The following is a 56,571-nucleotide window of genomic DNA, read 5'->3' as shown; positions in this document are numbered from 1 at the left end:
TCCTGCCCGGCGAGCACCAGGCCGCCCGACCACAGGGGCTGTTGCACTCGGGACAGGGCGGAGCATCGTCGGGCAAGGGAGATCTATTCCGGGCGCGCCTGGATGGCTTGTGCCTGGACCGGCGCGATCGTCAGCCCGAGGCCCTGGCCCCGTCGGTTCTCGGCCGCTCCGGTCCGCAAGTGCTGCGGCCCGTGGGCGAGCAGCTCTGCCGCAGCCCGGGCCTGGTTTGCGTACGACGACAACGGCGTCGTTCACCGTCGGTGAGACCGGTGCCCGCCCGTGCCGGTGGGCGTTGCCGGATCAGCCTGTTCCGCGCCCGCGTTCGGCTTCGACACCTCCAACAGCTCCTCGACCAGCCTGCGCACCCCCGGACCGGGTCCCGCATCAGATCGGGCGCCTTGCTTTCGGGCCTCGCAGCCTGAGCGGTGCGCGGCTGAGCGGCTGCCATGTCCACCGAGTCCTCGTGCGGTCACCGCCCCGGTGACCTGTACGACGGCTGTGACGTGTCTCACCGGAACTCGCCCGCACCGTACGTCAGTTCAAGACGTGACCACAGATATGCGAACCCGGGTGCGAAACGGAGATCCGGACGCCTTCGCGGAACTCTTCGACGCGTGCGCCCGCGCGGTGTACAACCACGCCTTCCGGCTGACCGCCGACTGGTCGCTGGCCGAGGACGTGATGTCGACGACCTTCATGGAGGCGTGGCGGCGCCGTGCCTCGGTCGAGGCCGAGGGCGGCTCGCTGCGGCCGTGGCTGCTGGGCATCGCCACCAACGTCGCCCGCTCCCACCACCGCAGCAACCGCCGCTACCGCAACGCGGCGAGCGCCGCGGCCGCCGCGCACGCCGCCGAGGAACGGGTCGAGGACCACGCCGAGGAGACCGCCGGACGCCTGGACGACCGGCGCCGTATCAACGCCACGCTCGCCGCCCTCAGCCTGCTCAAGCGCCCCGAGCGTGAGGTCCTGACGCTGTGCCTGTGGGAGGGGGTGGAGTACGCCGAGGCGGCTCGCGCCCTGGGTATCCCGGTCGGCACCGTCCGCTCCCGCCTCTCCCGAGCCCGCGCCAAGCTGCGCAAGCTCGCCGACGCGCAACTGCTCGGAGAAAAACGGGAACCCATCCGCACGAACCGGCAGATAACAGGTGATCGCGGATACGCGGTCCGGTCCGCACAGGAAGGAAACCGATGAACGCCAGCCCCTCCCACCGGCCCCACCCGGCCGAGTGGACGGAGACGCAGAGTCTGCTGCCCTCCGCCGAGCGGGATCTGCCGGCGGGCCGCCACCAGTTCCACAAGGAGCAGATGATGGCCCGGATCCACGAAGACCTCCGCACCTCCTCCCGCACGTCCGGTACCTCTCCGGGCGCGCCCCTGAAGCGCTCCAACCCGTTCCTGCGCCGCACGATCCTCCTGCCCGCCGCGGCCTTCGCCCTGGCCGGCGCGGTGGTGGGCGGCCTCGCCCTCACCGGCGGCGGGACCCATGGCGGCAAGACCGCCCTGGCCACCGGCCCCGCACTGACCACCAGCATCGGCGTCGCCGACGCCAAGGGCGCCGCCCAGCTCCTCGAACGCATCTCCCTGGCCGCCGCCGACACCTCCGCGCCCACCCCGCGCAAGGGCCAGTACATCTACATCGCCTCGAAGGTGGCCGACACGTACATCAAGACTGACGGCGACCGGCGCGAGGTGGTCAGCGACGAGCTGCACTCCCGCCAGGTCTGGAACTCCCTCGACGGCAGGGACGGTTGGCTGATCGAGGCCGGCAAGACGAGCGACAAGGGCATCACCCTGAAGAGCGACACCCCGTTCAGCGGCGCCTACAACGCCCTGGCCGAGCTGCCGACCGACCCCGATACGCTGCTGCAGCGGATCTACCGCGCGTCGGACGCCGTCCGGGACCCCGAGGTGCCGCGCGACCAGGCCGCCTTCGTCGCGATCGGCGATCTGCTGACCGCGAGCTACCCGCCCGCCGAGGTCGGCGCCGCCCTCTACAAGGCCGCGGCCAAGATCCCCGGCGTCGTCGCGGTGAACGACGCGGTCGACGCCACGGGCCGGCACGGAGTCGCGATCGCGCGGGAGAACCCCGTCGCCGGCGAGCGCACCGAGTGGATCTTCGACAAGAAGACGCTGCGGTTCCTCGGCGAGCGCATCGTGGTGGTCAAGGCCACGGCGGGCAATCCCCTCAAGGTCGGTACCGTCACGCACACCAGCGCGATCACCGAGCGCGCGGTCGTCGACGCCAGCAAGCAGGTCCCCGGGCAGGCGAGCTGAATGCGCGACAGAACCACGAGCGCCTCGCTGGCCGCCCTGCTGGTGGCGGGGCTGATGACGGGCGTCTCGGTGGCGGCCACAGGCTCCGGCCTCGGCTTACGGACGCAGGGCACCGCCACCGTCGCGGCGCCCGACGGCTCCGCCCTCGGCGCGCCGACCGCGGGCTCCGCCTCCGCGGTCGGCCGGTACGTCACCCTTCTCACCGGCGACCGGGTCCGGCTGGACGCCCGGGGCCGGGTGACGGGCGTACGGCAGGCACCCGGCCGTGAGCACGTCCCGGTGTCCGTGCGCGGCGTCGGGGGCGATCAGTACGTCGTTCCCGCCGACGCCGCCGCCCTGATCGGCCAAGGCCTCCTGGACATGCGGCTGTTCGATGTCAGCAACCTGACACGCGCCGGCTACGACGACACCCGGCGCGGCACGCTCCCGCTGATCGTGTCGTACGAGGGCAAGGCCGCCCAGCGCAGGAGTACGCAGGACTCGCTGGTCGCGGACGCGGACGCCACCGTGCGCCGGGAACTGCCCAGTGTGGCGGGCGCCGCGATCACCGTCCCCAAGGCCGGGGCCGACGACATGTGGCAGGCCCTCACCGAGGAGCAGGGAGTCGCGCGGGTCTGGCTGGACGGCCGGTTCAAGGCGCCGGCGGACATAGACGGCGCAAGGGCCGGGGAGGCGGGCAGCGGCGTCGCGCAGATCGGCGCCCCGGCCGCCTGGGCGGCCGGATACGACGGCAAGGGCGTCAAGGTCGCCGTCCTGGACACCGGCGTCGACACCACACACCCGGACCTCGCCTCGGCGGTGACGGTGTCGAAGGACTTCACCAGCAGTGGCAGCACCGACGACAAGGTCGGCCACGGCACGCATGTCGCAGCGACGCTGGCGGGCTCGGGCGCACGGTCCGACGGCCGCTACAAGGGCGTCGCGCCCGGTGCCGGGATCCTCAACGCCAAGGTGCTGGACGACAGCGGCGAGGGCAGCGACTCCGGCGTCATCGCCGGCCTGGAGTGGGCCGCCGCGCAGGGCGCCAGGGTGGCCAACCTCAGCCTGGGCCAGGACGACACCCCGGGGGAGGACCCGGTCGAGGCGGCGGTGAACGCCCTCTCGAAGGGCACCGGCATGCTCACCGTCGCCGCGGCCGGCAACGAGGGCCCCGACGCGGGAACCGTCGGCTCCCCGGGGGCCGCGGAATCGGCGCTCACCGTGGGCGCCGTCGACGGCGAGGACCGCCTCGCCGACTTCTCCAGCACCGGCCCGACCGCCGACAGCGCGCTGAAACCGGACCTCACGGCGCCGGGCGTGGACATCGTCTCGGCGAAGGCGGCGCACGGCTACCTGGGCGACCCGGCGGCCGACGGCTATGTCTCCATGTCCGGTACGTCGATGGCGACACCACATGCGGCGGGGGCGGCCGCGATCCTCGCCCAGCGGCACCCCGACTGGACCGGCGCACGGATCAAGCAGGCGCTCACCGCGTCCACCACCCCAACCACCGGCGCGACCGGCTACCAGCAGGGGGCGGGCCGGCTCGACGTCTCCCGGGCACTGGAGGGGGCGGTGGCGAGCGAACAGACCTCCGTGTCCTTCGGCAAGCAGCTGTGGCCCCACACCGACGACCGGCCGGTCACCCGGCACATCACCTACCGCAACGACGGCGACCACCCCGTCACCCTCGACCTGACGGCCACCGCGACCGGCCCCGGAGGCAGCGCGGCCCCCGAAGGCATGTTCACGCTGAGCACCACACGGCTCACCGTCCCGACGGGCGGCACCGCCGGCGTCGACCTCACCGCGGACACCCGCGTCGAGGCGGTGGACGGCGCCTACTCGGGCACGCTGGTCGCCACCGCGGGGAACGGCGCCGACCCCGCTGCCGTACGGACCGCCTTCGGCGTCGTACGCGAGGCCGAGGCATACGACCTCACCCTGAAGTTCCTCGACCGCGGCGGCAAGCCCGTGAGCGCTCCGCTGACCGAGATCCTCGGGTACTCGGGCACGTACTGGACCACGAACCTCAAGGACTCCGAGCAGATCTCCAAGGGCGTGTACCGGGTGCGGGTCCCGCGCGGCGACTACGTCGTGGACACCGTGATGGACGACCCCGGGGGTACCTTCGCGCTGGTCCGGCCGCGGCTCTCGCTGACCGGGGACACCACGGTCGTCTTCGACGCGCGCAAAGCGAAGCCGGTCCAGATCACCGCGCCGCAGGGCGCGAAGATGTCCGACGGCCAGCTCAACCTCGCCGTGGGCACAGGGGACACCGGGAGCGAACCGCACAACAGCACCCTGTTCTGGGGAACGTTCAAGAACCTGCGCACCGCGACCCTGGGACCGACCGCCCCGGCCGGGAGGCTCAGCACGCAGCTCGGCGGCCTGTGGCAGAAGGGCAGCACCACCTTCCACCTGCTCCACAACCTGCCCGACCGCTTCCCCACCGGCTATCGGCACACCACGCGCATGAACGAACTGGCCCTGCTGAAGCGCAACTTCGGCTCATCCGTCGCCCACCGCAAGGGCATCGTAAACGTCCTGTGGAGCGGCTCCACCCTGTCGCTGGGCACGGTGAGCGCCCCCTTCCCGCTGCCGACGACCGCGAAGATCTACGTCACCACGCCCAAGGGCTTCAAGTGGACGGCCAACCTGGGCCAGCGAAACGCCTCCGGAGACGACGAGGACGTCTTCTACGGCACGGAGAGCGCGAGGTCGTACCAAGCGGGCCGGACCTACGCGGCGACGTACAACGTCGGCGTCTTCAGCCCGATCACCGGCGGCCCGTACGGCGCACAGCGCGACGGCGACACCCTCGACCTGTGCGTCCCCGACCTCGCCGACGGGAGCGGACACCCCGCCTCCTCCACAGCGAAACGCCACACCACGGTGACCACGGACGGCAGCACCCTGCTCGACAACGACGGTGACCTCTGCCAGACCGTGGAGAAGCTCCCGTCCGTCCCGGCCCGCTACACGATCCGAACGAACCTGACCCGCCCGCCAGGCGTGGCCACGACCACGAGCCGCCTGACAGCGGCCTGGACCTTCACGTCCAGCCCGTCCGACTCCGGCTCCCTGCCCCTCTCCACGGTCCGCTTCCACCCGAAGCTGACCCCGACCGGCACGGCCCCTGCAGGCCGCCGCACCACGATCCCCCTCTCCCTCCAGGGCCCGGCGGCCACTGACCTGAAATCCCTGACGGTGAAGGTCTCCTACGACGCCGGCAAGACCTGGTCCCCCGCCCCAGTGACCACCACCCACGGCAAAAGGACCCTCACCCTGACCCACCCGGAAAACGCCCGCTCGGTCTCCCTCAAATCCACCCTGACCGACACCACCGGCAACACCTACGCGGTGACGATCCTGGAGGCATACCTCCTGACCTGACGTGGTCTAGACACTCCTCGACGCGGTCACGCATCATCTGGAGCACTTCGCCGCTGCCGACCGAGACACACGTTTTCGTCGATCCGCAGAGGCGGGCAACTGCGGCGGAGGGACGACTGGGTGAAGGCTCGGAAGGCTGCGGGTGTCACGGCCGAGTTGCACTTCCACGACCTTCGGCACACGGGCAACACGCTCGCCTCGACGGCGGGAGCCAGCACCCGGGAGTTGATGACGCGCATGGGCCACAGCAGCTCCCGAGCCGCGCTGATCTACCAGCACCTGACCAGCGACCGGGCCATCGCCGACCGGCTTGGGGCCATGATCCGGGGAGGCGGGGGAGTGGCCAGCCCCAAGCCCTCTGAAAAGGATCGGGCGGGCTCGTAGTGGCATGGATGTGGCCCGGCGCCTGAAATGGCCAAGGGCCAGCCTTGGAGGAAACCCCTCCTGAGCTGGCCCTTCTGGCTGTGCCCCCGGCAGGATTCGAACCTGCGACACCCGCTTTAGGAGAGAGGCTGGGGAGTGAGGGCGCTGACCTGGTGCTTCGATACCTGGTCAGGCTGCCGAGAACTCGACCGCGGGACACCGCCGTTGACCGTGGCTGACCCCTGCATCTGGCACGGCAGTGGCACGAACCTCAGCCAACGACAGTCAGCCACGATGGTGGGTGCGCCGCCCGACTACGCACGCGTGTGCCTCGCTGCACCCCCACCGGCCTCAGCCACGCTGCCATGCCGTCGACCAGAGCAAGCCGCGCCGGTGGAAGCGTGGTGGTGAGACCTTGTCTTATTACCTCGTCACGAAGCAACTTGGAATAGGCGCTCGGCTTCGGCGGGTTTGCCTCTCACCTGTTGTGATGGTCCTTTGGTGTCTACACTTTATCAACCTCTTTTAATGCGCCCTCGGATGGCAAGTGCTGCAAGACCTATGAGTACTGGTTCAGAAAATCTCGCTGCCATTTCGGCGTACGTGCCCCAAGTAGTTAGATCCTGCCCACTTGAGCGAAATACAACCGAATTTAGGGTGATGCGCAGCGATTTATCGAATCGTTTTGCAGTGAAGCGCTGGCGTATGGGCAATGTTAGCGACGGGTCAGGCGCGTCTAGAATAGTCATTGTTCGCCCGTTTGACTTCACTTGCTTAATCTCCTGCTTTGGTGTGTCGTTTGGGAGCCCAACTCCCATCATGAGTAGCAGGGTTACCAAGAATGATAGAAAGAGCCAGCCAGCAGTTCGAGCTGCACGCAATCCGTACCCAGAAACCAACCAGTAGACTTGCAGGAGCCATCGTTCCGCAGACGCCCATTTCTTACTGTGGCGTCGCATTTCCATCTCTCCGTAATAGAAGTCTGCGGCCCCAGGCTCGTCCTTTCCATCCTCAAGGGCTTTGCGAAGGTTTCTGTACAGGACTGCTATTGCTGCTGGTTGAAGTGAGGGAACTCCGTCCTCAGGTGTTATCCAGCCCCGCCTTGATGATGGGCCTCCATGGGTAGCGCGCCAGTGGTGTTCCTCCAAAAGAACTCTGCGTCGGGTCCACGCCCTGGTGGGCAAGGCCCAGTGCAGCGGTAGCTGTGGAGGCTGCGAAAAGGAGCACTCGCCTTCGAGGCGAATCTGATCCAAGTGGCGGGCATGTGCGAAGCGGCACCGCCGGAGGTCCGTTTCATGCAAAATCAGCATCGCGCCATCAACGCGCTTGATTGACGTAACTGACGCCATTGTCGAGTTCAAAGTCTGCGTCTGGGGCTCGTCCGTGATTGGCGTAATTGTCAGAGGGTGGAGAAGTATGGCATGTGAGAGGTCAATGTTCTGGCATGCTGCTTCCAGTGTGGCGGGCTCTTCCAGTCTGGCTCCGGAAAGAGAGATATCACATGCAATCGCTCTTATCTCGCAGGGTGCTTGAAATTTGGCGTTATCCAGCGATAGATTGCTTGCTGTGGTAACGCCAGCGGCATAATTCCCCTGGAATTTCGCCCCATGGAAAGAGATGAATTCTTGGGCTTCGATCCCCGAGAAGTAGAATTCGCCTTCCATTGTAGCGTTCTCGAACTCGACCCATGTCTTGAATTTCAAATCAGCAAGGAATACTTCCCCGTGAAAGGTTGAGCCGCCGAATTGGCAATCCGCTTCGAAAGTGGCACCCCTTATCCCCAATCCGGCAAAGTCGGCATCCCAGAAAATTGCCTGCTTGTGGAAGTGCGATCCATGGAAGACGATAACCCTGGTCGTGAACTTTGCCTCCGAAAAGCTGGCGGTATCTCGGAATTGCACCTCGTGAAATGTAGCCGAGTCAAGGAACTTAGCTCCATCGAATATAGCCTTTCCTGCGAACTCAGCCTTCTCGAGGTGGAATTCGTCGGAAAATTCGGCCCAGCCGAGGTTGCAGCTTCCGAACTTTGGGATCCCGTCGGATGGGTCTCGCACGCCTTCGAGTATCAGGTTTAGAATTCTCCGGCTGAGACTTGTCCCTCTAAAGTCAATATCGATTCCAGGATGCAGGCTGGAAATGTAATTGTTCAGCTGGCCTTCGTCAAGGTGTGCAAGGCAACGCTCGAACGGTGGGACCTTTTGGCCAGTACAGGGCTGTTGTCCCGATTCCCTTGGGGCCCCGCAGTGCTCCCAGGTTTGCTGCGGCTGAACTCTCATACTGCATATGAGACCAGAGTTCGGGATCCCGAGATACGCTTTCTGTGATTCTGGTAGCCGTTCGCTTCTGCCAGCCGCGGGAGGCGACTGGCCCCAGCTACGACGTCCCACTTCTCACGGAAAGCGGCTGATTGCTGTGCGCGCGGTCCGGCCTCTGGCCGGGCTGGAGCGGGGCGGAGACAGGAGCGCAGGCCCGGCCGGGGGCCGGGCCGCGCGCGGTGAGCGGAGCGAGCCGCCTTGAACCAGTAGAGAAAGTTGTAACTCAGTCGGTCTGCTGGGGCTTGAAAGCATGGGCGCAGGCTGGGAGTTCGGCGCCCTGTCGGTGTGCGAGCGGCAGAAAGAGCACTGGTCGGATGTCCCACGTGATGCGGACGTCTGCGTGCCTGATGGTCACTGTGCATGGCTCGGAGCGCAGGAGAGCTCTCCGGGTCTCGGCGCGTTCGTCGTACAGCCACGTCCATGCCTCGCCCGATGCGTCGGAGTCGAGCGCGGGTGAGATTGTGCGCAGGGCAATGGCCACCCATCGGTCTGCCTGGGGCGCTGAGTACGCGTCGAACGATGCCCGGAGTGCCGGCGGTTCTGTGGTGCTGACGTCCTCGGTCCAGCATTCGCACCAGTAGCCGTGAGTTGGCCCGTTCATGAGGTCGGTCCCGTCGGGTAGACCACGAGGACGTAGCGGGTGTTCTCGTCGTACAGGGTGAGTTGGTAGCCCGTGCCTGCCGTCATGTAGGCAAGGGCTCGTTCGTGTTCCGCTTCGTCCGTCAGCCAGTGCAGTCCGGGCTGTGCGTATGCGGCGTCGAGTTGGTCGGTGATGTGGCGGGTGCGCTCCTGTAACCAGCGCAGGGCCAGGCGCGGGCTCGTGGTGTCGTATCTCCCCATGGGGATGGCTCGGGCCTGGTTCGAGGGGTAGGCGGCGGCTCGGCACTGGTAGGGGAGACGTCGGCTGTCTGTGTGCGGTGCTTCGGGACAAGTGGACGTCAGCACGGGCGTCCCCTTGTCGGGCGGGGCTCGGTGAAAAGTTCCGCGGTGACCGTGTAGCCGCTGTGGCTGTCGTGGACTACGACACGGTGTGCGATCGCGCTGACCATGCCCAGGCCCCGGCCGTGCTCGGCCTGGTCGTTGTCCTGGTGCTCGACCTTCGGAGCGGTACCTGTGCCTCCCTCGTCGGTGACCGACAGGGCGACCACCTGCGGGGAGACCGCGAGTGCCAGATGGAAGCTGCCGGACTGAGTGCCGCTGGCGGTGTGGAGGATCGCGTTCGCGCTCAGCTCGCTCACGATCAGCTCGGCGTCGTCGGCCAGGGGAGACCCGCGCAGGATGTCCCGCGTCCAGCGGCGGGCCCGGCTGACCTCTTCCGGGAAACCTGGGCAAGACAGTCCCCAGACCCGGGCTGTACTCGTATACTCGTGCATACAAGTTCCTTCATGCTGGTAGGCCGCCATGTGCAGCGGGTTCGGGCTAGACGAGTTTCACGCCGTCGTGGGCGCGGACGGCCGGCGGGGTTGTCGCGTCGAGTGCGTCAAGGACGCGGATCGCGTAGGCCTCGTCGGCGAGTTCGATGACCTCTTCGCGGGTGGCCCAGCGCAGTGCGCGGGTCTCGTCTCCGGTGGTCGGTGTGCCGTCGGCTGCCTGGCAGCGAAAGACGAGGGAGACGATCAGGCCCGTCATGTTCTTGTAGATGCCGGTCAGGGTCGCGGGAAGCTCGATTTTGATGCCGGTCTCTTCGAGAACCTCGCGCTGAAGGGCCTCGGGGATGGTTTCCTCGCGTTCGAGGACACCGCCCGGGGGCTCCCAGTGACCGTTGTCGCGGCGCTTGATCAGCAGGGCCCGGCCTTGGTCATCGACGATGACCCCGGCGACGCTCACGGAGTGCGGACGTTCTGTGCTCACGTTCCTCGGCCCTCTCGGCTGACTAGGCTCTCCACCGTAGCAACAACACTCGCCCACTCGTCTAGATACCTAAAGGAGTACGCGTGACGTCTCTACCGAGCATTCTCGGCGGCCTCGACCCGACCAGTGATCGTGCGGTCTTCCGGCAGATCGCCGACCAGCTGCGTGAGGCCATCGACCGTGGGCGATTCAAGGAAGGAGAGAAGCTGCCCTCTGAGGCTGAGCTGGTCGAACACTACGGCGTTTCCCGGATGACGGTCCGCAACTCCTTCTCGGTCCTCCAGGGTGAGGGCCTGGTACACGCCGAGCACGGCAAGGGCGTCTTCGTCCGGCCCCGGCCCCCTGTCCGGCGCCTCGCCTCGGACCGGTTCGCCCGGCGCCACCGCGAGCAGGGCAAATCCGCGTTCATCGTGGAGGCCGACGCCGCCGGCAGCCACCCGAAGGTGGACAGTCTGGAGGTCAAGGAGGAGAAGGCCAGCCAGGACATCTCCACCCGCCTCGGCTCCGTACGGCGCGTGCTCGCCCGGCGTCGCCGGTACCTCCTCGACGGACGGCCGGTCGAGTTCGCCACCTCCTACCTGCCGCTCGACATCGCCCGCGGTACGCAGATCGCCGAGCCGAATCCCGGCCCCGGCGGCATCTACGCCCGACTCGAGGAACTGGGCCACCGGCTCGACCACTTCGAGGAGGAGATCCGGGCCCGGATGCCCTCGCCGTCCGAGGTGAAGACGCTGCAACTGGCTTCCGGCGTGCCGGTGATCCACCTGATCCGCACCGCCTTCGACACGGCTGGGCGGGCAGTGGAGGTCTGCGACACAGTCATGGCGGCGGACGCCTACGTCCTCTCCTACCAGCTCCCGGCGAACTGATCGGCGGTGCGCGAGGCCACTTCCCCGGACTCGTACACCTCGACACGCATACTCGTATAGACGAGTGGGCAAGTGATGTGGCAGAGTGGTCGACGTTCCCGGCGCCGTCGGGTTCGCAGGCTGCATCTTGTCTAGACGAGTAGATGGGAAAGAATCTTGCGCACCATCCGTGTGGAGACCTCGGCCGCGACGATCCTGCTGACCGAGGCACCTGAGCCCAAGGTCCGCGACCGGCAGACGGGCGAGATCGCAAAGGACGCCGTAAGCGGTGAGGCCCTCATGACGATCGGCGTCGTCTACATCGAGGAAGGGGAGTCGTCCCTGATCAAGGTGACCGTCCCGGAGAGCGGGGTGTCGGAGGGACTCGCCCTCGGCGCCCCGGTCTCCCTGCCGGGCCTGGTCGCCCGGCCCTGGGAGAGTGTCTTCAACGGGCAGCAGCGCCACGGCATCGCCTTCCGCGCCGCCGCTGTCACTCCGGCCGCCTTCCCGGCCGCCGTGGGGGCCACGGCCTGATGACCGACCTGACGACGCTGCTGGAGGTTGGTGGTCCCGTCGCCGCACTCGGCGGTGGGGCCGCCTACGCCCGGGCCAAGCAGCCCGGCATCTACTGGTCCACGGTCGGCTTACCGATATCCACGGTCCGGCTGCTCAGCTCCTACGGCTCCGTCATGGAGGCGTGCGGCCTGACCGTGGCGCCTTCCCGACTGCGGGTCCTGGCGGTCAAGGCCACCATTCGCCGTGAGGTCCGTCCCGTGCCTCCGCGTCGAGGGATCATCCGGCCGACCTCGACGGGGCTGCGGGTCCGTCTGCGGCTCGCCCCGGGCCAGGAACCCGCCGACGTGGCCGCCTCCGCCGAACGGCTGCGGCACGCCTGGGGCGTTCACGCCGTCTACGTGAGCACGGTTAAGCCGGGCGTGGTGGAACTGCGGCTCGTCGGCTTCGACGTACTGAGGAAGGTTCGTATGCCGCGCAAGCTCCGCCCGGACCTGCTGCGAGTGCCGGTCGCGTTGCGGGAGGACGCCACGCCGTTCGTACGCGACTACCGCACCGTGCCGCACCAACTCACCCTCGGCGCCACACTGTCCGGCAAGTCCATGTACCTGCGGCACCTCGTCGCAGGGCTCGCCCGTCAGTCCGTCGCTCTGGTCGGCATCGACTGCAAGCGGGGCGTGGAACTGGCGCCCTTCGCCCCTCGCCTGTCGGCGCTCGCCACCGACCCGGACCAGGCCGCCGAGCTGCTGCCCGCACTCATCCAGGAAATGGAGGACCGATACGACCTGATCAAGGCCCGGCAAGGCATCGCGCCGAACACCCCGGACGAGGAGATCACCTCAGACATCTGGGGCCTGCCCGAGCACGAACGCCCAGTGTCCGTCGTGCTGTTCGTCGACGAGGTGGCTGAACTCTTCCTCGTCGCCACGAGGAAGGACGAGGAACGCCGGGACGAGATGGTCACCCAGCTCATCCGCCTCGCCCAGCTTGGCCGGGCCGCCGGCATCTACCTGGAGGTCTGCGGACAGCGCTTCGGCGCCGAACTCGGCAAGGGCGCGACCATGCTGCGGGCACAGTTGACTGGCCGCGTCTGCCACCGCGTCAACGATGAAGCCTCCGCGAAGATGGCACTCGGCGACATCGCCCCTGAGGCGGTCTCCGCCGCCTGCGCCATCGCCCCCGAACAGCCCGGCCTCGCCGTTGCCGGTGACACCTCCGGCGGCTGGTCCCGCATCCGCACCCCGTACCTCTCCCTCGGCGACGCCGCCGCGACCTGCCGCGACTCGGCCCACCTGGTCCCCGACCTGCCCGCACTCAAGCCCTTCCGGCCCGACGCGCCCGTATGGCCGTCCGCCGAGACGCCGGATCCGCTCGTGTGGCCCCGGCCAGTGACCGACTGATTCTCTGCCGCACGCATTCCCGGTCGGCGTGACCGCCTCGCGCCATGTCCCTACCCCTCCCATGCCTGAGTCCGGAAGGAGCCGAAGCGTGCGTGCCCACCTGGCCCGTGTCGACGCGGTGCTCGTCCAAGCGGTCATCGCTGCCGCGTTGTCCTTCGCCCACCTGCACGACGTCGCCTCGGCGGCCGGACAGGACGGGTGGAAGGCGTGGGCCTACCCGATCAGCGTCGACCTGCTGCTCGTCGCCGCCTGGCGCCGACTTCGGTCCGGGGAGGCGAAAGCGGCCGGATGGTGCTGGTTCCTGATTGCCCTCGCCGCATCCCTCGGCGCGAACATCGCCACCGCCGGGCTGCTCGACCTGGACCACGTACCGGCCTGGCTCCGCATCCTCGTCGCGGGCTGGCCCGCGATCGCCTTCCTCGGCGGAACCCTCCTCGTCCACTCCCCGCCGGCATCGCACGTCGAGAGGCGTGACGTCGTGGACGAGGAGACGCCAGAGGAGATCGAGGACCAGGGGGACGCCGTCCTCGACCCTGCACCGGCACTCCCGGCGCCTCCGGCAGTCGAGCCGGTACCGACTCCGGAGGCGACCTCACCCCCGGTCGCCGTCCCGGCCGCCTTGGTCGAACACGCCCGGAAGGTCGCCGCCGAGCACCACGCCCGCACCGGCACGGCCATCGACACCCCAACCCTGCGCGCACGCCTCGGCGTCCCGCCGCCCATGGCCGACGCCATCGCCGCCCATCTCACCTGACCACCAAAGGGGGATCATGCCTCTCTGCTTCAACACCGCCGCCGACTACCTCCAAGCGGCCCGCGAAATGGCCGCGAGCGGCCGGTCGGCGCTCGCTCGGCTCCTCGCTGAAGAAGCCGCCGACCGCACGCCGGATCCCGAGGAAACTGCCCGCATCCTGCGTGAATTCCACGGCCCCAGCCTGCGACAGGAGAACTGACCATGGCCGCGCCGAAGCGCTTCCGCGACGTCACCCGCATCGGCCCCGTGCAGGTCGGCACCTCCTACGACGGTCGCGGCCGGGAGAAGCACACCGCCGCCTGCACGGCCCCGCGCTGCGGCTTCTCCGCTGACTACGACAGCCGGGCCGCCGCCGAGCTGGCCGCCCGTACCCACCGCTGCCCCATCCGCTGAAAGGACCCGGAAACCGTGACCGTCAGCCTGCCGCTCGTCGTCGTCCTCGGCTTCTTCGCCTGGGGAGCGGTCAAGTTCCTCGGCGTCCGCACGTGGATCGTCGTTCTGATCGCCCTCTTCGGCTTCTGGCTCTCGCACACGTTCATGGCTCCGGCCATCGAGTCCGGTACGCGCTCCGGCGTGGACATCGTCAACGGCTCACATGACTAGACGAGTAGGTAAGGAGAGCTTCGCTGTGTTCCTGCCCAAGTACCCCGACAGCCCGACACCGCCGCCCGCGTATCCCCACACCGTGGCCGACCAGGCACCCGCGCGGCGTCCCGTTCCTCAGATTTCCGTCAGCACGGGAGCGGTCGCGGCCGTCCTCGTCGGCGGCGTGGTGCTGACCGCGCTCCTGGCCGCCGTCGCCGTCACGGCCATCTCCGTGGCCGTCGCCGCCGTGGTCCTGCGCTCGATGCTCCGCGACCAGCACCGCCGCTGACACAGCAGACCCCCGGGGCCGCCTCGATACCGCCAAGCATCCGCCGCCCCGGGGGTCTTCTCCCTCCAGCCGAAACCAGAAGGAGAAGACATCATCACCCGCGCCACTCCGCCCCCGCTCCACGAACTCGGCGAACTGGCCGCCCTGGGCACCATGCCCGCACTCCTGCGCCAGCTCGCCGGCCTCGGCGGCTGCACCCACCCGATCCGCCTCGACGGCCACCGCACCGAGTACGACGTGAACACCCGCACCGGTGAGATCGGCAACGTCCTCCACCACCTCGACTCCTCCAGCCTCCCGGCCGGGCACCTCCTGGTCCGCTGCAACAACCGCCGCACCACCCGCTGCGCGGCCTGCGCCGAGGTCTACCGCCGCGACACCTTCCACCTGATCACCAGCGGCCTGCGCGGCGGCAAGGGTATCCCCGAACGCGTCGCCGCACACCCGCGCGTCTTCGCCACCTTCACCGCACCCAGCTTCGGCCCCGTCCACAACCGCCCCACCGGCCCGGCCGGTTCGGTCCGCCGCTGCCGCTGCGGCGCCCTCCACGACCAGGACGACCCCGCCCTCGGCACCCCCCTCGACCCGGACACCTACGACTACGAAGCAGCCGTGCTCTGGAACGCCCATGCCGGTCCGCTGTGGCGGCGCTTCTCGACCTATCTGCGCCGGGAGGTCGCCAAGCGCGCTGGCGTGACACAGCGGGCCTTCCGCGAGCACGCCCGGGTGTCCTTCGCAAAGGTCGCCGAGTACCAGAAGCGCGGAGCCGTCCACTTCCACGCCGTCATCCGCATCGACGGCCCCGAGGGCGGCGACACCCCGCCACCTGCCTGGGCCACCGCCGAGTTGCTGACCGACGCCATCCGGTCGGCCGCTGCCACCGCTCGCGTGGACGGCCCGGTCATCGACGGACGCGCGCACACCTTCGCCTTCGGCCGTCAGCTCGACGTGCGCACCATCCGCTCAGCCGACTTCGGCGGCGGCCAGGAGCTGACCGAGCGGGCCGTCGCCGCGTACATCGCCAAGTACGCCACCAAGGGTGCCGAGACCGCCACGGGAGCTCTGGACCGGCCGCTGAAGTTCCTCGCCGAACTCGCCCAGCTCGACATCACCGACCATGCCCGCCGGCTGATCCGCACCGCCTGGACCCTCGGCGCCCGCAAGGACCTCGAACACCTCCGCCTGCGCGCCTGGGCCCACATGCTCGGCTTCCGCGGCCACTTCTCCACCAAGTCCCGCCGCTACTCCACCACCCTCGGCGCTCTCCGCGACGCCCGCGCCGCATGGCGCCGCGCACAAGCCGCCGCACCGACCGAGACCGACCAGGACACGACCCTCGTCCTCGCCCACTGGGTCTACGCCGGGACCGGCCTCACCAACGCCGAAGCGTGGCTCGCCGAAAGCCTCGCACCCGCCCCCGGAACGGAAGGAGAACCGACCTATGGCTGACCGCTACCTGACCGTGGCGCAGGTGGCCGAACTCCTCGGCACCACGGAACGCTTCCCGCGCCGCTTGATCGCCGAGCGACGCATCGTGTTCGTCAAGGTCGGTCGGCACGTCCGTATCCCCGAGAGCGCACTGAACGCCTTCATCAACGCCAACACGGTGCAGCCGATCGGCGACCGCCGCAGCGCCCTGGGGAGGGCTGCCTGATGGCCAACAAGAGAGGGAAGCGGCGGAACTTCGGATCGGTCCGGCAGCTTCCGTCCGGCCGTTGGCAGGTCCGTTACCGGGACCCGGAGACGGGGCAACTGCGCCCGGCGGAAAAGACCTACCCGACCAAGACGGACGCCCAAGTCGCTCTCACGCACATCGAGTCGGACATACACGGGGGCAGTGGTCGGACCCGGATGCCGGGGCAGTGAACTTCCAGGAGTACGCCACCGCGTGGCTGCGGGACCGGAAGCTCGCCGACCGTACCCGCGAGCGGAACGAGTCGGTGATGCGGTTGCACATCCTGCCCACCTTCGGAGCTGGGAGCGTTGCTGACGTGACGACAGCCCGGGTGCGGAGCTGGCGAGGCAAGCTCCTCGCGGCCGGCATCGGTGAGCCGACGGTGGTCAAGGCGTACCAACTGCTGCGGGCCCTTATGAACACAGCTGTGGACGACGAACTGATCCGGCGCAACCCGTGTCGGATCAAGGGCGCGGACCGCTACGACGTACCCGAACGGCCTGTACTCACGGTGGCGGAGGTCTTCGCCGTCGCCGACTCCATCACGCCGCGCTACCGGCTGCTCGTGCTCCTGGCGGCCTTCACCACTCTGCGGTTCGGGGAACTGGCGGCCCTGCGGCGTCGGGACATTGACCTGGAGGGGTTGACCGTCACCGTGCGCCGTGCTCAGGCCGAGTTGCAGGACGGTCGGCTCTTCGACAAGGCGCCGAAGTCCGCGGCCGGGGTGCGCTCCGTCTCCTTCCCGGCCGAACTGCTCGACGCGGTCACGCAGCACCTGGAGCACTTCGCCGCTCCGGGCCGTGAGGGGCACGTCTTTGTCGGACCCCAGGGCGGGCAGTTGCGGCGCAGCAACTTCCGCGACGACTGGGTCAAGGCCCGGAAGGCAGCGGGGGTCACGGCCGAGCTGCACTTTCACGACCTGCGGCACACGGGCAACACGTTGGCCTCCACGGCCGGGGCCAGCACGCGGGAGCTGATGACGCGGATGGGGCACAGTAGCTCCCGAGCCGCGCTGATCTATCAGCACATGACCAGCGACCGGGACAGAGCCATCGCGGACCGCCTTGGGGCCATGATCCGGGGCGGCGGGGGAGTGGCTTCAGGTACCCCCGGAGAGGACGCCGAACGGACGTAGTGGCACGCGTGTGGCACGGCGCCTGAAATGGCTAAGGGCCAGCCTGGGAGGAAACCCCTCCTGAGCTGGCCCTTATCTCTGTGCCCCCGGCAGGATTCGAACCTGCGACACCCGCTTTAGGAGAGCGGTGCTCTATCCCCTGAGCTACGAAGGCAGTGGCAGTGGACGCAAGCAGCGACGTGCCCGTGGTCTGAGAGGACCACAGGCGTCAGCGTACCGGATGCGGGTCGGGCGGGTGTGGGGGTCAGGTCAGGGAGACGCGGCGGGTGGGTGTGGGGGTCGGGGCGGGGATGCGGGGTGAGGATGCGGGGCGGACGGTGCGTGGCGGGGGAGAAGCCGGGTGGGGGGAAGGGCCGGTCAGGACACCGGGATCCGGGTGAAGCGGGACGCCGTGTGGAGGTCTGTCTGGATGCGGGTGGCCATGGTTGTCAGTTCTGGGAGGAGGTCGGTCACGCACTCCCTCGGGGTGTGGCGGCTCGCGTGCATCGCTGTGTTCAGGGCCGCCACCACCCGGCCCGACCGGTCGCGGATCGGGACCGCCAGGGAACGGAGGCCCTCTTCCAGTTCCTCGTCCACCAGGGCGTAGCCCTGCGAGCGGACCGAGGTCAGGACCTGCTCCAGGGTCTGCTTGTCGGTGATCGTGTGGGGGGTGAGGGAACGCAGGCTTTCCGGGCGGGGGACGGGGCCGGACGCGTCCGCCAGCAGGACCCTGCCGAGTGCTGTCGCGTACGCCGGCAGCCGTGTGCCCACCGTGATGTTCACGCTCATCACCCGGGCCGTCGCCACCCGGGCCGTGTACTGGATCTCCTCGCCGGAGTCCGACAGCACCGCCAGTGACGTCGATTCGTGGATGCGAGACGTCAGATCGGCCAGGTGGGGCTGGGCGATCTCGGGGAGGGACGTACGGGACAGGGGTGGGAAGCCGAGGGAGAGGACCCGCGGGGTCAGGGTGAAAGTGCGGCCAGTCGGGGCCACCAAGCCCAGGTGTTCGTAGGTGATCAGGGCGCGGCGGGCCGTCGCCCGGGCCAGGCCCGTCGCCCGGGCCACCTCCGTGAGGGTCAGCTCCGGCCTGTCCTCGCCGAAGACCGTGAGGACGGTCAGGCCACGGGCCAGGGATTCGATGAACTCGCGGCCCAGTTGTTGCTTGGACGCCCCCGTCCAGTTCGCCAGGTCCGAGGGGGGAGGGCCGGGCTCGGGGGGTGGGGTGTTCCGGAGTTCCTGTTCCATGGCCCGCACCGCGGACCGCAGTCTCGGGAGCAGCGTCGTACGCAGATGGCGTGCGGTGTGGCGGCTCGTGTGGCTGACCACGCTCGCCACGCATGCGATCCTGCCGTCCGTTCCCGGGGCTCGGACCGGTACCGAGATCGCCACCAGGCCCGGCTCGATCAGCTGGTCGTCCAAGGACCAGCCGTTCGCCGACGCCTCTTGCGTGCGGCGTGCGAACGTCTCGTCGTCCCGCGCGTCCGCTCCGTACCTGCGCGGCGGTACGGCCGTGAAGGACAGGTCTCTCGGGTCCGCCGCCCTGCGGTGTCGCCAGCGTTGCCAGTCCGTGGCCGTCCACTCCGTCGCGAACAGCGGGCCGGGCGCGGTGCGTTCGGCGGGGAGCAGGTCGCCGATGCGGAAGCTGAGGGACATCGCGCGGCGGCGGGTCGCCTGGTGGATGAAGCGGATGCCGTCGAGGTCGGCGACCGCGAGCGAGACCGACTCGTCCAGTTCGTCGGCCAGGGCGTCCGCGTGCGGGGCGAGCAGAGCGGGCAGGCGCAGAGCCGACATGTAGGCGTTGCCGAGCTCCATCAGACGGGGGGACAGGTGGACGTCCCTGCCGTCGAAGCGGACGTAGCCCATGCGGGCGAGCGTGGCCGTGATCCGGTCGACCGTGGAGCGGGCGAGGCCGGTGGCACGTTCCAGTCCGCTCAGGCTCAGCGTGCCGTCCGCCTCCGTCAGTTCCCGCAGTACAGCGATGCCGCGGATGAGGGGGGTGACCGCCTCCTCGGGGACGCCCTTCTCGGCGGCATCCCTTTCGGTAACACCCGTCTCGGTAACACCCGTCCCGGCAACACCCCTCTCGGCAACACCCCTCTCGGCGGCACCCGTCTCGGCGGCACCCCTCTCACCAACGGTGGTCACCGTCCCGGCGGGTGGGGTGTCCCCGTGAGTGTCCGAGCCCGTCGTCCCGGTGGCCGGGGCGTCTCGCCGAGTGTTCGACGTCATCGTCTCCTCCACCGGCGGCCCGTTCTCCTCGGCCGGCGGTCCGTTCTCCTCCACCGGCATCCCGTTCTCCTCGGCCGACGGGGCGGACCCCTCGGCCGACGGGGCGGACCCCTCGGCCGGCGGGGCGGACCCCACCGGGGGCTCGGGTATGGGCTTCGCTGGCATCGGCTCTCCGGTACGGCGCTCGCGACGGTCGCGGCAAGCCCACCGTAATCCGAGTGATCCGAGTAATCCGAGATCGGTGGCCAGGTGACCATGCAGTCGGCAGTCGGCAGTCGGCAGTCGGAAGCCGGAAGCCGGAAGCCGGAAGCCGAAGCCGGAAGCCGATGGACGGTGGCCCGGCAGCAAGCAGCCCGGCGACAGCCCGGCCGGCCGCCCGACACCCCCGTGTACTACTCCCTCGTCACCCGCACTCGATACCCCTCCTCCACCCCTGCCCCCGCCCCAGCCGCTCCCGCCCCCACCCCCGTCACCTCGATCGTGATGCCCCGGCCCGCGTCCCGGAACGTCTCCCCGGGCGTGAACGGCGCGTCCGACAGTTCCGCGTGGACGTTCGGTGCGCGCGTGCAGCCGCCGCTGTTGCGGCGGGAGTCGGTGACGGTGACCGGGCCCATGCCCGTGTCCACCTCCGCGTCGACCTTGTAGATCAGGATGCCCGGGCGGCACACCGCCTCGTCGTTGCCGGCGTGCGTGCGCAGCTCGACGGCGTAGCCCGTGCGGCCGTCGAGAGGGATGAAGACCAGCTTGGAGCCACCGGCCCGGGCCAGCGGCGTCAGGGTGTACTCCGTGGTGCCGGGGGACGCCGCGCAGTGGACCTGGGCGGCGTCGAGCCAGCCCAGCTTCCACTTGTGCCAGCCGAGGAAGTCGTTGTTGGCGCCCCAGTCCTCGCTCATGATGTCCCAGTGGCCGACCGCGCCCCCGCCCTCCGCGGTGTACAGGTCGGGGAGGCCGAAGACGTGGCCGTTCTCGTGGGGGAGGACGCGGTAGCCGGTGCGGTCGTAGGAGCCGGAGCCGTCGTCCTGGCGGGAGTAGACGAAGGATGCGTTGGCCAGGGGTATGCCGTCGGCCACCGGGGCGTCCGGGTTGCCGGCGAAGGTGACGGACAGGACCGTGTCCAGGGCGGAGGGGCCGGCGTTGGGGCTCACCAGGACGTTCAGCAGGTCGTACGCGCGGAAGTCCACGTCCGGGTCGGCCACGGCCACGAGGTCCTGGACCAGGGTGCGGTAGCCGGGCTCGAACGGAGCCCCGCGCTCTATGCCGTACTCCCGGAACGACTTCGGCATCCGCAGCCAGCCGGGGATCGGGGTCTCGGGGCGGTAGTCGAGGCGGCCGTAGGAGCTGGTGCGGAACCACTCGCGGGTCTGCGGGAAGAACTCGCGGAAGCGGTCCTGGGCGTCGCCCTCGCCGGGGGCGTCGGAGAAGTCGATCATCAGGGTGAGGGCGCGGACGATGCCGGTGGAGCGGGTGTAGCCGGTGGCGGTGGGGAGGCCCTCGGACATCTGGACCTCGCGTGCGGAGCGGATCATGCAGGGGCCGTGTGCGGGGGTGTGGGACAGAACGATCGGGCCTGCTCCCGCCGTATTGGCGCCCGGTCCGAGCCGCCCCGTGCCGGCCGAGGTGCTGACGGTGAAGGTCAGGACGCTCACACAGGCCAGGGCGGCCAGCCGGCGCCTGGGTATCCGGCGGCCGGGCGGGCCCGTGCCGCCCGGGCGGGGGCGCCGGGGCGGCGGCTGTATGCAAGGGACCTGCAAGGGACCTCCCGCGCCACGGCAGCCTCCCGTCTCCGGCTGCACCCTTCCGATCACCCTGCGTCGCGAGGTGGGGGCACGCGCGTTGGAGGAGACCGATCGTGGGTTTCCCGTCAGTAGCGGCCGCGGTGGCGCGCACGCCGGCTTGTGAGCCAGGTCACAAATGATTTCCGCGGGAGCGGGAAATACCGGGGACCTACTCCCCGTTTAGTCATGTGTCCGACTGAAACGGGGACCCGCTCCCCGGATCGAGTACCAGATCACTTTCCGCCACGAGGAGTACGCCGTGCAGACCGCCAGCCCCGAAGCGCGCAAGGTGCCCCGGCCCCGCGCCGACGCCCTGCGCAACCGGGAGCGGATCGTCACCGCCGCCCGGGAGATGTTCGTCGAGCACGGCCCCGAGGTGCCGCTCGACGAGATCGCCCGCCGGGCCGGCGTCGGCAATGCCACGGTGTACCGCAACTTCCCGGACCGGGACGCACTCGTCCGCGAGGTCGTCTGCTCCGTCATGGACCGCACGGCCGCGGCCGCCGAGGCCGCGCTGACCGAGACCGGCGACGCGTTCGAGGCGCTGGAGCGCTTCGTGCACGCCGCCGCCGACGAGCGGATCAGCGCGCTGTGCCCGATGGTCTCCAGCACCTTCGACAAGCACCACCCGGACCTGGAGGCCGCGCGCGAGCGAGTCGAACGGCAGGTCGCGGAGGTCATGAACCGCGCCAGGTCGGCCGGGCAGCTCCGGTCCGACGTGGACGTCGGGGACGTCATGATCGCCGTGGCCCAGCTCAGCCGGCCCCCGGCCGGTACGGACTGCTTCCGGGCCGACCGTTTCGTCCACCGCCATCTTCAGCTGTTCCTGGACGGGCTGCGGGCTCCCGCTCGCTCGGTCCTGCCGGGTACGGCCGTGACCCTGGAGGATCTGCGCCGACCCTGACCGATCCGTCCAGCCAGATCCGTCCAGCCCGATCCCTGCAGCCCGATCCTTGCAGTCAGATCGGTTCCGCCGATCGCTTCAACCCGATCGCTTCAACCCGATCGCTTCAACCCGATGAGTTCAGGCCGCCCCACCCGTCTGAACCCTGAATGACAGTCCCTGCGGCCGTCCCCGTGGACGACAGCCGTCACCTTTCGTCACCTTTTTTCCGTCACGAAGTCCCGAAGTGGGTATCCCCATGTCTGAAACAGCCTCGAAGAGCCTCGCCGCACCGGCCAGAGAACCGGATGCCGGCCGCTGGAAAGCGCTCGTCTTCATCGCGCTCGCCCAGCTGATGGTCGTCCTGGACGCCACCATCGTGAACATCGCCCTGCCCTCCGCCCAGCAGGACCTCGGCATCTCCGACGGCAACCGGCAGTGGGTCGTCACGGCCTACGCCCTCGCCTTCGGCGGTCTGCTCCTGTTCGGCGGCCGGATAGCCGACCTGTGGGGCCGCAAGAAGGCCTTCGTCGTCGGTCTGGGCGGATTCGCCGCGGCCTCCGCGCTCGGCGGCGCGGCCACCAATGAGGCGATGATGTTCGGCGCCCGCGCCCTCCAGGGCGTCTTCGGCGCGCTGCTCGCGCCCGCCGCACTCTCCCTGCTGGCCGTGATGTTCACCGACGCCAAGGAGCGCGCCAAGGCGTTCGGCATCTACGGCGCGATCGCCGGTGGTGGCGGCGCCGTCGGTCTGATCCTGGGCGGCTTCCTCACCGAGTACCTGGACTGGCGCTGGACGTTCTTCGTGAACATCCCGTTCGCCATCGTCGCCGCGGCCGGCGCGTACTTCGTCATCCGTGAGCCGGAGGGCGGCCGCAACCGCTCCCCGCTCGACATCCCCGGCGTGATCCTGTCCACCCTCGGCCTGGTCGCCCTCGTCTACGGCTTCACCCGCGCCGAGTCGGACGGCTGGAGCGACTCCGTCACCGTCGGCATGTTCGTCGCCTCGGCCGTGCTGCTGCTCTCGTTCGTGCTCGTCGAGTCGAAGGTCAAGGCCCCGCTGCTGCCGCTGCGCGTGGTCACCGAGCGCAACCGCGGCGGGATCTACCTCTCCCTCGGTCTCGCGATCATCGCGATGTTCGGACTGTTCCTCTTCCTGACCTACTACCTGCAGATCGTGAAGGGCTACTCGCCGGTCAAGACCGGGTTCGCCTTCCTGCCGATGATCGCGGGCATGATCACGGGCTCCACCCAGATCGGCACCCGCCTGATGACCCGGGTCGCGCCGCGCCTGCTGATGGGCCCCGGCTTCCTGGTCGCCGCGCTCGGCATGCTGCTGCTGACCCAGCTGGAGATCGGCTCCTCGTACGCCGCTCTGCTGCTGCCGGCGATGCTGCTGCTCGGTCTGGGTATGGGTACGGCGTTCATGCCGGCCATGTCGCTGGCCACCCAGGGCGTCGAGCCGCGGGACTCCGGTGTCGCCTCCGCGATGGTCAACACCTCGCAGCAGGTGGGCGGCGCGATCGGCACGGCCCTGCTGAACACCATCGCCGCCTCGGCGACCACGGCGTACGTCGCCGATCACATCGCCGGGGCGACCAGCCGGTCCCAGCAGCAGCTGGTCCAGCTGGAGGCCATGGTGCAGGGCTACACCAGCGCCATCTGGTTCGCCGTCGGCATCCTGGTGGTGGCCGCCGCGATCGCCCTGACCTTCGTCAACGCCGGCCGCCCGGGCGGTACGACGGTGGCGTCCTCCGGGGAGGACGTGGCGGACGAGGTGCAGATCCCGGTCGTCGCCCACTGACGGCCGCGCACCGCACCCCTTCGGGCCCTCCGTAGGCACGAGGAAGGGGACGCCTCGCACCTACGGAATCCAGGACCTGCCCGGGCCCCGCGTCAGCTCAGCGGAGCCAGGGCAGGTCCGCACCCGCTTCGGCCGGCTGAAGTCCCTCGGCGATGATCCGCATGATCTCGCCGAGGGACTTCTGCTGTTCCCGCGAGAGCCGGTCGAAGACGGCCTGGCGTACGGCCTCCACATGCCCGGGCGCGGTCTGCCGCAGCACCTGGAGGCCCTCGTCCGTGAGGACGGCGAACTGGCCCCGCTTGTCGTCGGGGCAGTCCTCCCGGCGCACCCAGCCGTTCTTCTCCAGGCGCGCGATGGCGTGCGAGAGGCGGGAGCGGGTGATCTTCGCCAGCATCGCGAGCTCGGTCATCCGCAGCCGCCGCCTCGGCGCCTCGGCGAGCTTGACCAGAAGGCCGTAATAGACGTGCGGCATGCCCGCGTCGCGCTGGAGCTGACGGTCGAGATGGTCGTCGAGGAGGGTGGCGCCCTCCATGTACCAGCGCCAGACGCGCTGCTCCTCGTCGGTGAGCCAGCGCGGTTCCTGGGGGCGGGCGGTCGAGCCGGTTGTCGGTGCGGATGCGGGTGCCTTCATGTCTTCCACTCTACGTGGCCCCTCCTTGAACTTTAAACAAATGGCCCGTACAGTTTTGTCAGGGAACCATGTTTTGGAAGGAGCCGCAGCATGTCCGCCGTCACCCAGGAGCGCATGCCCGCTCTGTACCTCAGTCACGGAGCGCCGCCCCTGGCGGACGACCCGGTCTGGCCCGGTGAGCTGGCCGCCTGGTCCGCCGGTCTGCCTCGGCCCAAGGCCGTCCTGATCGTCTCCGCCCACTGGGAGGAGGCCCCGCTCGCCCTCGGCGCGACGGAGACCGTCCCGCTCGTCTACGACTTCTGGGGCTTCCCCGAGCACTACTACCGGGTGAAGTACGACGCCCCGGGCGCACCGGAGCTCGCGGAGTCCGTACGCAAACTGCTGCGCGCCCCCGGCATCCCCGTCCAGGACGTCCCCGACCGCGGCCTCGACCACGGCGCGTACGTACCGCTGGTCGAGATGTACCCGGAGGCCGACCTTCCGGTCCTGCAGGTGTCCATGCCGACGCTGGACCCGGTCCGGCTCATGGAGATCGGCCGCAAACTCGCCCCGCTGCGGGACGAGGGCGTGCTCATCGTCGGCTCGGGCTTCTTCACCCACAACCTGGCCGCGCTGCGGCAGGGCGGCATCCCCGCCTGGTCGGCCGAGTTCGACGACTGGGGCCGGCGGGCGCTGGAGGCGCGCGACGTGGACGCCCTGCTCGACTTCACCCGCAAGTCACCCGCGGGGCAGCTGGCCCACCCGCGCACCGAGCACTTCGCCCCGCTGTTCGTGACCATGGGCGCGGCCGACGCGGCCGGCGAGCTGGACACGCAGAAGTCCGTGATCGACGGGTTCTGGATGGGGCTGGCGAAGCGGTCGGTCCAGTTCGGCTGAGGCCGCCCCGAGGGTCGGGCGCCTGCAAGGGTTCGCCCGAGGGCCGGGTGTCTGCAAGGGTTCGCCCAAGGGCCGGGCGCCTGCAGCGGTTGGCCCGAGGGTCGGGTGTCTGCAAGGGTTCGCCCGAGGGCCGGATGCCCCGCAACGGTTCGCCGACGGCCGGATGCCCCGCAACGGTTCGCCACAGCCAGCCGGCGCCGGGTGCTCGGCGTCTACAGCGGCTTCTCGTACCAGGCCACGTCCCAGTACCGGCCGAACTTGCGGCCTACCTCCCGGTACGTGCCGACGTGCCGGAATCCGAAGCGCTCGTGCAGCCGGGCCGACGCCTCGTTCGGAAGTGCGATGCCCGCGTAGGCCCGGTGCAGGTCCTCGCCCGACAGGGCCTCGAAGAGGGCCGAGTAGAGGAGTGTGCCGACGCCACGCCGGCCGGCGCCCGGGGCGACGTACACGGTCGTCTCCACGGACGTGGCATAAGCGGGCTTCATTCGGAAAGGGCTGGAAGTGGCGTAACCCAGAACCTCCTGTATATCCGGCGCCGTGGCAACCATCAGGCGGTGCGGCCCGTCTTCAGGGTGGGAGAGCAGCCAAGGGCGGCGCTCCTCCGGAGTGAAGATCGCGGTATCGAATGTGATCGCCGTCTCACCCGCATAGTGGTTGTAGAGGGCCGTGAGGGCTTCGAGGTCACCCTCGACTCCTGGCCTGACCAGCACCTCTGTGGACTGCGGCGGCATCTGGCCTCCTCGTGTGGCCGGACAGGGTACTGCATGATCAGAAAAATCGAGGGCCGGGTTGGGAATTCTGTCCTGATTCCAGTCGTTGTTTCCATCGGATGCAGGGCACCCGAGGAGAGTCCGGAGAGTCCCGGAAGACGGAGTCCAGCGTCCGAAGGACCACCCGCTGACCTCACCATCGCAAGGGAGCTCGCATGGCAACCCGTGCCGTCGCCCGTCGTCAGTCCGCCACCGGCGAGACGGCCGACGCGGCAAGCAGTGTTCGCGCCCATGGCGGCGAGATCGCCGACCGCGACCTGGTCGGCATGTATCTCGACGAGATCGCGCGCACACCGCTGCTCGACGCCGCCAAGGAGGTCGAGCTGTCGCAGATCATCGAAGCGGGTGTGTTCGCACAGCAGATCCTCGACGGCCTGGAGGAGAACAAGGCCGGGGCTTCCCCCGAGGAGCTGCAGGCCCTGGTCGACGCGAGCGAGCGCGCCAAGGACGTCTTCATCCGCTCCAACCTGCGCCTCGTCGTCGCCGTCGCCCGCCGCTACCCCCGCAGCGGTCTGCCGCTGCTGGACCTGATCCAGGAGGGCAACGCCGGCCTGGTGCGCGCGGTCGAGAAGTTCGACTACCGCAAGGGCTTCAAGTTCTCCACGTACGCGACGTGGTGGATCCGCCAGGCCATCACCCGCTCGATAGCCGACCAGTCCCGTACGATCCGCCTGCCCGTCCACCTCGTGGAGGAGCTCGGCAGGATCCGCCGTGTGCAGCGCGAGTTCAACCGCGAGCACGGCCGGGACCCGGAGCCCGCGGAGATCGCGGCCGAGCTCGGCTCGACGCCGGAGCGCGTCACCGACGTCCTGGACTGGGCCCGTGACCCGGTCTCGCTGAACATGTCGGTGGACGACGAGGGCGAGACCCAGTTCGGCGACCTCCTGGAGGACACCTCGGCGGTGTCGCCCGAGCAGTCGGTGCTCACCCTGCTGCGCAGCGAGGAGCTCGACGACCTCATCGGCCGGCTCGACCAGCGCACGGCGTCGATCATCAAGATGCGCTACGGCATCGAGGACGGCCGGGAGCGCACCCTGACCGAGGTCGGCAAGGAGCACGGTCTGACCCGCGAGCGCATCCGGCAGATCGAGAAGCACGCGCTGCTGGAGCTGAAGAAGCTGGCGCGCAGCACCGGGTTCGACGCGGCGGCGTGATCCGCGCGTCCGCGGCGGGGTGACTGCCGATCCGCCGGGCGGCGGAGCAACACCCTTTCGCCGGGCGGTGGAGCAACACCCTTTCGCCGGGCGGCGGAGCAACACCCCTTCGCCGGGCGGCGCGAGACCGGTGGAAGACGGTGAGCGTCCGGGCGTACGACTCGTTCCCACGGCCAGTGGGTGACGCATCGTGTGCGTCCGGGGGTCACCGCGTACGCCGGGTGGCGAAAGACCGCGCAAACATGGCGGTGTAACGCCGCTTCAATCTGCGGACTCAGGGAACAAGACTTCTGGGTCCACCAGTTCGGACCCGGGGCCACGCCCCTTGAACCCCGACAGCCACGTCCCGTCGCAATCCCCCCGGCGCCGGGACTTTCCCCGAGACCGGGCTTCGGCGTCCTTCCCCCCGGACGCCGGAGCCCGGTTCTCTGCTTCTGGAGGGCGGGCCACCCCGTACCTGAACCACGGGGTGGCCCGCCAGTGGCAGATTGTGTCACATGGGCATAGCCTGCCGGGCGTGAGCAGCACCACCCCCACACCGACCCCGCCTCCGTCCTCCCTGACCGAGCGGCGGAAGGCCGAAACACGTATGGAGATCGCCCGGGTGGCAGCCGGTCTCTTCATACGGCACGGCCTGCGCGCCACCCGCGCGGAGGACATCGCCCAGGCCGCCGGCATCGCCCCGCGCACCTTCTACCGGTACTTCGCCACGAAGGAGGAGGCCGTCGCCCCGCTTTACGCGGTCGGTGCGCAGCGCTGGGTGGAGGCGGTGCGTGCCGCTCCCGCCGAAGCGAGCGTCCTCCAAGCCCTTGAACTGGGGGTCCGCCACACCCTCACCCCGGGCGTCGGCGTCTCCGGGTCCTCCTGGGAGTGGGTCCGCACGCTCCTGCGTCTCGCCGAGGCGAACCCGTCCCTGCGCAGGGTGTGGGCGGAGGTGTGCCAGGCGTCGGAGCGGTCACTGACCGAGGTGCTGGCCGCGCGGCTGACGGCCGGCCCGGCAGGCGATCGCTCGACAACCGATCCCGACAACGTTGCCATGCCCTCGCACCTGAGCTTCGCCGCCGCTGTCGCGAGCGCCGCCGTACGGGTGGCGATGGAGGACTGGGCGGTGGCCGCAGACGTCCCGGCGGACGGGCCCGAGGGGCCGGCGGAAAAGGCGGTGCGGAATCTGAGGGTGTTGCGGGACTTCCCCTGGGACGGCCGACGTCTCGACGAGGGACGGTGAGGTGCTGAAGCGACGTGCCGTCACGCCGTCGGCAGAACCTACGATCACCTCTCCGGCAGGGCCCGCGGTCACTCGTCCGGCAGGGCCCATGGTTACTCGTCCGGCAGGGCCCGCGGTCACTCGTCCGGCAGACCCCATGGTTTCTCGTCGGGCAGACCCCATGGTCACTCGTCCGACAGAGCCGTGTCGACGAATCCGCGGCAGTCGTCCGCCGACTTGACGGCCTTCGCCGCGTCGCGAAGAGACGCGTCGAACAGGCGTATGCCCGCGAGCGTCACCGCTTCGTCGGGCCCCGTTTCGCTGAGAGCGGCCTTGTACCCCTCGGCACTGGCCTCGGCGGGAGCCGTTCCCTGCCCGAGTTTTTCTCCCATCACCTTGGTGAAGACAGCCAGGGCTTTCCTCGAGACGCCGGCCGACTCGAAGCGTGCGGTGCATTGCCGGGTGGCCCGTAGTTCGTCTTCGAGGTCCTGCTTGGACAGCTTCGGAGACTTGACGACGGCGAATCTGGCACTGCCCTTCTTCGCACCCTCCTCGTACTTCACGTCGGTGACGTTCTCCTTCTTCCCGTATGGCACCTGCGACGCCTTCACCACCGCACGGATGGCGACCGTGACCGTTTCTTCCGGCGCGATCTTGGTGTCGCCCCCCGTGGGGCAGCTCACCACGGTGTTCCCCGCCGTGATGTCGCAGTCGTCCGCATCGCCGGAATCCGTCATCAGCTGAGCATGCAGTACGGGGCGGATGACGCCTTCGCCGGCGTCGCCCGAGGCCGAATCGAACTTGTCCTCCACCGTCACACCGGTGACGTCGTCATCCCCGTGATTGGTGACCTTGATGGTGAAGGACTGGAACTCCCCCGGCACGACCGCGGGGTTCAAGGGCGTGCCCCTGACCTCCAGCAGAGGCGCGTCCGAGTGCTTGTCGTTGTCGGAGTCGAGCTTTTCGATGAAGTCCTGTGCCGTGTCCTTCGCCTTGTCCCGGTCGTCACGCGATGCCGACCGGTCGTAGGACTTCAGTAGACTGTTGCTCAACTGCTCGACATTCTCCTGGAGTTCGGCCCGCGTCTTCTTCGAAAGGGGCTGGCTGTGAAGAATCTGATAGCTCGTCCCCAAGGTCTCCATGGCCCGCACAGTCCGCTTGCGGTCAACCGGTGACGGGGGCAGTTCTTGAATGCGATTCAACGTTTTGACGTCCCGCTCACTGTGCTTGCGGGCGAAGTACCGCAGGCCCTTCGACGTTGCCGGATCCGAGAACAGTCCGAACCGCTCGGTCATCTCGTCGGAGAGTTCCATGTTGGTGGCCCGCTGCTCGCGGGACGTCTGGGGGTCCTGGTTCGTCCCCAGCGTTCTGACTGTCCCGTCCACGATTCTCGCGAAGGCTGACCGTTCCTCGCCCGGTGTCCTGGGATCCTGGATCACGCCAAGCGTTTCGGTCGCCCTGTCCACAATGTGTGTGTAGGCGATCCGCTGTTCGCGGGGCGTCCTGGGATTCTGGATCGTCCCCAACGCGTCGGTGAGCCGAGACACGATCCTCGCGTAGGCGGCCCGTTCGCCGGGCGCGATGTCGGGGTTCGTGCTCATTCTCAGCAACCCGGCCAGTTCCTTCTCTACCTGCTCCCTCACTTCCTCCGGCACCTGCAGCGCCGCCGTCCGCCTCTCCAGGAGCTTCGCTTCTTCCGAGGGGTCGACTTGTGAGGAGGGCTGTGACGGGGTGCCGGAATCGGTCGCTTCACCGGTGTCGGGCGGCGCACTGGGCTCGGGCTCCGTGTCGGATCCCGTCGTCGCCCCGGGCTCCGACGGCGTGCTGGGCCCGGGCGGTGACCCTGGCGGAGCCGTACTGTCCCCGGTCGGTGAGCCGGGTTCCGGCGAGCCCGGTTCCGGCGGTGGGGTGGGAGTCTGGGCCGGGGCCACGGCCTGGCCGAACACCCCCGTCGCACAGCCGGTCACGCCTCCTGAGAGCGAGAGCGCTGCGACCATGCAGTACACGCATGCCTTGAAACGGGGAACTCGTCCTCGGACATCTCGGGCCATGGCGCATCCAGGTGCTGGGGGCCGTTCGGGATTTGCCCTGCAGTCACAACAACCACTTATAACCACTTTGAGCTCACTCGGGGCCTCCTGCAACTCGGCGTACGCTCCGCTACAACGAAGCCTTCAATGCGGCTACGGATACTCTGGCCGAAGTCGAGCGAGACTCCACACCGTACCTGTCCTCTTCCCTCGCGATTTCCCTTCTCAATTCGGCTAGGTCGGGATTTTTCCTGGTGTTGAATTTGTAGGACGAGATGGCGTACGAGTAATTAAAATCCTCCCGTGTGCCGTACCAGAGTACGGTGACGTACCTGGGTTTGCGGGTGACGTTGATGATGTTGTTGTTATGGCGCACGGCCCCTTCGTAGACGATCTTCGCCGCGCAGTCCGAGCAGTAGAATCGCCCTTCTTTCTTGTGCCAGGAGGGGTGTGCCTGCTGTAGCTGGACGAGATCGATCTTCCCGCGGTCCATTCTCATCGTCACCACGCCCAAGGTTGCTTCCAGAAGGTCGTATTCAACGTTCTTGGGGATCTGTATCACTTTTTCCTTTACGTGACCCTCTCCTGGGTGAAGCCAGTACCCCGGTCCGGCGAACTGTCCGGCGCTTATCGTTCTGATGCCCTTTTCGGTGACGTGGAGCTCTGCGTCGGTTTGGTTCTCCAGAGCCTTCTTCCAGCTCCTCAGCCCTCCGTCGTCCTTCGAATATTCAGCCGAACGTCCGTAGACCAGGTATTTATCGATGATGATGTACGCCGGGACCTTGCCGGTATTTTCCACCCGGAACGTAAGCGGCACGTGGATGAAGGGGCGCGCGGGGTCGCTGTGAGGGGCTCCGAACTTTGCTGTGAGAGTGACGTAGAAGGGAGCGGATGTGGGCTGGTAGACGGCTGAGTATGCGAAGTTCGTGGCAGCCAGGAGGCCGGACAGTGCCACCCCGGTCGCAAATCCCCTGGGGTGGGGCATGACTCGCCACACCTGCTGCTCGAAAAGTCGCCAGAGTGCCCACAGCGACCATGCGAAGAGCAGCAGGCACACGGGCAGGTAGAGCGTCGGTTCTCTTTCCTGGATCCAGGTGAACAGAAGAATGCTCTCTGTGATCAAGGTGATCAGCGCCCCGACCAGTACCACGGCTCCGGAGTACTTGACCTGCCGTTTTCCCTCGTGGTCGAGGGCCGCCAGCGCCGCGAGGCCCTGCACCGTGCCGGACAGGATGAAGAGGAACCCCGTGATGCGCTGCGCGAAAGTCAGCGCGCCCAAGGCGTCCGGTGTCCCGACGACGGTGAGCAGAACCATGGACAGGAGGAGTCCGGCCATCATGAGTGCCGTGGCCGTGCGCCTTCGCCACGTGAGGTCGGGCCACGTCCCGCTGCCGGCCTCGCGCCAGACGATGACTCTGCGGTCTTCCAGGTCGATGTCGGCCGGGTGGCCGAGTCTTCGGAGGACCCTGCGCAGATCGCTCGGGGACCAGGCGCTGCCCACCACGGTGCCACCCACGCTGACTGCGCGAAGCCCTCTGCTGTCCGGGGGCTCCACGATCACCCTGGGAGTCGTCTCCATGAGCCACAGCCTTGATGGTGAACGGACAAGGCGCAGCCGGGCTTGCTCCATCCGGCCCTTCGGAGCGGGCCGCCCCCGGTGACGGGGGCTTCACGTCACGCTCCGTCCCCCTCCGCCGCCCTGCTCAGCCGGGCCCCCAACTCCCGTACCGCCCTGACGAGCTCCTCCGGCGCATGCACCGCGAAGTCGCACTCCAGCATCGCCAGCCGGAACGCCACCCACTGCACGGCGTCGCCGACGGATCCCCGCAACCGGCAGCTGTCGTCGTCCAACGGCTCGGGCGTGCCCAGCCAGTCGGGCACCCGGGCGGCGACGAAGTCGGCCGGTGCGGCGAACGTGACCTCGAAGTCGTAGGACTGCTGCCGGTGCTGCATCGAGCGCCGCAGGTACTCCGCCGCGTTCCCCGTCGGCAGTTCGCGCGGCACGAAGCGCGCCCCGGTGGCGAACGGTTCGCCGACCCGGTCGACGCGGAACGTGCGCCAGTCGTCCCGGTCGATGTCGTACGCCACCAGGTACCAGCGGCGGCCCGTCGACACCAGCCGGTAGGGCTCCGTCAGGCGTCGCGACTCGGTGCCGTCCGCGGCCCGGTAGGCGAACCGCAGCCGCTCGTGCCCGGCCACCGTCGAGGCCATGACGGTCAGCGTCTCGGGGGCGATGCTCGGCCCGTCTCCGCTGGTCAGAGGCGTCGTCGCGGCCTGGAGGGTGGTCACACGGTGGCGCAGCCGGCCCGGCAGGACCTGCTCCAGCTTGGCCAGTGCCCGCACCGAGGCCTCGTCCAGGCCCTCCACCGCGTGTCCCGCCCCGGCGCGCAGTCCGACCGCGATGGCCACGGCCTCCTCGTCGTCCAGCACGAGCGGCGGCATGGCCTTGCCGGCGACCAGCCGGTAGCCGCCGTCGGCGCCCTTGGTCGCCTGCACGGGATAGCCGAGCTCGCGCAACCGGTCGATGTCCCGCCGCACCGTGCGGCGGGAGACCCCGAGCCGCTCGGAGAGCTCACCGCCGGGCCATTCGCGGGGCGTCTGAAGAAGGGAGAGAAGCGTCAGCAGCCGAGCCGGGGTGTCCGTCGTCATACCGATGAGGATGCCGCACCATTAGGACACTATCTGACCTAGTAGGGGTCTAGCTTCGAAGCATGAACTCCACCGACACCACCCTCGGCACGGCGGGCGGCGGGACCGACCGCCGGCGCTGGTTCGCTCTCGCGATCGTGATGACCGCGGCCTTCATGGACCTCGTCGACGTGACGATCGTCAACGTCGCCATCCCGTCGATCCAGCGGGAGGCGGGTGCGTCCTTCAGCCAGATCCAGTGGATCACCGCCGGCTACGCCCTCGCCTTCGCCGCCGGCCTGATCACCGGGGGGCGGCTCGGCGACATCCACGGGCGCAAGCGGATCTTCCTCGTCGGCATCGGCGGGTTCACGGTCGCCTCCGCGCTGTGCGGCCTCGCGGTGAACCCGGAGATGCTGGTCGCCTCGCGCATCCTGCAGGGCGCCATGGCTGCGCTGATGGTGCCGCAGGTGCTGTCGATCGTGCACGCCACCTTCCCGGCGCACGAGCGCGGCAAGGTGTTCGGGCTGTTCGGCGCGGTCGTCGGCCTCGGGGCCGTGTCCGGTCCGGTGCTCGGCGCGCTGCTGACCGAGTGGAACCTGTTCGGCTGGGAGTGGCGCTCGATCTTCCTGATCAACCTGCCCGTCGGTGTCGCCGGCCTGATCCTCGGCAGCCGCTTCATCACCGAGTCCAAGGCGCCGCGGGCCCTGAAGCTGGACCTGGTGGGCGTCGCGCTGGTGACGCTGGGCCTGCTGATGCTGATCTACCCGCTCACCCGCGGCCGTGAGCTGGGCTGGCCGGTGTGGGGGTACGTCTCGATGGCCGGCTCGCTCGTCGTCCTCGCGGTGCTGGTGGCGTACGAGAGGCGCAAGACCGCGCGGGACGGTTCCCCGCTGGTGGAGCTGTCGCTGTTCAAGGTCAAGAGCTTCGCGGCCGGGATCGCCGTGCAGACCGTCTTCGGCGTCGGGCTCGGCGTGTTCTTCCTGGTGTGGACGCTGTACATGCAGATCGGGCTGGGCTGGAGCCCGCTGAAGGCCGGTCTGACCGGGGTGCCGTTCTCGATCGCCGTGTCCGTGGCGGCCGGGATGTCGGTGCAGAAGCTGGTGCCGAGCTTCGGGCGCAAGGTGCTCCAGGCGGGTGCGCTGGTGATGGCGGCCGGGGTGCTGCTCTACATCTGGGAGTCCGGGCACTACGGCCTGGACATCGCGCCCTGGCAGATGGCGCTCCCGCTGATCGTGATGGGCGTGGGCATGGGCCTGATCGTCGCGCCGCTGACCGACGCGATCCTCTCGGAGGTGCCGCGCGAGCACGCCGGGTCGGCGTCGGGGCTGATCAACACCGTGCAGCAGATGGGCAACGCGCTGGGGCTCGGGCTGGTGTCGGTGGTGTTCTTCGGCTCGATCTCCGACGGTCTGCGGCCGGAGCAGGTCGGTCCGGCCTTCGCGGACGCCTTCCAGAACGCCCTCGGCTGGGTCGCCGCGGTGATGGGTGCCATCTTCCTGCTGATGTTCGCGCTGCCGAAGCGGCCCGCGCAGCATGTGGAGGGCGAGCGGGCGCCGGCGGGGGAGAAGGAAGCGGTGCTGGTCTGACCGCAGGAAACGGGCCCGGCACCTCGGTGCCGGGCCCGTTCACGTTTTCCGCTCCCGATCTCGCTCCGATCTCCGCTCCTGCTTTCTCCTCATGCCCGATTGGGTCCGAACCTGTTTACTTTGTGGAAATCTCGGCGTAGCCTCCCGCTGAAACCACACGTTCGGGCATGAGGCGGAGGTGAACGGACATGTACGCACCGGAGCGGCAGCAGGAGATCCTCCGGCTCGCCCGTGACGGCGGCCGAGTGGATGTCGTGTCGCTGGCCGAGCAGTTCCAGGTGACGGCGGAGACGATCCGCCGGGATCTGAAGGCCCTCGACCGCGCCGGACTCGTCCGCCGGGTGCACGGCGGGGCCATCCCGGCCGGGCGCCTCGACTTCGAGCCGGATCTCGCCGAGCGCGAGACGACCGCCGCCGACGAGAAGGACGGCATCGCCAAGGCGGCCCTCGCGGAACTGCCCGTCGAGGGCACGGTGATCCTCGACGCCGGGACGACGGTGGCCCGGATGGCCGCCGCCCTCCCCCTGGAGGCCTCCCTCACCGTCGTCACGCACAGCCTCCCCATCGCGGCCCGCCTCGCCGACCACCCCGGCATCCAGCTCCATCTCGTCGGGGGGCGCGTACGGCACCGCACGCGCGCCGCCGTGGACGCCTGGGCGCTGCGGGCGTACGGCGAGATCCGCGCCGACGTGCTGTTCGTGGCCGCCAACGGCTTCTCCGCCGAACACGGTCTGACCACCCCCGACCTCGCCGAGGCCGCCGTGAAGCGCGCGGCCGTGGCCGCCGCCCGCCGGGTGGTGCTGCTCGCCGATTCGTCCAAGCACGGCCAGGAGCACTTCGCCCGCTTCGGCGACCTGAGCGATGTGGACCTGCTGATCACCGACAGCGGTCTGAGCCCCGACGACGCCGTCGCGATCGAGCGCGGCGGCACGGAAGTAGTGCGCGCATGATCCTCACCGTCACCCCCAACCCGTCCCTGGACCGCACCTACGAGGTGCCGTCCCTCGACCGCGGCGAGGTCATCCGCGCCACCGGCGAGCGGATGGACCCGGGCGGCAAGGGCGTGAACGTCTCGCGCGCCGTCGCCGCAGCCGGTCAGCGCACGGTGGCGGTCCTGCCCCTGGGCGGCGCCCCGGGCGCCCTGGTCGCCGACCTGCTCGACCAGCAGGGCATCGAGGTCGCGCCCGTCCCCGTCGCCGGGGCCACCCGCTCCAACATCGCCCTCGCCGAGTCCGACGGCGTCCTGACGAAGATCAACGCGCCCGGCCCCGAACTCTCCGACGCCGAGCGCGAACTGCTCCTGGAGACCGTACGGCAGCAGTCCCGCGACGCATCCTGGATCGCCTGCTGCGGCAGCCTCCCGCGTGGCCTCGCCCCCTCCTGGTACGCCGACCTCGTCGCCCGCGCGCACGCCGCCGGGGCACGGATCGCCCTGGACACCTCAGGACCCGCGCTGCTCGAGGCCCTGCGCGAGCGGCCCGATGTGGTCAAGCCGAATGCCGAGGAACTCGCCGGAGCCGTCGGCCGCCCCCTCGCCACCGTCGGTGACGCCGTGAAGGCCGCCGAGGAGCTGCGCGAGATGGGCGCCCGGGCCGTCCTCGCCAGCCTCGGCGCCGACGGGCAGCTGCTCGTCTCCGCGGAGGGCGCCTGGTTCGGCAGCGCCCGCGTGGCCGCCGTCCGCAGCAACGTCGGCGCCGGCGACTCCTCCCTCGCCGGATTCCTGATCGCCGGCGGCAACGGCCCCGAGGCCCTGGCCTCCGCGGTCGCCCACGGCGCGGCGGCCGTCCAGCTGCCCGGCAGCGTGATGCCGACGCCGCGTGACCTGGACCCGGCAGCGGTGACGGTCACGGCCGAGGTCCCGGCGGACCGTGTGCTGAAGGAGCCGGTGTCATGACGTACGAGGAGCCGGTGTCATGACGTACGACGAGCAGCGCGGACCGACGCGCGAGTGGCGGGCCTCCCCGTTACCCCCCGCCTCCACCCCCGTCACCCCCCACCGCACCCCCGTCCCCCTCCCCGCCCACCCCTCCCACCGGGCGATACGCGTGCTAAGGAGCCCGCGATGAGCGACATGATCACGGCGGACCTGGTCGACCTCGGCCTGTCCGCCGACACCAAGGAAGCGGCGGCGCGTGCCCTCGCCGAGCGCATGGTGGCCCAGGGCCGGGTGACCGACCTGGACGGCTTCCTCGCCGACGTGGCAGCCCGCGAGGCCCAGATGCCGACCGGCCTCGACGGCGGCATCGGCATCCCGCACTGCCGCAGCGAGCACGTCACCGAGCCGACGCTCGCCTTCGGCCGCAGCGCCGAGGGCATCGACTTCGGCGCCGCGGACGGCCCCGCCGACCTGATCTTCCTGATCGCCGCGCCGGCCGGCGCGGACGACGCCCATCTGACGATCCTGTCGTCGCTGGCCCGGCAGCTGATGAACAGCGAGTTCACCGACGCCCTGCGCGCGGTGAGCGACGCGGCGGCCGCGGCGGCGCTGATCCGCGGCGACGAGCCGGACGCGCCCGCACCCGCGGGTTCCGAAGACCCCGTGGCGTCGGCGGGAGCGGCCTCTCCCGCCGCCGCCACGGACACAGCAGCAGCCGACGGCACCGCAGCAGTCGACGGCACCGCAGCAGCCGACGGCACGGTAGGAGCCGGCGACACCGCGGGAGCCGGCGGCACCGCCGGGGGCGAGGAGCGGCCGTTCCGTATCGTCGCCGTCACCTCCTGCCCCACCGGCATCGCCCACACCTACATGGCGGCCGAGTCGCTGGAGAACGCCGGCCGGGAGGCGGGCGTCGAACTCACCGTGGAACCCCAGGGATCGGCCGGTTTCACGCGGCTCGACCCGCAGGTCATCGCGGCGGCGGACGCCGTGATCTTCGCCCACGACGTGCCCGTACGGGAGAAGGAGCGGTTCGCCGGCAAGCCCACCGTCGACGTCGGGGTGAAGGCGGGCATCAACCGTGCCGCCGAACTCATCACCGAGGTCCGTGCGAAGGCCGCGCGCGGCGAGGTCACCTCCGGATCCGCCCCGGCCACTCCTGTGGAGCGCGCGGGCGAGTCCGGCGAGGGCTACGGCACCAAGCTGCGCAAGTGGCTGATGTCCGGCGTCAGTTACATGGTGCCGTTCGTCGCCGCGGGCGGTCTGCTCATCGCCCTCGGGTTCGCGATCGGCGGCTACAAGATCAACAAGGCCCCGTCGGTGATGGACCACTTCCTGTGGACGCAGGCCGACAGCTGGGCGGCCCTGCTCTTCCAGATCGGCGGTGTCGCCTTCGGCTTCCTCGTCCCGGTCCTGGCCGGCTACATCGCCTTCGGCATGGCCGACCGGCCCGGCATCGTCCCCGGGTTCGTCGGCGGCATGATCGCGTTCAACATCAACGCCGGCTTCCTCGGCGGCCTGGCGGCCGGTCTGATCGCCGGCGGCGTGGTGATGGCGATCCAGAAGGTGAACGTCCCGGCGGCGCTGCGCGGCATCATGCCCGTGGTGGTGATCCCGCTGATCTCCTCGGCGATCGTCGGGTTCCTGATGTTCGTCGTCATCGGCAAGCCCATCGCCGAGGCCCAGAAGGGCATGACCGACTGGCTGAACGGCCTGTCCGGCAGCAACGCGATCCTGCTCGGCACCCTCCTCGGCCTGATGATGTGCTTCGACCTCGGCGGCCCCGTCAACAAGGTCGCCTACACCTTCGCCACGGCCGGCATCGCGGTCGCCACCCCGAGCGACTCGGCGATGAAGATCATGGCCGCGGTGATGGCGGCCGGCATGGTCCCGCCGCTGGCCATGGCCCTCGCGACGACCGTGCGCGGCAAGCTCTTCACCCAGACCGAGCGCGAGAACGGCAAGGCGGCCTGGGTGCTCGGTGCCTCCTTCATCTCCGAGGGTGCGATCCCCTTCGCGGCGGCCGACCCGCTGCGCGTCATCCCGGCCTCCATGGCGGGCGGCGCGGTCACCGGCGCCCTGTCGATGGCCTTCGGCGCCACCCTGCGCGCCCCGCACGGCGGCATCTTCGTCGTCCCGCTGATCGGCAACCCGTTCCTCTACCTGGTCGCCATCGCCGCGGGCGTCTGTGTCACGACGGCCCTGGTCGTCGTCCTGAAGGGCATGCGCAAGCCGGCCCCGGGCGCGGCACCGGCCTCCGGCGAGGGCGACGCGGCCCGGGCGACGGAGACGAAGCAGCCCGTCGCGGCGTGAGACGGCGAGAGTTCGCCCCATTCGAGACGTGTGAACCGTTCATGCCACCTGCGAGATAGATCACGAAAGTCACGGCCCGGGACCGAAGTCCCGGGCCGTGGTGTCTACTGGGGCGCATGCCCGAGCACCTCTCCCGATGGCCCGAAGGCCACCCGCTCCCCGCACTCCCGCAGCAGCGGCAGACGGGCTCCCGGTCGGAGTCCGTGGAGCTGACCGCCGAGGAGAGAGACGCCTTCGCCGAGCTCGTGCGCCAACTCGGAGACAGAGGCGTCTGAGGAACCTCGGTGCTGCCTCAGGACAGCTGCGACGCCCGCCGCTCCATCGCCTCGCGCGCGGCGTCCTCGCTGGTGTACACCTCACACATGTGCCGCCCGTCCGGCGTCGCCGTGTGCTCGACCTCCCAGAGGGAGACCTCGGCGCCGTCACGCAGCAGGAACGCGTGCTCGTAGAGCGAGAAGCCCAGCCCCGCCCGGCCCGCGCGGCACGGCCGGCCGAAGGCCTGGGTGATCTGGTGCCCGGACGCCGTGGCCAGCCGGGCCGCCGTGTCCCTGCCCGGCCGGTCCACGTTCTCCGCCCGGCGCAGTAACCTGCGCGCGTGGTCCGCCGAATTCTCCGCGGCGTACGCGTGCCGCGGGGCGGGGACCGGTGACAGCTGCACCGTCACCGGCAGTTCGAAGTCCGGGGTGTCCGGCGGCAGCGGCAGCCGCGTGGTGGCGGCGCGCAACTCCTCCTCGTCGACGTACACCTCGTGCTGCGGCTCGCTGCCCGGCGCGGTGTTGTGGACGAGCTCCCACAGGGTGAGCGCCGAACCGTCGGCGAGCAGCCACGTGTGCCGGTACGTCTCCCGGTGCAGGCCCGCGCTGTGGTGCGCGGAATGCAGCGAACCGTCGTGGGCCAGCGCGCAGTCCAGGCGCCTTATCGCCTCGTCCGGTAGCTCGAAGGAGTTCAGGGCGCGGCCGAGGAGTCGCGCGAGGTGCTCCTCCGGAGTCTCGGGCGAGTCGTGGGGTTCGTACGCTGCCGTCTCGTACGGAACGCTCAAGGTTTCTCCCGGCGTTGCTGCATGTCACCTTGTGGGTGCATACCGTAGCCCCTCGGTCGGACATCGTGTCCGGGAACCGAGAAAACGTACGTCCGGGAAAACGCGCGGGCCGCGCGAAAAGTTCCCGCGCGACCCGTTCGGTCCGTCAAAAACCCCAGCTGGGACGGTTCTTCAGGTGGTCTCCCAGCCGGTCAGGAAGCGCTGTCCGCGGTCCACTGGCTCCACGCCATGTTCCAGCCGTTGAGCCCGTTGTCCGGCGCCACCGTCTTGTCCGGGGAGTTCTTCACGATCACCACGTCCCCGATGAGGGAGTTGTCGTAGAACCACTTGGCGGGAGTGCTGCCCCCCGCTCCCTGGACGTCGGCGAGGCCCACGCAGCCGTGGCTGGTGCCCTGGCGGCCGAACGGCGGGTTGCCCTTGTTGTACCAGTAGTTGCCGTGGATGAACGTGCCCGACGTCGTCAGACGCATCGCGTGCGGCACGTCCGGGATGTCGTACTCGCCACCCAGCCCGACCGTCCGGCTGTTCATCCGGGTCTGGACGAACTTCTCGGAGATCACCATCTGCCCGTTGTACGTGGTGTGCTCCGGGCTGCCCGCCGAGATCGGGACCGTCTTGACGGTCTTGCCGTCCCGGACCACCGTCATGGTCTGGGTGTTGACGTCGACCGTGGAGACCTGCGAACGGCCCACCGTGAAGGTGACCGTCTTCTTCTGCACGCCGTAGACGCCGTTCGCGCCCTCGACCCCGTCCAGGTCGATCTTCATCGTGACCTTGGAGCCGGCCTTCCAGTACTCCTCCGGCCGGAAGTCGAGCCGCTGCCCGTTGAACCAGTGCCCGACGACCTTCTGCCCGCTGCTGGAGGTCACCGTGATGTGCGACTGCACGTCCTTGCGCGCGGTGATGGCCTTGTCGAAGGTGAACGACACCGGCATGCCCACGCCGACCGTCGTGCCGTTGTCCGGCGTGTACGTCCCGATGAAGCTGTTGGACGTCGTCACCGTCGTGAAAATGGAGTTGGCCGCGGCCGTCCGGCCGTCCGCGTCCTTGGCGGTCGCCGATATCTGGTACTTGGTCCCGCGCTCCAGCTGCTCCTTCGGCTTCCACGCCTTGCCGTCGCCGGAGATCGACCCCGCAACCGTCTGACCGCTGCCCGCCACCGTCATCTTCACGTCGGTCAGCTTCCCTTCGCTGACCTTCACGCCGGTCGCGTTGATGGACGCGCCCGTCGAACCGTCCTTCGCCGAGATGGCGATCTTCGCGACGGACGTCTTGGTGCCGCCCTTGCCGCCCTTCTCGTCGTCCTTGGCTTTGGCGCTGCCACCGCAGGCGGTGAGGGTCAGGGCGCCGACCACCAGGGCGGCACAGGCCCCCAGAGTGCGCCGCGCTGAAATGTTCGGCGTTGTCACGGGCTGCTCCCAGTTCGTGTGATGTTGCGTGATCCGCTCCAGTACGTGGGAGTAGAGGGGCCCGGGGGCCGGTCGGGTTCCGTCCGTTCCCCATGAAGGCCGTCACGTGACAGAACCGCGACAAATTCCCGGTCCGCTGTCCGTGCCCGCCGTCCATCCGCTGTGCGCAGCGCGCCTGTTCAACGGCCCGCGTACAACTCCCCGTACGACGGCCACGCCCCGCCCGGACCGTCCACCGGCTCCGCGGCGCGCACGGCCCGGACGATCGCGCGCGTCACCATGTCGGCACCCGCCGCGAGGATCTCGTTCAGGGCGAGCGGGTCCGCGGCGTCCAGGGCGCGGTCGCCGGTCGCCAGCGTGAACACCGTGTCCCCGTCGTTGAGGAGATGCACCGGACACACCGCACGGGCGATGCCGTCGTGCGCCGTGCCGGCCAGCTTCTGCGCCTGCGCCTTGGACAGATCCGCGTCCGTGGCGACCACCGCGAGCGTGGTGTTGAGCGGCGGTGGCGTGCTCCTCGCGGCCGTCTCGGCGAGACGCCGCTGCGCGGCCGCGTGGACCTCCGCCCCCGGGTACTCCACCCGCCCCTGGAACAACTCCCCGTACAGCACCCCCGTTTCCGGATCCACCGTCGACCCCGCCGCGTTGGCCACCACCAGCGCGGCCACGGTGATCCCCGAGCCGAGCACCGTGCTCGCGCTGCCGACACCGCCCTTCACCACCCCGACCACGGCTCCCGTGCCCGCTCCCACGCACCCCTGGGGCACCTGGGCGCCCAGCTCGCTCGCCGCGGCCGCCTCCACCGCGGCCCGGCCGGTCGCCGCGTCCGGACGGGCCCGGAAGTCACCGCCCCGCCCCAGGTCGAAGACGCACGCGGCGGGCACCACCGGCACCACATGCGCCGGATCCGCCCCGACCCGGATCCCACGCCCCCGCTCCTCCAGCCAGGCCATCACCCCCGCCGCGGCGTCGAGCCCGTAGGCGCTGCCGCCGGTCAGCACGACCGCCTCGACCTTGCGCACCACGTTGCGCGGGTCGAGCGCGTCCGTCTCCTTGGTGCCGGGCCCGCCGCCCCGCACGTCCACGGCGGCCACGGCCCCGCCCTCCGGGGCGAGTACGACCGTGGTGCCGGTGAGCCAACCGTCGCCGGTGCGTGTCGCATGCCCGACCCGCAGGCCCGAGACATCCGTCAGTGCGTCAACTGTCATGAGCCACAGTCTCGTCCAGCCGTCGCTCCCTGCGGACGCACCGAGCCGGTGGGCGCCGCGTCAGCGCGTTGACGTGCGCGGGGAGGGGAATGCGGAGGCCCTCACCCGGTGCGTGTGGCCGGCCCGCTCTCCCCAGCGGCCCGGCGCGCGGCCACGGTCTCTCCGGCCACCACCGACAACGCGCAGACCACGCCTGCCGCGAACACCGCCCAGTGCCCCAGGAACGTGCAGCAGATCACCAGCAGGGCCGTCGTCGGCAGCACCAGCTGCTGGGTGATGCCCCGCTTGAAGTGGCGCGAGTGCAGGACCCACACCGTGAGCAGGTACAGAGCCGTCGGCAGGGTCACGGCAGCCGACGCCGCCAGCGTGGAGATGTGCGCCTTGCCGACCGTCTCCTCCACGGCGACCTCCAGCCCGGCCCCGATCGCCGCCGCGGAGGCGAACACCAGGTAGTGGCCGTAGCCCCACAGGAACGCCTGCCGGTTGGATCGCAGATGGGCGTGGACGGGCACCGCGAAGTAGATCCACCAGGCCGCGAAGACGATCAGCAGCCCACCCGCCGCGATGGGGAGGAGCTCGCTCAGCGCGTCGTTCTCGTCGATGCCGGACTTCACCGCGACCGTGGCCGCCGCGATCGTCTCGCCGAGCACGATGATGGTGAACAACCCGTACCGCTCCGCGATGTGGCGGGGATGCCAGGACGTGGTGTGGCCCCTCTCCGCGAGGGGCGGCACGCACATCTCCAGCAGCGCCATCATCAGGAACCACCAGGGCCGGGCCCCCTCGGGCAGGAGCAGCAGCCCCAGCCAGCCGACCTGGCACGCCAGCACACCGCCGGCGTAGCGCAGGGCAGTCGTGCGCTCCGGGCCCTCCCCGGCCCGGGCCGCCCGCAGCCACTGCGCCGCCATCGCCACCCGCATGATCGCGTAGCCCAGCCAGACCACGAGGTACTCGTGCTCCTCGAACGCCTGCGAGACCCCCGCCGCAAGGACCAGCACACCCGCGATCTGCACCAGCGTGACGACCCGGTAGAGCACGTCGTCGTTGTCGTACGCCGAAGCGAACCAGGTGAAGTTCATCCACGCCCACCCGTGAACCAACGGTACATCACCGCCTCTGACCTGGTGAAACGCGGAAACTAGGCACTCCACCCGCTCACACCAACCCGTAGAGGCGGCCACCTACGGCGGACGGATGAGCATGGAACGCGATGACCTTCCCACCCTGCGGGCGCTGGGCTTCGAAGACGAAGAGCTTCGGACGCTGGGGCTCTGGGAACCGGCCACGGGGGACCCTGACGAACTGGCAGAGGTGTACATCAGGCGCAGCAAGAAGCGCGACGACTTGGCCACTCTCCGGGCGCACGTCCGGGACGTTTGCCGTGCGGCTGCCACTGGGGGCACGAAGATCCGGCATGTCTGGTTCGAACAGCGCTCAGCAAGCAAGGCGCACGTACGGCGCGAGGAATTCGAGAAGGCAACTGCCGCCATTGTCGAAGGACTCAGCAAGACGCTCTATGTGTGGAAGCTGGACCGACTCAGCCGCCGGGGCATGGGCGCTGTTGGCCTCTTGCTGGACGAATTCGAGAAGCGCGGGGCACGGCTGGTCAGCGTTACAGAGGGGTTGGACAGTTCCCAGCGTGGGGCGCGGATGGTCATTGCCTTCTTGAGTGAGCGTGCCCGGGAAGAAGCCGCAGATATCGCGTTTCGCACGAAGGCAGGCGGAGACGCGCACAAGGCAGAGGGACGCTGGCCCGGGGGAGTAGTGCCCTACGGCCTCCGTTGCCCCAAGGGGACGGGGAAGCTGGAACACGACCCGGCGGAGTACCCGACAGCGCGCAGAATTGCTGAGGCACTGCTGAATGGCAACACCCCGGCGGACATTGCTGAGATGCTAAACAGCGAGGGAATCAAGACCCGTAAGGGCAAGCAATGGCGGGCACAGACCATCATCCATCTTGCGCAGTCACCTAGCTGGGCTGGACTCATACCGGACCGTGAACGCGCTAAGGATGAGTTCGGCAACCCGCTGGACAAGTGGCACCGTGGCGGCAATCCGCTCATGGGGCCGGATGGTCACCCCGTTAAGGCCGGGCAGGGGGTAATCAGCTTCGCGGAGCGGGAACAGATTCTCTCGAAGTTCGCCGCACGTTCCCGCCCTGGTACATCCATCGGGGACCGGACGCGTGGCAAGCGCAAGGCAGCAACGATCCTGACGGGTATTCTGCGCTGCCCGCGTTGCAAGGGACCCATGGGTAACGGCGGACGCAATTACCGGTGCCTAGCCCGGATCAATCAGGGGCCGTCTGTGTGCGAGGGAATCGCCACCATGCGTGAACGCGCTGACGAAGCCGTTGCAGTGATGTGGATCAACCACATTCTGTGCCTGTCGCCGGAATCACCCACCATTCAGGCCATTGCGCGACGCTGGCTGACCTATCAGGACCCCGCCAAGGAATCCCGTAAGCGGGCAGTCTCGGCAGCGCTGGACAACGCGGCAGGGCGTGAACTCAGGCTCCAAAAAGAGTTCTTTATCGGTGGAGGCATGGACGAGACGCTTTACGAGACTCTGCGCGCTGAACTCTCGGCACAGATCAGCGCACTGAAAACGGAATTGGCAGAGCTTTCGGAAGAAGCAGATCTCTCCCCGCTGATGGACCCCGAAGCGCTGGCTGGCCTTTGGCAGGTTGCCGGGATTGAGGGGCAACGCGCGCTCCTGCAAGCCGCATTGAAGAGTGTGACTCTGCTGCCACCGAAGTTCAGGGGAGACCGGACACCGATTATGGATCGGCTTGAGCCTGAGTGGCGTGACGACAGCGTTAACCCGGCGGCAGAATCCGCATGGGATAGGTGGGAAGAGCGCCGTACTCAAACGGCTGCCTGAGCCAAAAAATTGAATCGGCACCAGCCCGGCCGGACTTTGGCGAGTAGACCGGGCTGGTGTCCCTCTCAAGGGAAGGCACCAGGATATGACACGCGCGGAGTTCGAAGCCCGGCAGGAAGCCGAAGAGGCAGCCTGGTTCCGTGAGGTGGAGTGGAAGCGCATCGCACGTCAACTCGAAGCCCTGTACGGCGCTGTGAGGACCGGGGACGGCAGCGTACGAACGCGGGGCGCATAGGGCGGCTTGAGGCGCTGCAACAGGCACTCATGGGCTTCCCGGGGGCTCTTGCCGCGTAGCACCACCAAGCCCCGTCAAGCAGCAATGCCCGGCGGGGCTTTCTGCTGCCCTGCGAGCCTGGCTGAGGGGCTTTCAGGGCTCTGGACTGCCCGGCTACCGGCGACGGCGGACGGGGGCTCAGGGGGCCGCTCAGAGCCTTGAGGGGAGACAGCGGAAAGCGGAGCGAAAACCGGCCCTGTGTAGAAAGGTTTCTGACGCCCCATCGGGAAACCTTATCTGACCTGCATGAATGTAGTTAGTGTAGTAATGCACCTTCCCCGTATTCGGCTCTAGGAGTTCCTAAGCAATACGGCGACCCCACCCCAAATCTGCATTCCTACACTACAAGAATCGTCCGATTTTGCATTCTCGCGTGACGTGCACCACATTTAAATTTGAGCATTTCCGTATCTGTGCAGGTCGGCGGGCTATTAGTCGCGTGCCGCTAGGCACTCCACTCCCTAGTACCAGGGTGAAGGGGGAGTTAACCCCTCAGCGCGGGCGGCTACCACACCAGGCCCGTAGAACAGCCCCAGCTATGGGGGAGTATCCATAGCCATCAGACCGGCCTCCGGGCACGGGTTGAGCGATTGAAGGCGCGTGGTAGCCCCTTCTTTCACTCCCCGTGTCTGGGGGCTTTTCTCGTTTCCGCGCGTCGATACGCGGGCTACCACAAGAGGACTTCCACCATGCCTACGGCAGAGTATGAGTACAAGGCAGCGCACAAGCGCGTTGTTCAGGTCAAGGGACCGGCCAGCCACAAGCCCTGTCAGTTCTGCGGAACCTTCGCCGCTGAGTGGAGTTACAACCACCAGGACCCGGATGAGGTTTACCGGGATGGCTACCTGTGGTCTGAGAGCACGGCCTATTACATGCCTCTCTGCAAGCGTGACCACCGTGCCTATGACCGCGCATTCCGGCAGCACGGTAAGCCGGTCCTTGCCGCCGTTGCCGACGCGCTGACGGAAGCCGGACAACAGCGCTACGACGAAGAGCACAGGGGGGCTGTGACGGCTTCCACCTTCCACAGTTGGCGCGTGCGGGAAACGGCACTCGGCAACATCAGCCCCGAACAATCCGCCGCTCTTGCCGAGACTTCCGGTGAGCGCCACATTCCCCGAACGTCAGGCGCTATCTGAGACCAGGGCAGGGGGCTGAAATGGACATGGGGCGGCCCCCTGCCCTCCCTTTTCTTGAGCCGTGCCGAAAAAACCCTGAAAATCGAGCCGGCTGACCCCTCTCACCTAGGAAATTCGGAGTAATCCCAATGGATGCAATCGGAGCCTCACAGGCCGTAGACATTCTCGAAGACCACGCAATCGTGCCGAAGGATGAGCACGCGCGCTCTGAGCTTTTCGCCGCCCTTGCCGTGCTCCGCATCCTTGGCCTGGGTGGTGAGCATGCCGAATCTCACTGAGACTGACCGGAAGTACGTCGAGAAGTTCGCGCGCATTGTCGGTGAAGCTCTCGAAGAGTGCCCGAATGCGGACGCAAGCACAGCTCCTTTTCGATGCGTGCAAGGAAGTCAGCGATCCCAGCTTCATTCCGCTAGGCACCTTTGACCGTCTGCTACGCGCCACAGGCTACAAGCGCGCTGACCGGCGATACGGCAAGCGCTACATAGGACTTCGCCCCAAAAATCCAGCGCTTCACGACCGGGTTTGGTACCGGCACTGACCACCTCCGGAAATCCGTAGGTGCCACCTTCCCTTGAAAGGAATCGTCCCAATGACTGAAACCCCTTGGTACATGCGCACCGTTGACCCGGGTGCACTCGACACCAACGACCCTGAGCGCAAGCGCAAGCACCTTGAGTCCATTGCATCTTCCGCCAGCGCTGAGGGGGACGCGATGGTTTCGCACCTAAAGGCCGCTGAGGCGCGCGGAGTTGAGATTGACCCTTCTACGCGAATGGCCATGGGCTACGCGACGGTTGCCCGTAAGGCTGCCGCTCAGCTAGGCGAGACCGGCCAGCGACAGACCAGCGCGGGTGACGCTGACCTAACCCCTGAGCAGCGCATTGCGCGTGGCTACGGCACCAGCAACTGAAAGGGCACTAGACACCATGACCGCCATTGACCTTGAGAAGGTGCGTAAGGCCGCTGAGGCGGCTACCGCGAAGCTGGCTGAGGCTGAGGCCATTGAGGCCGCCCGGCAGGCTCAGAAGGCCACTGAGCGCCTTGAACGACAGCAGGAGAAGGACACTGCGTTTCTCGCCCAGTGGCAGACGCTTGACGAAGAGCTACAGGAAGTCGGCTCGAAGTCTGCCGCTGATGCCATCTATGAGGGTGCTGACCCGATTGCCGCTGTGGCTCACTTCTGGATAGAGCGTGCAAAGCGAAACGCTGTCCGTTCCCATGCGCGTAGCGCCTATTACCGGCTGCACGAGCAGCACCCTGACGACACATTCGCCCGGGATCTTCCGGAGCGAGACATGCGCATTGCGGACCGGCTTGAAGAGGCGATTGTCACAGCTTCCCGGCGGCACGGCTCTGATCTTGCGGACAAGCTAGCGGCTGAATGGCTGGTCCAGTAATGGCACATGACCTACTCGACCCGGGGCCGAACTACAACGGCCAGCCTGCTTACCTGGTTTGGCCCCGGGACGTGAATGGAGCCCCGTGCTTCGCTGACACGCAGAGTCCGGCGGACGTGGTCTTCCCTCAGCCTGGTGCAGCGCCGGTAACCCGGGGCACTGTCCGAATGCGAAACGCGCTGGTTGACCTGACGCACTATGACGCTGCGGGCAATCCGCTGACGCCTCCGACCATTCCGCTAGACGTGCTGCGGCAGATGTGGGCTGGCCACTATGGCTGATAGCCCGTTCTGTGAACTGTGCACGGAAGACGGTCTAGGCGTGGCAGCAGACGTGAACTGTTTCTATCCTCTGACGCGCGCTCAGCTCATAGCCCGGGGCGTTTCCCGACCGGATTCCCCGGGCTACCGGAAATCAATGTGCCTGGCTTGCTACCGGGCATGGATGCAGCGGTGATGATAGCTGCCCTGTGCGGGCCGGACACAGGGCAGCTCACCCGGGCTTCTATCTGCGACGACTGCCGTCGTCATCTAGGGCCGCTTGGGCCGATAGCACGAAATTGTCAAGATGCTGCACCAGGTCCGACGCCACTCTCTCGGCATGCCTTTCCACTCGCTGGCGCATGGCTTGCCCTTCTGGGATATTTAGCTTATGGATACTTGTAAGAATGACGGCAAGTTCCCAACTTAGGCGATCAATATTCATGGCAACACCGGTAACCTTTTTCGGCCCAGCCAGAGCCACATTGATTGCCTTCTCCTTGAGATCCCGGGCATCTTCCAACAGCAGGTTTCTATATTCCTCACCCAATTCGCTCAATAGGGTTTCTTCATCTAAACCACTGAGGGCAATGTGGCCGCGCATGACTGATCCGGCAGCGATAAGTTCGCGATAAGCTGCATATCGCGGCTCTCGCCTTTGCCTTCGATGTTCGGAACGCGCAGTGATGCGCGCCCCCTCTCTTTGTGCCCAGCCCGTGGCAAATGCCGCGCCGATCGTTGCTACTGAGCCTGCCAACGCGCCCAGCACTGCCGCCAATCCTGCATCCATGCCGACATCTTCGAGGTGAGCATTGCAGCTGGTCAAGGACACAGGCGCTCCGCACAAACTGTGCAATTAGCCATGCCAGGTTTTCCCCTCCCTGCGCTGCTCTGTGTCGGCAAGGGGGTCTCTCCCCGGGGTGTGCTACCGCAACCGGGCACCCTCAGCCGGCTGAAATCACCACCATTTCGGACCTGTGCCTTTGCTGCGTCGCAACTTCGCTGGCGCGTGTGCTGACGCTAACGAATCGCCTTATCTAGCAAGTACATGGGCTTTGTCGGCCAATCTGCGATCTGGCCGCTCAACGTGGCAGTAACGCCCCCCGTTTCGTCTCGCAATTCTGAGATCGATTCTGCCAGCTCCTGCAAGGAAAGCGTTCCCCAGGGGTCCGGCAGAAGTACGGTGTAGTGCCCGATGACTACATGGACACTGCTCAGGTTCTCTGGTTCTCTGACAATCATGATTGACCGAGTATTACTGTCAGCTTTGGGGTTGAATCCGATGGTTAGTGGAAGTTCTGTTAGTGAATCAGACTTCAACTGTGCGCGAATCGGATCAAGTGCCGGCCGAAGAATGTAGCGCCAGCCCAAGGCCGCGAATGCGGCCAAGTAGGCGGAGCGAATCCATGAGACATCCGCATGCTGAGGTGAAAAGCGCTCCGTCAGTGTGAAATTGAACTTCGGCGCTTCGCCCCGTTCAGATGCCTCGCGTAGAGCCCTTTCGTGGGCATCAAGCATCGCCGGGTCATTTCGTTTCGGGACCCCCTGCATGAGCCATCCTGTCCCGGAACTCTGCACCTCCCCTCGTACAGAGATGCCGTCAGCCAGGAATACAGCACGTACGGGTCGATTGGTTTCCTTTCCCAGCAAGAAGTTATGCACGTCCGCACGCCTTATTGCATGAGCGTCAAAATGTCGACCCGCATCGTTGTTGCAGCGCTTACACGTGAGCAGCATTCCCTTTCCGCCGAGCGCATCGGGTGGCACGTGTTCCGTGGTCAGCACTTTCGCTGCAATCGCTTCGAACGGATATGCGATCAAACAGCACGGGCACGCGTAGTAATCGTCTTCAGTGGTCGGCAGTCGATCAGCAAGCCGAAGTTGTTCGAGTGCTTGCCGGAAGAGTGGTGCGCCCTCACGGAACCACTGCTCTCGCTTGTCCATGCCTAGATTATGACTCGTCAGCAGGGTTTCGCGCTCCGCATTTCACCCAGACGACCGTCAGCACGGACCTACTAGCGCTCCCTGGGGGGCCACCCCCTCCCTCTTCCCTAGCTACTCGGCAGGGAGGAAAAAAGCTAGCGCCGCAACTGAAAGCCTTTGCGCGAGTATCAACGTGTGCTCGGCCTACGTCTGATCGTCACGCTCCCTGAGGAATGTTCGAAATCTCGATCTGCTTCTTCCTGATACATTCGTGACTCTACAATTCTCGACACGATCGCTTGCACCAGGATTTCATTAGCATCTCGGCGAGCCCTCAATCCGTTACCGAACAACACCGCTGAGGCGAAGACCCCGAGGAGCATCCATGGGGTCCAGTACCAAGCGATGATGGGCCATAGAGGAACCGAATAGAAGCCTACGTTCATACGGAAGTCAGCTTCAGCGTCGTATCGATCATGCTCTAGGTAGACGTCCAGATGGTTCGCAATCAGGCGCATTCTGATCTCTGTGAACTCCATCATTATTCTTTCCGTCAAGCTGCTGATACCTTCTCTAGAGGACGCGTCCCCTCTCTTCGTAAAGGCATTTGCAGAGAATTCATTCAGTGCAAACCTTGACTGGGCAGACAGGGTGGAAGATCGATGAGGGGCGATGTTTGGAAGTCTCAGCAGTTCCACAATGTGCACCATTTGGGTTGATGACAGACGCACGATATCGCCCACCAGATACAGCAGGAATGAAATCGCGGCCGTGACAGCCGCCCTACCGGAAACGTCACCCAAAGTGTAGATGCGCTCGATGAATCCCTGCGCTTCTGAACGGCTAGGTACGTGATCACCTATCAGAATCCATAGCTGAAACGCACACAGCACACCGAGAGCAAACGGCGTTCGGAGGTGCCGGAAGCCCGGCAGAAGACTTGTCAGCATGAGCGACATCATGCACGCAGCAACTCACCCTAGGGGGTGTTTCCCACAACTTGGCAGAGCTGGCGCAACGCATCAGACATCAACACGCCGCCACTCGCTGCCGCGCTGGGGACCTACGGGCCTCCTGCCTTTCCTGATGGCCCGTCAGGTTGCGGGAAGCGCATCAATAGCGGAGGTGATCAGCGAGCGCGCGTCAGCCCCATAGCACGCAATTTCGTGCAGATTCCCGAACGCCCGAACGTACAGCGCCACATCACTTGGCTGAGTTTCCTTGATGGCTGCCGACAGCGTTTCGACGTGCACGCGCTTGCCGTCAAAAATGGTGAACGTCTCAAGGGGCCATGATTCCCGGGAAGCTGTGAATGGGATGATTCCGAGCGAGACCGAAGGCAGCGCCATGACGGACAGCAGGTGCCCAAGCTGTGCGGCCATTACGTCAGGGCTTCCTATCCGGTACCGCAAGACTGATTCCTCAATCAGTACGGCGAATCGGTGGTCACCTTCGCGGACAACATGGGACCGGTTAATCCGGGCCGTTACCGCATCCGCCACATCGTCCGGCGTTCCCCGGAACTTTGCGATGGAAGTCAACAAGGCCGTTGCATACCCCGGGGTTTGAAAGAACCCTGGCACCACATTGGAGCAGTAGACATGGAATTGCCGTGTCTTCTCATAGAGAGGTACACCCGACTCCTGTAGACGCCTCAGGCCGGTCCGCTGTAGTCGCTTCCACTGGACGTACATGGAATCCGCCTGCCGGTTGGCAGCGATAAGGTCATCCGCCTGCCCCGGGGCACTGCACGCCGTGCACCAGGCTCGAATATCCGCATCACTAGGGGGTGTCTTCGCATGCTCGATGCGTGACGACTTTGACTCACTCCACCCGCACCGAACAGCCAACTCACGCGCCGTGATCCCCGCATCTAGCCGCATTTCGCGGAGCCGACCGGCTATGGCTTCCCTCGCCTCTTGGGCGCGGGACGAAGGAGACGACGACATGAGTTAGCTGTCCGTTGGTGCTAGATGGTGTATTCGCTGTGTGGAATAGCGCGCTGCCAGATCTCCTCAAACGCCGTGGCGCACAGTTTCAGCGTCATGGCATCAGTGCTGAGTTCATCCGTGACGTGGTTCCCATTCCCTGCAAAGTGATGGATGCGGAGTAGCTTTCCATCGAACAGCCAGAAGTCATTTGCGGGCACCAGGAAGCCGTCTGCCTGACTGCGTGGCAACCAGCGCACCTCTTCGCCAGCAATGACGTTGGCCTGTGTCGCGTAGTGCTCCCAGCGGATGTATTCGCTGACAGGCTCCGACACGATGCGGGCACGTCGGATGACCACGCCGCGCGCTACGGCATCCGCAACCGTCTGATGGAACGGGTGCCACCAGGATTCGCGGTCATCCCAGTCAACGCGCTCCCCACGCTGCCAGGCTTCTAGCCGGGGGTTGCTGCCGTAGTCATCCCGCATTTCCAGATGCACGGCGGATTCCGTGGTGTTGGCCAGTAGCTCACTGAACGGCGGAACGCTCGACTGCATCACACGCTTCCCTGATCATCGGCACCATGCGCGCCGGAATCCTGATGACCTCTTCGCTGTCCGGGATCGTTCCGTGAGCCGGGCTGTTCGACTCACAGGCGGCACGGAGTTCAGCACTGGCCTTCCATCCCTGCACCACCAGTTCCCCCGCCTCTTCGTCAGCCCAGACGGTAGGGCAATGCTCAAGATCAGTGTCCGGGTCGATCCCGACGAACCGTAGCGCCATGTGAGCCTCCGTCAGTACGCGGTTTGCTTCGACTTGCACAGCCATCCTCCCTTGCTGGCGTGCCTGGTCAAGACCGCCTGCAAAGTAATTGACGTGCAAGTCCATGCAAGTTGATGGAGTACGTAACTCCCCCGGTCGTTGACTGCACGCAGATGGCAGGGAAGTGATGCAGGGGGTTGGATGTGAGCGATCCGAAGACCTATCCGAGTGCTCCGGTTGAGCTGCCGTTGCGGCTCGGTGATCTGGAACCGACACCCGTGGAAGGCTGCGCGAGTTGCACGGAGCTTGCGAAGGTCCGGGATTGGGCGCGCGCGGGCAATGATCAGACCACCGTGACTGACTGCAACGTCCTCTTGGCACGGCACCCCGAGGGACACGGATGACCACCGCCCCGGAGCGTTTACGCGTCACCGCCGGGCGAATACCTCAACCCCGTAGGTCTGTAAGACCGGATGCGGCGCATCATCCGAAGCCACGCGCCGGACGAACGGGCGGAGAAGAACCCTGGTCCCTGTGGAAGCACGGTGATCTGTGCGGGTGCTGCGCTGGACTCCGTGAAATCTGGTGTGACGGCTGTTGCGGATTCGACGGGTGCGCACTCTGCGGATGGACGTTCAAGCGCGCCTGCCCCGCCTGTGTCGGTGGGAATGCGGAACCTATCCGCTGGTGAGACTCCGGCGCGCTGAGGACGGCTATCAAGGCTCAGCGTGTCGGCTACCCCGTCTGTGCGTCTCCCGTGGCGCATGGGCGGGGCTTCGTGCTGACTGGTCATAGCCCCTGGTCAGGGCTTCGCGGTAACCTGTTGTTCCGTTGGTTCACGCCCACCACAGGGCGAAGAACACCATCGCGTAGTCGACGATCCCCTGGCCCGCGTGCCCCTCGGCGACGGAGTGCACCAGTTCGATGCCGGCCTGGGCGACGGCCACGACGAAGCAGAGGTCGAAGAAGAGCTCCAGCGGCGAGGCCGTCCGGTGCACCTCGTCGCGGCCGCGGGCCCGGAGCCTGCGCAGCGGTCCCCGGCCGCCGGTCACGCCGGAGGGGACGGGCGGGGGAGCGGGGCTGGACGTCATGCGTCCCAGCACAGCAGAAGGCACCGGGAATGTCTTCGCGACCGTACCCTGGTCGCATGAGTACCGTCCCCGGCCCCGAGCCGCGCGAGCCGAAGCCCGCGCTGGTCTTCGACGACCCGCTCGACCAGCAGTCCTCCGACGACACCGACCGCGGATGGGGCGAGCGCACCGACTCCGGCGGCAGTGCGGCGGACCTCAAGCGCTTCCTGGACGAGAAGCCGCCCCACCACATCTGAACCCGCCGGGCCACCGCCCGTTGTGCGACCGGCCGGGCCACCGCCCGTTGTGCAACCGGCCGGGCCACCGCCCGTTGTGCAACCGGCTTGGCCACCGTCCGTTGTGCGACCGGCCGGGCCGCCACCGCCCGTAGCGCTCGTCCGGCCCCCCGCAGCGCCGCTACTGCCGGTCGTGTCCCGAGCCGCGCTGGGCGACCAGGGCGTCCCGGATCTCCTTCAGGACCTCCAGCTCGGTCACCTCGATGATCTCCTGCGTGCCCTCCTTGGCCTTGCGGCGGGCCTCCTGCCGCGCCAGGTACTTCGCCATGGGCAGGACCATCAGGAAGTAGACGACCGCCGCGGTGATCACGAAGCTCAGGGTCGCGCCCAGTACGGAGCCCCACAGGATCTGGATGCCCTGCTCGCCCTCGCAGGTCGAGCTCAGGCACGAGCTGTAGTGGTCGAGGTTCTTGGTCCCGATGGCACCGACGACCGGGTTGATGATCCCCTTCACCACGGCGTTCACTATGTTGGTGAAGGCGGCACCGATCACCACCGCCACTGCCAGATCGACGACGTTCCCGCGCATCAGGAAGGCTTTGAAGCCCTGCAGGACGCTCGACTCCTTCTTCTCGCTCACCTCGGGGCATCTCCTCACACGAGCAGCTTGTGGAACAAAACGCTCCGCAACCTACGTCAATGCCGGCCCGCACCGAGCACCTGGGTCCCTCCAACGAAGGGCGTGACGGCGCCGCCACCGTCATCACCGCGCCGGACACGACCAGGCCGGACAGGACCAAGCCGGACACGACCAGGCCGGACAGGACCACGCCCGTCACCACAACGTCACCGCCAGTCGTCCGGTGGCACCGGCACCGGCCAGCCGCGCGGCGACGGCCCGCGGCACCGACAGCACGACCAGCGCCCCGCTGTCGCCCGCGCCCTCCACCGGCTCCGGCACCTTCGTGACCCTGGCCCCGCGCGCGACCACCCGGGCATCGCCACCCGGCACCGCCCCCTCCGCGGCGATGACGTCGACCCGGTCACCGGGCCGCAGCAGCCGCACGGTGGCCGCGTCGGAGATCCGGACCGGGGCGGTCACCGGCCCAGCGGCGCGCCGCGGGTGTGCGGGCTGCCCGCCGGACATCGTCGCCGTGTGCGCGGGAGGCAGGGTCCGGGGATGACCACGGGCCCCGTCGGTATCGCGTGGACCCGCCGCCACGAGCGCCGTCGCGGTGACCGCGAGCCCCACGGCCACCGCCCGCCGCCGGTGCCGGACGAGCCGGCCGGAGCGGTGACCGCCGCGCACCCGTACCGGGTCGAACCGCGGAACCTCACGGGTCGCGGGCACCTCCGCCCCGGGCGGGCCCGAGGCGAGCGACCAGGAGGGAGAAGAGGACACGAGCGAGGAACGAGCGAAGGGCACGGAGACCACCACCTGCGACGAGGGACCGGCTTGCGCTCCCCACGATGAGGCTTCGCACCACCGCCCGCTCAGGCCTGTGGACCCACAACCGGCCTGGGGACAACTCCCTCACCCGAACGGGACGTTCCCCCGCCCGCGCCCGCCCCGAGACGCCCCGTTCGCCCGTGAAACGTCCCTCCCCCGAGGAGTGCCCCCCCCCGCCCACGGCCCCGCCCCGAAACGCCCCCCGCCCCGGAACGCCCCGCGCCACAGAGGTGCCAGAGCAGGAGCCGCCGGAGCCGCCACAGCAGGAGCCGCCGGAGCCGCCACAGCAGGAGCCGCCGGAGCCGCCACAGCAGGAGCCGCCGGAGCCGCCACAGCAGGAGCCGCCGGAGCCGCCACAGCAGGAGCCGCCGGAGCCGCCACAGCAGGAGCCGCCAGACCCGCCACAGCAGGAGCCGCCGGAGCCGCCACAGCAGGAGCCGCCGGAGCCGCCACAGCAGGAGCCGCCGGAGCCGCCA

Annotated in this window: 51 protein-coding genes, 1 tRNA gene and 4 pseudogenes; 30 read left to right on the top strand and 26 right to left on the bottom strand. The window is 68.0% G+C overall.

The genetic code is table 11. From position 1 onward, the window contains the following. Positions 1 to 546: 546 nt before the first annotated feature. The 4 genes and pseudogenes from ACZ7EG_RS15535 to ACZ7EG_RS15520 all read left to right on the top strand — a co-directional run. A complete protein-coding gene (locus tag ACZ7EG_RS15535) occupies positions 547 to 1,191 on the top strand; it encodes an RNA polymerase sigma factor (protein ID WP_471077798.1) in 645 nt (214 codons plus the stop codon). Beyond that, complete coding sequence (locus ACZ7EG_RS15530) at positions 1,188 to 2,273, top strand: CU044_5270 family protein (protein ID WP_471077795.1); 1,086 nt, start codon at positions 1,188 to 1,190, stop codon at positions 2,271 to 2,273. Before ACZ7EG_RS15535 ends, ACZ7EG_RS15530 begins: the two co-directional genes overlap by 4 nt. Next, positions 2,274 to 5,648: a S8 family peptidase gene (locus ACZ7EG_RS15525; protein ID WP_471077792.1), complete on the top strand. Its 3,375-nt coding sequence runs from the start codon at positions 2,274 to 2,276 to the stop codon at positions 5,646 to 5,648. 13 nt (positions 5,649 to 5,661) lie between these two features. Beyond that, a pseudogene (locus ACZ7EG_RS15520) lies at positions 5,662 to 6,032 on the top strand (tyrosine-type recombinase/integrase); the annotation flags it as partial. A 494-nt stretch (positions 6,033 to 6,526) separates the two neighbouring features. Here the strand turns inward: ACZ7EG_RS15520 and ACZ7EG_RS15515 are convergent. From ACZ7EG_RS15515 to ACZ7EG_RS15495, 5 genes are all read right to left on the bottom strand, one after another. Beyond that, positions 6,527 to 8,065: a pentapeptide repeat-containing protein gene (locus tag ACZ7EG_RS15515; RefSeq protein WP_471077789.1), complete on the bottom strand. Its 1,539-nt coding sequence runs from the start codon at positions 8,063 to 8,065 to the stop codon at positions 6,527 to 6,529. Positions 8,066 to 8,549: 484 nt separating this feature from the next. Further along, the gene (locus tag ACZ7EG_RS15510; protein ID WP_471077787.1) at positions 8,550 to 8,927 is read right to left on the bottom strand and encodes a hypothetical protein; all 378 of its coding nucleotides are present in this window, start codon (positions 8,925 to 8,927) and stop codon (positions 8,550 to 8,552) included. Further along, on the bottom strand, positions 8,924 to 9,166 hold the full coding sequence (locus tag ACZ7EG_RS15505) for a hypothetical protein (protein WP_471077784.1): 243 nt from the start codon (positions 9,164 to 9,166) through the stop codon (positions 8,924 to 8,926). The genes ACZ7EG_RS15510 and ACZ7EG_RS15505 overlap by 4 nt, the downstream gene beginning before the upstream one ends. 98 nt (positions 9,167 to 9,264) lie before the next feature. Further along, positions 9,265 to 9,699 carry an ATP-binding protein gene (locus ACZ7EG_RS15500; protein ID WP_471077781.1) on the bottom strand — a complete coding sequence of 145 codons (435 nt, stop codon included), beginning with the start codon at positions 9,697 to 9,699 and terminating at the stop codon, positions 9,265 to 9,267. 46 nt (positions 9,700 to 9,745) lie between these two features. Continuing rightward, positions 9,746 to 10,153, bottom strand: coding sequence for an NUDIX hydrolase (locus tag ACZ7EG_RS15495; protein WP_384312301.1), 408 nt, complete (start codon positions 10,151 to 10,153; stop codon positions 9,746 to 9,748). 107 nt (positions 10,154 to 10,260) lie between these two features. Here ACZ7EG_RS15495 and ACZ7EG_RS15490 point away from each other — a divergent pair, with 107 nt between their 5' ends. From ACZ7EG_RS15490 to ACZ7EG_RS15440, 11 genes and pseudogenes are all read left to right on the top strand, one after another. Next, the gene (locus ACZ7EG_RS15490; protein WP_466733368.1) at positions 10,261 to 11,046 is read left to right on the top strand and encodes a GntR family transcriptional regulator; all 786 of its coding nucleotides are present in this window, start codon (positions 10,261 to 10,263) and stop codon (positions 11,044 to 11,046) included. Between the two features lie 156 nt (positions 11,047 to 11,202). Then, the gene (locus ACZ7EG_RS15485; protein ID WP_471077778.1) at positions 11,203 to 11,559 is read left to right on the top strand and encodes an SCO3933 family regulatory protein; all 357 of its coding nucleotides are present in this window, start codon (positions 11,203 to 11,205) and stop codon (positions 11,557 to 11,559) included. Then, positions 11,559 to 12,938, top strand: a complete 1,380-nt coding sequence (locus tag ACZ7EG_RS15480; protein WP_471077775.1) for an FtsK/SpoIIIE domain-containing protein — start codon at positions 11,559 to 11,561, stop codon at positions 12,936 to 12,938. The genes ACZ7EG_RS15485 and ACZ7EG_RS15480 overlap by 1 nt, the downstream gene beginning before the upstream one ends. An 88-nt stretch (positions 12,939 to 13,026) precedes the next feature. After that, on the top strand, positions 13,027 to 13,692 hold the full coding sequence (locus tag ACZ7EG_RS15475; RefSeq protein WP_471077773.1) for a DUF2637 domain-containing protein: 666 nt from the start codon (positions 13,027 to 13,029) through the stop codon (positions 13,690 to 13,692). Positions 13,693 to 13,708: 16 nt separating this feature from the next. After that, a complete protein-coding gene (locus ACZ7EG_RS15470) occupies positions 13,709 to 13,891 on the top strand; it encodes a hypothetical protein (protein WP_471077770.1) in 183 nt (60 codons plus the stop codon). A gap of 2 nt (positions 13,892 to 13,893) precedes the next feature. Continuing rightward, positions 13,894 to 14,085 carry a mobile element transfer protein gene (locus tag ACZ7EG_RS15465; protein ID WP_471077767.1) on the top strand — a complete coding sequence of 64 codons (192 nt, stop codon included), beginning with the start codon at positions 13,894 to 13,896 and terminating at the stop codon, positions 14,083 to 14,085. Between the two features lie 15 nt (positions 14,086 to 14,100). Then, positions 14,101 to 14,295 carry a hypothetical protein gene (locus ACZ7EG_RS15460; RefSeq protein ID WP_018471713.1) on the top strand — a complete coding sequence of 65 codons (195 nt, stop codon included), beginning with the start codon at positions 14,101 to 14,103 and terminating at the stop codon, positions 14,293 to 14,295. Between the two features lie 25 nt (positions 14,296 to 14,320). Beyond that, the gene (locus ACZ7EG_RS15455; protein WP_471077764.1) at positions 14,321 to 14,566 is read left to right on the top strand and encodes a SpdD protein; all 246 of its coding nucleotides are present in this window, start codon (positions 14,321 to 14,323) and stop codon (positions 14,564 to 14,566) included. Positions 14,567 to 14,719: 153 nt separating this feature from the next. After that, positions 14,720 to 16,015, top strand: coding sequence for a replication initiator (locus ACZ7EG_RS15450; protein ID WP_471077762.1), 1,296 nt, complete (start codon positions 14,720 to 14,722; stop codon positions 16,013 to 16,015). Then, on the top strand, positions 16,008 to 16,220 hold the full coding sequence (locus tag ACZ7EG_RS15445) for a helix-turn-helix domain-containing protein (protein ID WP_471077759.1): 213 nt from the start codon (positions 16,008 to 16,010) through the stop codon (positions 16,218 to 16,220). Before ACZ7EG_RS15450 ends, ACZ7EG_RS15445 begins: the two co-directional genes overlap by 8 nt. Continuing rightward, a pseudogene (locus ACZ7EG_RS15440) lies at positions 16,220 to 17,376 on the top strand (tyrosine-type recombinase/integrase). Before ACZ7EG_RS15445 ends, ACZ7EG_RS15440 begins: the two are co-directional and overlap by 1 nt. 81 nt (positions 17,377 to 17,457) lie before the next feature. Here the strand turns inward: ACZ7EG_RS15440 and ACZ7EG_RS15435 are convergent. The 3 genes from ACZ7EG_RS15435 to ACZ7EG_RS15425 form a co-directional block, all read right to left on the bottom strand. After that, positions 17,458 to 17,530: transfer RNA gene (locus ACZ7EG_RS15435), tRNA-Arg, on the bottom strand. A 203-nt stretch (positions 17,531 to 17,733) separates the two neighbouring features. Further along, entirely contained in the window at positions 17,734 to 19,752 is a 2,019-nt protein-coding gene (locus ACZ7EG_RS15430) for an IclR family transcriptional regulator domain-containing protein (protein WP_471077756.1), read from the bottom strand. 227 nt (positions 19,753 to 19,979) lie between these two features. After that, a complete protein-coding gene (locus ACZ7EG_RS15425; RefSeq protein WP_471078795.1) occupies positions 19,980 to 21,323 on the bottom strand; it encodes a M6 family metalloprotease domain-containing protein in 1,344 nt (447 codons plus the stop codon). Positions 21,324 to 21,621: 298 nt separating this feature from the next. Here ACZ7EG_RS15425 and ACZ7EG_RS15420 point away from each other — a divergent pair, with 298 nt between their 5' ends. Further along, the gene (locus tag ACZ7EG_RS15420) at positions 21,622 to 22,266 is read left to right on the top strand and encodes a TetR/AcrR family transcriptional regulator (RefSeq protein WP_471077753.1); all 645 of its coding nucleotides are present in this window, start codon (positions 21,622 to 21,624) and stop codon (positions 22,264 to 22,266) included. A gap of 238 nt (positions 22,267 to 22,504) precedes the next feature. After that, positions 22,505 to 24,046 (top strand): MFS transporter, encoded by a 1,542-nt coding sequence (locus ACZ7EG_RS15415; RefSeq protein ID WP_471077749.1) that lies wholly within the window; start codon positions 22,505 to 22,507, stop codon positions 24,044 to 24,046. A gap of 97 nt (positions 24,047 to 24,143) precedes the next feature. Here the strand turns inward: ACZ7EG_RS15415 and ACZ7EG_RS15410 are convergent, their stop codons facing one another. After that, the gene (locus tag ACZ7EG_RS15410) at positions 24,144 to 24,677 is read right to left on the bottom strand and encodes a MarR family winged helix-turn-helix transcriptional regulator (protein ID WP_471077746.1); all 534 of its coding nucleotides are present in this window, start codon (positions 24,675 to 24,677) and stop codon (positions 24,144 to 24,146) included. A 90-nt stretch (positions 24,678 to 24,767) separates the two neighbouring features. Here ACZ7EG_RS15410 and ACZ7EG_RS15405 point away from each other — a divergent pair, with 90 nt between their 5' ends. Further along, complete coding sequence (locus ACZ7EG_RS15405) at positions 24,768 to 25,553, top strand: dioxygenase family protein (protein ID WP_471077743.1); 786 nt, start codon at positions 24,768 to 24,770, stop codon at positions 25,551 to 25,553. A gap of 212 nt (positions 25,554 to 25,765) precedes the next feature. On the opposite strand, the gene ACZ7EG_RS15400 is transcribed toward ACZ7EG_RS15405, so the two are convergent. After that, the gene (locus tag ACZ7EG_RS15400) at positions 25,766 to 26,284 is read right to left on the bottom strand and encodes a GNAT family N-acetyltransferase (RefSeq protein WP_471077740.1); all 519 of its coding nucleotides are present in this window, start codon (positions 26,282 to 26,284) and stop codon (positions 25,766 to 25,768) included. Positions 26,285 to 26,478: 194 nt separating this feature from the next. Between ACZ7EG_RS15400 and ACZ7EG_RS15395 the strand changes: the two genes are divergently transcribed. After that, positions 26,479 to 27,477, top strand: a complete 999-nt coding sequence (locus ACZ7EG_RS15395) for a sigma-70 family RNA polymerase sigma factor (protein ID WP_031107295.1) — start codon at positions 26,479 to 26,481, stop codon at positions 27,475 to 27,477. A 517-nt stretch (positions 27,478 to 27,994) separates the two neighbouring features. After that, entirely contained in the window at positions 27,995 to 28,702 is a 708-nt protein-coding gene (locus ACZ7EG_RS15390; RefSeq protein ID WP_471077737.1) for a TetR/AcrR family transcriptional regulator, read from the top strand. Positions 28,703 to 28,866: 164 nt separating this feature from the next. Here ACZ7EG_RS15390 and ACZ7EG_RS15385 read toward each other — a convergent pair whose 3' ends face one another. The 3 genes from ACZ7EG_RS15385 to ACZ7EG_RS15375 all read right to left on the bottom strand — a co-directional run bounded on the left by ACZ7EG_RS15385 (position 28,867) and on the right by ACZ7EG_RS15375 (position 33,360). Beyond that, positions 28,867 to 30,678 (bottom strand): hypothetical protein, encoded by a 1,812-nt coding sequence (locus tag ACZ7EG_RS15385; RefSeq protein ID WP_471077734.1) that lies wholly within the window; start codon positions 30,676 to 30,678, stop codon positions 28,867 to 28,869. 163 nt (positions 30,679 to 30,841) lie between these two features. After that, a complete protein-coding gene (locus tag ACZ7EG_RS15380; protein WP_471077731.1) occupies positions 30,842 to 32,290 on the bottom strand; it encodes a hypothetical protein in 1,449 nt (482 codons plus the stop codon). 95 nt (positions 32,291 to 32,385) lie between these two features. After that, positions 32,386 to 33,360 carry a helix-turn-helix transcriptional regulator gene (locus ACZ7EG_RS15375; protein WP_471077728.1) on the bottom strand — a complete coding sequence of 325 codons (975 nt, stop codon included), beginning with the start codon at positions 33,358 to 33,360 and terminating at the stop codon, positions 32,386 to 32,388. Positions 33,361 to 33,422: 62 nt separating this feature from the next. On the opposite strand from ACZ7EG_RS15375, the gene ACZ7EG_RS15370 reads away from it, so the two are divergent. From ACZ7EG_RS15370 to ACZ7EG_RS15350, 5 genes are all read left to right on the top strand, one after another. Further along, a complete protein-coding gene (locus ACZ7EG_RS15370) occupies positions 33,423 to 34,928 on the top strand; it encodes an MFS transporter (protein ID WP_471077725.1) in 1,506 nt (501 codons plus the stop codon). A 188-nt stretch (positions 34,929 to 35,116) separates the two neighbouring features. Continuing rightward, positions 35,117 to 35,878 carry a DeoR/GlpR family DNA-binding transcription regulator gene (locus ACZ7EG_RS15365; protein WP_471077722.1) on the top strand — a complete coding sequence of 254 codons (762 nt, stop codon included), beginning with the start codon at positions 35,117 to 35,119 and terminating at the stop codon, positions 35,876 to 35,878. After that, on the top strand, positions 35,875 to 36,822 hold the full coding sequence (gene pfkB, locus ACZ7EG_RS15360; protein WP_471077719.1) for a 1-phosphofructokinase: 948 nt from the start codon (positions 35,875 to 35,877) through the stop codon (positions 36,820 to 36,822). The genes ACZ7EG_RS15365 and pfkB overlap by 4 nt, the downstream gene beginning before the upstream one ends. A 168-nt stretch (positions 36,823 to 36,990) precedes the next feature. Further along, a complete protein-coding gene (locus ACZ7EG_RS15355; protein ID WP_471077716.1) occupies positions 36,991 to 39,117 on the top strand; it encodes a PTS fructose transporter subunit IIABC in 2,127 nt (708 codons plus the stop codon). Between the two features lie 116 nt (positions 39,118 to 39,233). Beyond that, positions 39,234 to 39,392: a hypothetical protein gene (locus ACZ7EG_RS15350; RefSeq protein WP_471077714.1), complete on the top strand. Its 159-nt coding sequence runs from the start codon at positions 39,234 to 39,236 to the stop codon at positions 39,390 to 39,392. A gap of 17 nt (positions 39,393 to 39,409) precedes the next feature. Here ACZ7EG_RS15350 and ACZ7EG_RS15345 read toward each other — a convergent pair whose 3' ends face one another. The 4 genes and pseudogenes from ACZ7EG_RS15345 to ACZ7EG_RS15330 all read right to left on the bottom strand — a co-directional run. Next, a complete protein-coding gene (locus tag ACZ7EG_RS15345) occupies positions 39,410 to 40,156 on the bottom strand; it encodes a DUF6227 family protein (protein WP_471077711.1) in 747 nt (248 codons plus the stop codon). Positions 40,157 to 40,347: 191 nt separating this feature from the next. Continuing rightward, positions 40,348 to 41,565 carry a L,D-transpeptidase gene (locus tag ACZ7EG_RS15340; RefSeq protein WP_471077708.1) on the bottom strand — a complete coding sequence of 406 codons (1,218 nt, stop codon included), beginning with the start codon at positions 41,563 to 41,565 and terminating at the stop codon, positions 40,348 to 40,350. A gap of 179 nt (positions 41,566 to 41,744) precedes the next feature. Then, the gene (locus tag ACZ7EG_RS15335) at positions 41,745 to 42,773 is read right to left on the bottom strand and encodes a P1 family peptidase (protein WP_471077705.1); all 1,029 of its coding nucleotides are present in this window, start codon (positions 42,771 to 42,773) and stop codon (positions 41,745 to 41,747) included. A 101-nt stretch (positions 42,774 to 42,874) separates the two neighbouring features. After that, a pseudogene (locus ACZ7EG_RS15330) lies at positions 42,875 to 43,861 on the bottom strand (low temperature requirement protein A); the annotation flags it as partial. 106 nt (positions 43,862 to 43,967) lie between these two features. Between ACZ7EG_RS15330 and ACZ7EG_RS15325 the strand changes: the two are divergent. From ACZ7EG_RS15325 to ACZ7EG_RS15310, 4 genes are all read left to right on the top strand, one after another. Beyond that, on the top strand, positions 43,968 to 45,656 hold the full coding sequence (locus ACZ7EG_RS15325; protein ID WP_471077702.1) for a recombinase family protein: 1,689 nt from the start codon (positions 43,968 to 43,970) through the stop codon (positions 45,654 to 45,656). A gap of 963 nt (positions 45,657 to 46,619) precedes the next feature. Then, positions 46,620 to 47,069, top strand: a complete 450-nt coding sequence (locus ACZ7EG_RS15320; protein WP_471077699.1) for a hypothetical protein — start codon at positions 46,620 to 46,622, stop codon at positions 47,067 to 47,069. 589 nt (positions 47,070 to 47,658) lie between these two features. Next, positions 47,659 to 47,979, top strand: a complete 321-nt coding sequence (locus tag ACZ7EG_RS15315; RefSeq protein WP_471077696.1) for a hypothetical protein — start codon at positions 47,659 to 47,661, stop codon at positions 47,977 to 47,979. 16 nt (positions 47,980 to 47,995) lie between these two features. Continuing rightward, the gene (locus ACZ7EG_RS15310) at positions 47,996 to 48,466 is read left to right on the top strand and encodes a hypothetical protein (protein ID WP_471077693.1); all 471 of its coding nucleotides are present in this window, start codon (positions 47,996 to 47,998) and stop codon (positions 48,464 to 48,466) included. A 504-nt stretch (positions 48,467 to 48,970) separates the two neighbouring features. Here ACZ7EG_RS15310 and ACZ7EG_RS15305 read toward each other — a convergent pair. The 7 genes and pseudogenes from ACZ7EG_RS15305 to ACZ7EG_RS15275 form a co-directional block, all read right to left on the bottom strand. Continuing rightward, on the bottom strand, positions 48,971 to 49,552 hold the full coding sequence (locus ACZ7EG_RS15305; RefSeq protein WP_471077690.1) for a hypothetical protein: 582 nt from the start codon (positions 49,550 to 49,552) through the stop codon (positions 48,971 to 48,973). 194 nt (positions 49,553 to 49,746) lie between these two features. Further along, positions 49,747 to 50,670, bottom strand: a complete 924-nt coding sequence (locus ACZ7EG_RS15300; protein ID WP_471077687.1) for an HNH endonuclease — start codon at positions 50,668 to 50,670, stop codon at positions 49,747 to 49,749. Between the two features lie 167 nt (positions 50,671 to 50,837). Beyond that, positions 50,838 to 51,599: a hypothetical protein gene (locus tag ACZ7EG_RS15295; RefSeq protein WP_471077684.1), complete on the bottom strand. Its 762-nt coding sequence runs from the start codon at positions 51,597 to 51,599 to the stop codon at positions 50,838 to 50,840. Between the two features lie 144 nt (positions 51,600 to 51,743). After that, complete coding sequence (locus tag ACZ7EG_RS15290; protein WP_471077681.1) at positions 51,744 to 52,598, bottom strand: helix-turn-helix domain-containing protein; 855 nt, start codon at positions 52,596 to 52,598, stop codon at positions 51,744 to 51,746. Between the two features lie 20 nt (positions 52,599 to 52,618). Continuing rightward, positions 52,619 to 53,134 (bottom strand): DUF6879 family protein, encoded by a 516-nt coding sequence (locus ACZ7EG_RS15285; protein ID WP_471077678.1) that lies wholly within the window; start codon positions 53,132 to 53,134, stop codon positions 52,619 to 52,621. Next, positions 53,106 to 53,360, bottom strand: coding sequence for a hypothetical protein (locus ACZ7EG_RS15280; protein WP_471078792.1), 255 nt, complete (start codon positions 53,358 to 53,360; stop codon positions 53,106 to 53,108). The genes ACZ7EG_RS15285 and ACZ7EG_RS15280 overlap by 29 nt, the downstream gene beginning before the upstream one ends. A gap of 818 nt (positions 53,361 to 54,178) precedes the next feature. Beyond that, positions 54,179 to 54,430 (bottom strand): annotated as a pseudogene (locus tag ACZ7EG_RS15275) (low temperature requirement protein A); the annotation flags it as partial. A 56-nt stretch (positions 54,431 to 54,486) separates the two neighbouring features. On the opposite strand from ACZ7EG_RS15275, the gene ACZ7EG_RS15270 reads away from it, so the two are divergent. Further along, entirely contained in the window at positions 54,487 to 54,666 is a 180-nt protein-coding gene (locus tag ACZ7EG_RS15270; protein WP_053675926.1) for a hypothetical protein, read from the top strand. A 160-nt stretch (positions 54,667 to 54,826) separates the two neighbouring features. On the opposite strand, the gene mscL is transcribed toward ACZ7EG_RS15270, so the two are convergent. Together mscL and ACZ7EG_RS15260 are read right to left on the bottom strand one after the other, a co-directional pair. Then, on the bottom strand, positions 54,827 to 55,285 hold the full coding sequence (mscL, locus tag ACZ7EG_RS15265; protein WP_344464226.1) for a large conductance mechanosensitive channel protein MscL: 459 nt from the start codon (positions 55,283 to 55,285) through the stop codon (positions 54,827 to 54,829). Positions 55,286 to 55,480: 195 nt separating this feature from the next. Beyond that, on the bottom strand, positions 55,481 to 56,071 hold the full coding sequence (locus ACZ7EG_RS15260) for a hypothetical protein (protein WP_471077674.1): 591 nt from the start codon (positions 56,069 to 56,071) through the stop codon (positions 55,481 to 55,483). Positions 56,072 to 56,571: the final 500 nt, after the last annotated feature.

The sequence above is a fragment of the Streptomyces sp. NPDC037100 genome (genome assembly GCF_055606225.1).
This window is presented reverse-complemented; position numbering and strand designations above follow the sequence as displayed.

Coding starts and splice junctions, on each gene's coding strand:
- ACZ7EG_RS15385 (WP_471077734.1), bottom strand. CDS start 30,678: ATGGTCGCAGCGCTCTCGCTCTCAGGAGGCGTGACCGGCTGTGCGACG.
- ACZ7EG_RS15400 (WP_471077740.1), bottom strand. CDS start 26,284: ATGCCGCCGCAGTCCACAGAGGTGCTGGTCAGGCCAGGAGTCGAGGGT.
- ACZ7EG_RS15410 (WP_471077746.1), bottom strand. CDS start 24,677: ATGAAGGCACCCGCATCCGCACCGACAACCGGCTCGACCGCCCGCCCC.
- ACZ7EG_RS15285 (WP_471077678.1), bottom strand. CDS start 53,134: ATGCAGTCGAGCGTTCCGCCGTTCAGTGAGCTACTGGCCAACACCACG.
- ACZ7EG_RS15295 (WP_471077684.1), bottom strand. CDS start 51,599: ATGCTGACAAGTCTTCTGCCGGGCTTCCGGCACCTCCGAACGCCGTTT.
- ACZ7EG_RS15450 (WP_471077762.1), top strand. CDS start 14,720: ATGCCCGCACTCCTGCGCCAGCTCGCCGGCCTCGGCGGCTGCACCCAC.
- ACZ7EG_RS15415 (WP_471077749.1), top strand. CDS start 22,505: ATGTCTGAAACAGCCTCGAAGAGCCTCGCCGCACCGGCCAGAGAACCG.
- ACZ7EG_RS15525 (WP_471077792.1), top strand. CDS start 2,274: ATGCGCGACAGAACCACGAGCGCCTCGCTGGCCGCCCTGCTGGTGGCG.
- ACZ7EG_RS15470 (WP_471077770.1), top strand. CDS start 13,709: ATGCCTCTCTGCTTCAACACCGCCGCCGACTACCTCCAAGCGGCCCGC.
- ACZ7EG_RS15500 (WP_471077781.1), bottom strand. CDS start 9,699: ATGCACGAGTATACGAGTACAGCCCGGGTCTGGGGACTGTCTTGCCCA.
- ACZ7EG_RS15370 (WP_471077725.1), top strand. CDS start 33,423: ATGAACTCCACCGACACCACCCTCGGCACGGCGGGCGGCGGGACCGAC.
- ACZ7EG_RS15335 (WP_471077705.1), bottom strand. CDS start 42,773: ATGACAGTTGACGCACTGACGGATGTCTCGGGCCTGCGGGTCGGGCAT.
- ACZ7EG_RS15310 (WP_471077693.1), top strand. CDS start 47,996: ATGACCGCCATTGACCTTGAGAAGGTGCGTAAGGCCGCTGAGGCGGCT.
- ACZ7EG_RS15300 (WP_471077687.1), bottom strand. CDS start 50,670: ATGGACAAGCGAGAGCAGTGGTTCCGTGAGGGCGCACCACTCTTCCGG.
- ACZ7EG_RS15505 (WP_471077784.1), bottom strand. CDS start 9,166: ATGGGGAGATACGACACCACGAGCCCGCGCCTGGCCCTGCGCTGGTTA.
- ACZ7EG_RS15380 (WP_471077731.1), bottom strand. CDS start 32,290: ATGGAGACGACTCCCAGGGTGATCGTGGAGCCCCCGGACAGCAGAGGG.
- ACZ7EG_RS15270 (WP_053675926.1), top strand. CDS start 54,487: ATGAGTACCGTCCCCGGCCCCGAGCCGCGCGAGCCGAAGCCCGCGCTG.
- ACZ7EG_RS15365 (WP_471077722.1), top strand. CDS start 35,117: ATGTACGCACCGGAGCGGCAGCAGGAGATCCTCCGGCTCGCCCGTGAC.
- ACZ7EG_RS15325 (WP_471077702.1), top strand. CDS start 43,968: ATGAGCATGGAACGCGATGACCTTCCCACCCTGCGGGCGCTGGGCTTC.
- ACZ7EG_RS15375 (WP_471077728.1), bottom strand. CDS start 33,360: ATGACGACGGACACCCCGGCTCGGCTGCTGACGCTTCTCTCCCTTCTT.
- ACZ7EG_RS15510 (WP_471077787.1), bottom strand. CDS start 8,927: ATGAACGGGCCAACTCACGGCTACTGGTGCGAATGCTGGACCGAGGAC.
- ACZ7EG_RS15350 (WP_471077714.1), top strand. CDS start 39,234: ATGCCCGAGCACCTCTCCCGATGGCCCGAAGGCCACCCGCTCCCCGCA.
- ACZ7EG_RS15405 (WP_471077743.1), top strand. CDS start 24,768: ATGTCCGCCGTCACCCAGGAGCGCATGCCCGCTCTGTACCTCAGTCAC.
- ACZ7EG_RS15445 (WP_471077759.1), top strand. CDS start 16,008: ATGGCTGACCGCTACCTGACCGTGGCGCAGGTGGCCGAACTCCTCGGC.
- ACZ7EG_RS15315 (WP_471077696.1), top strand. CDS start 47,659: ATGACTGAAACCCCTTGGTACATGCGCACCGTTGACCCGGGTGCACTC.
- ACZ7EG_RS15465 (WP_471077767.1), top strand. CDS start 13,894: ATGGCCGCGCCGAAGCGCTTCCGCGACGTCACCCGCATCGGCCCCGTG.
- ACZ7EG_RS15355 (WP_471077716.1), top strand. CDS start 36,991: ATGAGCGACATGATCACGGCGGACCTGGTCGACCTCGGCCTGTCCGCC.
- ACZ7EG_RS15320 (WP_471077699.1), top strand. CDS start 46,620: ATGCCTACGGCAGAGTATGAGTACAAGGCAGCGCACAAGCGCGTTGTT.
- pfkB (WP_471077719.1), top strand. CDS start 35,875: ATGATCCTCACCGTCACCCCCAACCCGTCCCTGGACCGCACCTACGAG.
- ACZ7EG_RS15430 (WP_471077756.1), bottom strand. CDS start 19,752: ATGCCAGCGAAGCCCATACCCGAGCCCCCGGTGGGGTCCGCCCCGCCG.
- ACZ7EG_RS15395 (WP_031107295.1), top strand. CDS start 26,479: ATGGCAACCCGTGCCGTCGCCCGTCGTCAGTCCGCCACCGGCGAGACG.
- ACZ7EG_RS15530 (WP_471077795.1), top strand. CDS start 1,188: ATGAACGCCAGCCCCTCCCACCGGCCCCACCCGGCCGAGTGGACGGAG.
- ACZ7EG_RS15280 (WP_471078792.1), bottom strand. CDS start 53,360: ATGGCGCTACGGTTCGTCGGGATCGACCCGGACACTGATCTTGAGCAT.
- ACZ7EG_RS15480 (WP_471077775.1), top strand. CDS start 11,559: ATGACCGACCTGACGACGCTGCTGGAGGTTGGTGGTCCCGTCGCCGCA.
- ACZ7EG_RS15290 (WP_471077681.1), bottom strand. CDS start 52,598: ATGTCGTCGTCTCCTTCGTCCCGCGCCCAAGAGGCGAGGGAAGCCATA.